At 70.7% G+C, this 55,754-nt stretch carries 50 protein-coding genes and 2 tRNA genes (1 of these 52 running past the window's edge); 29 read left to right on the top strand and 23 right to left on the bottom strand.

What is annotated here, in order from left to right:
• Positions 1-331: 331 nt before the first annotated feature.
• The 4 genes from HNR00_RS18830 to HNR00_RS18845 are packed head-to-tail and all read right to left on the bottom strand — an operon-like array spanning position 332 to position 2,937.
• A complete protein-coding gene (locus HNR00_RS18830; protein ID WP_183571910.1) occupies positions 332-1,090 on the bottom strand; it encodes a VOC family protein in 759 nt (252 codons plus the stop codon).
• Positions 1,087-2,001 (bottom strand): SMP-30/gluconolactonase/LRE family protein, encoded by a 915-nt coding sequence (locus HNR00_RS18835; protein ID WP_183571911.1) that lies wholly within the window; start codon positions 1,999-2,001, stop codon positions 1,087-1,089. Before HNR00_RS18835 ends, HNR00_RS18830 begins: the two co-directional genes overlap by 4 nt.
• 4 nt (positions 2,002-2,005) lie before the next feature.
• A complete protein-coding gene (locus HNR00_RS18840) occupies positions 2,006-2,458 on the bottom strand; it encodes a cupin domain-containing protein (RefSeq protein WP_183571912.1) in 453 nt (150 codons plus the stop codon).
• A complete protein-coding gene (locus HNR00_RS18845) occupies positions 2,455-2,937 on the bottom strand; it encodes a DoxX family protein (protein WP_183571913.1) in 483 nt (160 codons plus the stop codon). The genes HNR00_RS18840 and HNR00_RS18845 overlap by 4 nt, the downstream gene beginning before the upstream one ends.
• 146 nt (positions 2,938-3,083) lie before the next feature.
• Here HNR00_RS18845 and HNR00_RS18850 point away from each other — a divergent pair, with 146 nt between their 5' ends.
• From HNR00_RS18850 to HNR00_RS18870, 5 genes are all read left to right on the top strand, one after another.
• Positions 3,084-4,664 (top strand): GMC oxidoreductase, encoded by a 1,581-nt coding sequence (locus HNR00_RS18850; protein ID WP_183571914.1) that lies wholly within the window; start codon positions 3,084-3,086, stop codon positions 4,662-4,664.
• Positions 4,665-4,822: 158 nt separating this feature from the next.
• The gene (locus HNR00_RS18855; RefSeq protein WP_183571915.1) at positions 4,823-5,755 is read left to right on the top strand and encodes a COX aromatic rich motif-containing protein; all 933 of its coding nucleotides are present in this window, start codon (positions 4,823-4,825) and stop codon (positions 5,753-5,755) included.
• Positions 5,748-7,850: a cbb3-type cytochrome c oxidase subunit I gene (locus HNR00_RS18860; protein WP_183571916.1), complete on the top strand. Its 2,103-nt coding sequence runs from the start codon at positions 5,748-5,750 to the stop codon at positions 7,848-7,850. Before HNR00_RS18855 ends, HNR00_RS18860 begins: the two co-directional genes overlap by 8 nt.
• Positions 7,847-8,485, top strand: a complete 639-nt coding sequence (locus HNR00_RS18865) for a cytochrome c oxidase subunit 3 (RefSeq protein WP_183571917.1) — start codon at positions 7,847-7,849, stop codon at positions 8,483-8,485. The genes HNR00_RS18860 and HNR00_RS18865 overlap by 4 nt, the downstream gene beginning before the upstream one ends.
• Positions 8,482-8,919 carry a cytochrome o ubiquinol oxidase subunit IV gene (locus HNR00_RS18870; RefSeq protein ID WP_183571918.1) on the top strand — a complete coding sequence of 146 codons (438 nt, stop codon included), beginning with the start codon at positions 8,482-8,484 and terminating at the stop codon, positions 8,917-8,919. Before HNR00_RS18865 ends, HNR00_RS18870 begins: the two co-directional genes overlap by 4 nt.
• 27 nt (positions 8,920-8,946) lie before the next feature.
• Here HNR00_RS18870 and HNR00_RS18875 read toward each other — a convergent pair whose 3' ends face one another.
• The 3 genes from HNR00_RS18875 to HNR00_RS18885 all read right to left on the bottom strand — a co-directional run bounded on the left by HNR00_RS18875 (position 8,947) and on the right by HNR00_RS18885 (position 12,683).
• A complete protein-coding gene (locus HNR00_RS18875) occupies positions 8,947-9,975 on the bottom strand; it encodes an SDR family oxidoreductase (protein ID WP_246390803.1) in 1,029 nt (342 codons plus the stop codon).
• Between the two features lie 529 nt (positions 9,976-10,504).
• Positions 10,505-12,499 carry a DUF6538 domain-containing protein gene (locus HNR00_RS25980; protein ID WP_183571919.1) on the bottom strand — a complete coding sequence of 665 codons (1,995 nt, stop codon included), beginning with the start codon at positions 12,497-12,499 and terminating at the stop codon, positions 10,505-10,507.
• 109 nt (positions 12,500-12,608) lie between these two features.
• Positions 12,609-12,683, bottom strand: a tRNA-Gln gene (locus HNR00_RS18885).
• Between the two features lie 101 nt (positions 12,684-12,784).
• Here HNR00_RS18885 and HNR00_RS18890 point away from each other — a divergent pair.
• Positions 12,785-13,528 carry an SDR family oxidoreductase gene (locus HNR00_RS18890; protein ID WP_183571920.1) on the top strand — a complete coding sequence of 248 codons (744 nt, stop codon included), beginning with the start codon at positions 12,785-12,787 and terminating at the stop codon, positions 13,526-13,528.
• Positions 13,529-13,623: 95 nt separating this feature from the next.
• Entirely contained in the window at positions 13,624-15,243 is a 1,620-nt protein-coding gene (locus tag HNR00_RS18895) for a peptide chain release factor 3 (RefSeq protein ID WP_183571921.1), read from the top strand.
• A gap of 475 nt (positions 15,244-15,718) precedes the next feature.
• On the opposite strand, the gene HNR00_RS18900 is transcribed toward HNR00_RS18895, so the two are convergent.
• The 5 genes from HNR00_RS18900 to HNR00_RS18920 form a co-directional block, all read right to left on the bottom strand.
• Positions 15,719-17,650 (bottom strand): YehQ family protein, encoded by a 1,932-nt coding sequence (locus tag HNR00_RS18900; RefSeq protein WP_183571922.1) that lies wholly within the window; start codon positions 17,648-17,650, stop codon positions 15,719-15,721.
• 5 nt (positions 17,651-17,655) lie between these two features.
• The gene (locus tag HNR00_RS18905; RefSeq protein ID WP_183571923.1) at positions 17,656-18,798 is read right to left on the bottom strand and encodes a VWA domain-containing protein; all 1,143 of its coding nucleotides are present in this window, start codon (positions 18,796-18,798) and stop codon (positions 17,656-17,658) included.
• Positions 18,795-22,667, bottom strand: a complete 3,873-nt coding sequence (locus HNR00_RS18910) for a DUF4132 domain-containing protein (protein ID WP_183571924.1) — start codon at positions 22,665-22,667, stop codon at positions 18,795-18,797. The genes HNR00_RS18905 and HNR00_RS18910 overlap by 4 nt, the downstream gene beginning before the upstream one ends.
• A 50-nt stretch (positions 22,668-22,717) precedes the next feature.
• Positions 22,718-25,027 (bottom strand): DUF5682 family protein, encoded by a 2,310-nt coding sequence (locus HNR00_RS18915; protein ID WP_312886080.1) that lies wholly within the window; start codon positions 25,025-25,027, stop codon positions 22,718-22,720.
• A gap of 151 nt (positions 25,028-25,178) precedes the next feature.
• Entirely contained in the window at positions 25,179-26,288 is a 1,110-nt protein-coding gene (locus HNR00_RS18920; RefSeq protein ID WP_183571925.1) for an ATP-binding protein, read from the bottom strand.
• Between the two features lie 494 nt (positions 26,289-26,782).
• Here HNR00_RS18920 and HNR00_RS18925 point away from each other — a divergent pair, with 494 nt between their 5' ends.
• The 10 genes from HNR00_RS18925 (at position 26,783) to HNR00_RS18970 (ending at position 36,018) form a co-directional block, all read left to right on the top strand.
• Positions 26,783-27,244, top strand: a complete 462-nt coding sequence (locus HNR00_RS18925; RefSeq protein WP_183571926.1) for a (2Fe-2S)-binding protein — start codon at positions 26,783-26,785, stop codon at positions 27,242-27,244.
• 11 nt (positions 27,245-27,255) lie between these two features.
• Complete coding sequence (locus HNR00_RS18930; protein WP_183571927.1) at positions 27,256-29,445, top strand: xanthine dehydrogenase family protein molybdopterin-binding subunit; 2,190 nt, start codon at positions 27,256-27,258, stop codon at positions 29,443-29,445.
• A complete protein-coding gene (locus tag HNR00_RS18935; RefSeq protein WP_183571928.1) occupies positions 29,442-29,735 on the top strand; it encodes a c-type cytochrome in 294 nt (97 codons plus the stop codon). Before HNR00_RS18930 ends, HNR00_RS18935 begins: the two co-directional genes overlap by 4 nt.
• Positions 29,735-30,985 (top strand): NAD(P)/FAD-dependent oxidoreductase, encoded by a 1,251-nt coding sequence (locus HNR00_RS18940; protein ID WP_183571929.1) that lies wholly within the window; start codon positions 29,735-29,737, stop codon positions 30,983-30,985. Before HNR00_RS18935 ends, HNR00_RS18940 begins: the two co-directional genes overlap by 1 nt.
• Positions 30,982-31,455, top strand: a complete 474-nt coding sequence (soxX, locus tag HNR00_RS18945) for a sulfur oxidation c-type cytochrome SoxX (protein WP_183571930.1) — start codon at positions 30,982-30,984, stop codon at positions 31,453-31,455. Before HNR00_RS18940 ends, soxX begins: the two co-directional genes overlap by 4 nt.
• Complete coding sequence (locus HNR00_RS18950; protein ID WP_246390805.1) at positions 31,452-31,940, top strand: SoxY-related AACIE arm protein; 489 nt, start codon at positions 31,452-31,454, stop codon at positions 31,938-31,940. Before soxX ends, HNR00_RS18950 begins: the two co-directional genes overlap by 4 nt.
• 5 nt (positions 31,941-31,945) lie before the next feature.
• The gene (locus tag HNR00_RS18955) at positions 31,946-32,266 is read left to right on the top strand and encodes a thiosulfate oxidation carrier complex protein SoxZ (RefSeq protein WP_183571931.1); all 321 of its coding nucleotides are present in this window, start codon (positions 31,946-31,948) and stop codon (positions 32,264-32,266) included.
• A 7-nt stretch (positions 32,267-32,273) separates the two neighbouring features.
• Positions 32,274-33,065: a sulfur oxidation c-type cytochrome SoxA gene (gene soxA / locus HNR00_RS18960; protein ID WP_183571932.1), complete on the top strand. Its 792-nt coding sequence runs from the start codon at positions 32,274-32,276 to the stop codon at positions 33,063-33,065.
• Between the two features lie 17 nt (positions 33,066-33,082).
• Positions 33,083-33,505, top strand: a complete 423-nt coding sequence (locus tag HNR00_RS18965) for a hypothetical protein (protein WP_183571933.1) — start codon at positions 33,083-33,085, stop codon at positions 33,503-33,505.
• A gap of 128 nt (positions 33,506-33,633) precedes the next feature.
• On the top strand, positions 33,634-36,018 hold the full coding sequence (locus HNR00_RS18970; RefSeq protein ID WP_183571934.1) for an EAL domain-containing protein: 2,385 nt from the start codon (positions 33,634-33,636) through the stop codon (positions 36,016-36,018).
• Positions 36,019-36,533: 515 nt separating this feature from the next.
• On the opposite strand, the gene HNR00_RS18975 is transcribed toward HNR00_RS18970, so the two are convergent.
• Positions 36,534-37,436 carry a pyridoxamine 5'-phosphate oxidase family protein gene (locus HNR00_RS18975; protein ID WP_183571935.1) on the bottom strand — a complete coding sequence of 301 codons (903 nt, stop codon included), beginning with the start codon at positions 37,434-37,436 and terminating at the stop codon, positions 36,534-36,536.
• A gap of 11 nt (positions 37,437-37,447) precedes the next feature.
• Positions 37,448-38,059, bottom strand: coding sequence for a glutathione S-transferase family protein (locus HNR00_RS18980; protein WP_183571936.1), 612 nt, complete (start codon positions 38,057-38,059; stop codon positions 37,448-37,450).
• 125 nt (positions 38,060-38,184) lie between these two features.
• Here HNR00_RS18980 and HNR00_RS18985 point away from each other — a divergent pair, with 125 nt between their 5' ends.
• Entirely contained in the window at positions 38,185-39,093 is a 909-nt protein-coding gene (locus HNR00_RS18985; protein WP_183571937.1) for a LysR family transcriptional regulator, read from the top strand.
• 179 nt (positions 39,094-39,272) lie between these two features.
• Here HNR00_RS18985 and HNR00_RS18990 read toward each other — a convergent pair whose 3' ends face one another.
• Entirely contained in the window at positions 39,273-39,692 is a 420-nt protein-coding gene (locus tag HNR00_RS18990; RefSeq protein ID WP_183571938.1) for a DUF3597 domain-containing protein, read from the bottom strand.
• A 172-nt stretch (positions 39,693-39,864) separates the two neighbouring features.
• Here HNR00_RS18990 and HNR00_RS18995 point away from each other — a divergent pair, with 172 nt between their 5' ends.
• From HNR00_RS18995 to HNR00_RS19015, 5 genes are all read left to right on the top strand, one after another.
• Positions 39,865-40,872 (top strand): ABC transporter substrate-binding protein, encoded by a 1,008-nt coding sequence (locus HNR00_RS18995; protein ID WP_183571939.1) that lies wholly within the window; start codon positions 39,865-39,867, stop codon positions 40,870-40,872.
• Between the two features lie 10 nt (positions 40,873-40,882).
• Positions 40,883-41,635 (top strand): ABC transporter permease, encoded by a 753-nt coding sequence (locus tag HNR00_RS19000; RefSeq protein WP_183571940.1) that lies wholly within the window; start codon positions 40,883-40,885, stop codon positions 41,633-41,635.
• Positions 41,632-42,402 carry an ABC transporter ATP-binding protein gene (locus HNR00_RS19005; RefSeq protein WP_183571941.1) on the top strand — a complete coding sequence of 257 codons (771 nt, stop codon included), beginning with the start codon at positions 41,632-41,634 and terminating at the stop codon, positions 42,400-42,402. The genes HNR00_RS19000 and HNR00_RS19005 overlap by 4 nt, the downstream gene beginning before the upstream one ends.
• A gap of 127 nt (positions 42,403-42,529) precedes the next feature.
• Complete coding sequence (locus HNR00_RS19010; RefSeq protein ID WP_183571942.1) at positions 42,530-42,964, top strand: tellurite resistance TerB family protein; 435 nt, start codon at positions 42,530-42,532, stop codon at positions 42,962-42,964.
• 97 nt (positions 42,965-43,061) lie between these two features.
• A complete protein-coding gene (locus tag HNR00_RS19015; protein ID WP_183571943.1) occupies positions 43,062-43,253 on the top strand; it encodes a hypothetical protein in 192 nt (63 codons plus the stop codon).
• 480 nt (positions 43,254-43,733) lie between these two features.
• On the opposite strand, the gene HNR00_RS19020 is transcribed toward HNR00_RS19015, so the two are convergent.
• Both HNR00_RS19020 and HNR00_RS19025 read right to left on the bottom strand, forming a co-directional pair.
• A complete protein-coding gene (locus HNR00_RS19020) occupies positions 43,734-43,937 on the bottom strand; it encodes a hypothetical protein (RefSeq protein ID WP_183571944.1) in 204 nt (67 codons plus the stop codon).
• A 197-nt stretch (positions 43,938-44,134) separates the two neighbouring features.
• Positions 44,135-44,210, bottom strand: a tRNA-Ala gene (locus HNR00_RS19025).
• A gap of 121 nt (positions 44,211-44,331) precedes the next feature.
• On the opposite strand from HNR00_RS19025, the gene HNR00_RS19030 reads away from it, so the two are divergent.
• Positions 44,332-44,622, top strand: coding sequence for a YggT family protein (locus tag HNR00_RS19030; RefSeq protein ID WP_183571945.1), 291 nt, complete (start codon positions 44,332-44,334; stop codon positions 44,620-44,622).
• A gap of 124 nt (positions 44,623-44,746) precedes the next feature.
• The gene (locus tag HNR00_RS19035) at positions 44,747-45,793 is read left to right on the top strand and encodes a MaoC family dehydratase (protein ID WP_183571947.1); all 1,047 of its coding nucleotides are present in this window, start codon (positions 44,747-44,749) and stop codon (positions 45,791-45,793) included.
• 31 nt (positions 45,794-45,824) lie between these two features.
• Here the strand turns inward: HNR00_RS19035 and HNR00_RS19040 are convergent, their stop codons facing one another.
• The 4 genes from HNR00_RS19040 to HNR00_RS19055 all read right to left on the bottom strand — a co-directional run bounded on the left by HNR00_RS19040 (position 45,825) and on the right by HNR00_RS19055 (position 48,460).
• Positions 45,825-46,454, bottom strand: a complete 630-nt coding sequence (locus tag HNR00_RS19040; protein WP_183571949.1) for a helix-turn-helix domain-containing protein — start codon at positions 46,452-46,454, stop codon at positions 45,825-45,827.
• Positions 46,455-46,586: 132 nt separating this feature from the next.
• Positions 46,587-46,790, bottom strand: a complete 204-nt coding sequence (locus HNR00_RS19045) for a hypothetical protein (protein ID WP_183571951.1) — start codon at positions 46,788-46,790, stop codon at positions 46,587-46,589.
• A 35-nt stretch (positions 46,791-46,825) separates the two neighbouring features.
• Complete coding sequence (gene thiD, locus HNR00_RS19050) at positions 46,826-47,632, bottom strand: bifunctional hydroxymethylpyrimidine kinase/phosphomethylpyrimidine kinase (protein WP_183571953.1); 807 nt, start codon at positions 47,630-47,632, stop codon at positions 46,826-46,828.
• A gap of 96 nt (positions 47,633-47,728) precedes the next feature.
• A complete protein-coding gene (locus tag HNR00_RS19055) occupies positions 47,729-48,460 on the bottom strand; it encodes a thiamine phosphate synthase (protein ID WP_183571955.1) in 732 nt (243 codons plus the stop codon).
• 310 nt (positions 48,461-48,770) lie between these two features.
• On the opposite strand from HNR00_RS19055, the gene HNR00_RS19060 reads away from it, so the two are divergent.
• The gene (locus HNR00_RS19060) at positions 48,771-49,763 is read left to right on the top strand and encodes a lysylphosphatidylglycerol synthase domain-containing protein (RefSeq protein WP_183571957.1); all 993 of its coding nucleotides are present in this window, start codon (positions 48,771-48,773) and stop codon (positions 49,761-49,763) included.
• A 52-nt stretch (positions 49,764-49,815) separates the two neighbouring features.
• Here the strand turns inward: HNR00_RS19060 and HNR00_RS19065 are convergent, their stop codons facing one another.
• Both HNR00_RS19065 and cobF read right to left on the bottom strand, forming a co-directional pair.
• Positions 49,816-51,012 (bottom strand): COG3904 family protein, encoded by a 1,197-nt coding sequence (locus HNR00_RS19065; RefSeq protein WP_312886081.1) that lies wholly within the window; start codon positions 51,010-51,012, stop codon positions 49,816-49,818.
• A 448-nt stretch (positions 51,013-51,460) separates the two neighbouring features.
• Positions 51,461-52,219, bottom strand: a complete 759-nt coding sequence (gene cobF / locus HNR00_RS19070; protein ID WP_183571962.1) for a precorrin-6A synthase (deacetylating) — start codon at positions 52,217-52,219, stop codon at positions 51,461-51,463.
• Positions 52,220-52,739: 520 nt separating this feature from the next.
• Between cobF and HNR00_RS19075 the strand changes: the two genes are divergently transcribed.
• The 3 genes from HNR00_RS19075 to HNR00_RS19085 form a co-directional block, all read left to right on the top strand.
• Positions 52,740-53,999, top strand: a complete 1,260-nt coding sequence (locus tag HNR00_RS19075; protein WP_183571969.1) for a nucleotide disphospho-sugar-binding domain-containing protein — start codon at positions 52,740-52,742, stop codon at positions 53,997-53,999.
• 98 nt (positions 54,000-54,097) lie between these two features.
• Positions 54,098-55,393, top strand: coding sequence for a glycosyltransferase (locus HNR00_RS25855; protein ID WP_183571971.1), 1,296 nt, complete (start codon positions 54,098-54,100; stop codon positions 55,391-55,393).
• Positions 55,390-55,754 carry the beginning of a class I SAM-dependent methyltransferase gene (locus HNR00_RS19085; protein WP_183571973.1) on the top strand. Its footprint extends 580 nt past the window's final position, so the window shows 365 of its 945 coding nt (coding positions 1-365); the start codon lies at positions 55,390-55,392; its stop codon lies beyond the right edge, outside the window. The genes HNR00_RS25855 and HNR00_RS19085 overlap by 4 nt, the downstream gene beginning before the upstream one ends.

Consider the following 55,754-nt stretch of genomic DNA (forward strand, 5'->3'; position numbering starts at 1 on the left):
TGACGATCCTCGCCTGCGATGAAGCGCTTCATTCCGACCTCCCCAGATCGGAAATTACTCTACCAGATCAGCACGTTTTCACACAGCCTGGACCCCTTGCCGACATTCGAGTTGACAACGTCAAAGGTCCGGATGGCGTCGAAAGCCGCCATTCGAACCGAACAAGCTGAGCGTCAGGATCGCATCCTTTCCGAACCTTCCAATGCATATTATTCACTTTTTACTAAATGGTAAGCCAATTTATCACACGACGTCTCGAGATGATACTGAATAATTTGTCGCAAATTTTTGGAAAAGCGTCAAATAAAAGAATTTATTGTGTCGTAGATGATCAAAATAACGAAATATTGTTATTGCCGACCAGCCTATGGCCATCGGGGTCACGGAGGTTGCTCCCGCCAGCCAGGACGATTCGGGTGGCCAGAGGCGAGCCGTCGGCGCAGGGGCTCGGGACCGTGCCCGGCGCGCGGTAGCACAGAAGCTCCAGATGCGGCGCCGCCCCGCCCGGCGGCGTGAGGCCGGTCACCTCGACGACCGGATCGTCGACCGCGTCCAGACGGGCCTGCTCCGGGCCCCGGTTCAGTCCCCGGCTCGCGACCCGGAACCCGAGGCCGGCATAGAAGGCGACGGCGCGCTCAGTGTCGGCGACCGTGATCGCCGTGTGGTCGATTCCGAGGAACAGGCCCGGTCGATCCCGCCAGATCGGCGGTATGGCCTCCGGCGGAAAGGCCAGGAGTTCGAGCGGGTGCCCATCGGGATCGCGGAACTTGAACGCGCTCACGCCGCCGGAACGCGCGGGCAGTCGCTCCGGCCCGGCCCGCGAGATTGGCGTCCAGCCGGGCACCTCGGAGAGATGCGCGTAGGCAGCCTCCATGTCCGCGACGACGAGGGCGCAATGCTGGAAGTCGGTGCCGTTGGAGGGCGCGGGCTCGCCCCCACGGTCGGAGGCGGGCGCGAGTTCAATCGTCTGTGCTCCGAGCGCGACGCCGCCCGCGGCGAGGCTGGCGCCGAAGGCCGCCGTATAGAAGGCGGCGGTGGCCGCCGGGTCCGGGCAGAGCAGACGGATCGCGGCGATCCGCAAGCCGGTCATCGCCCGGCCCCCGGCAGCGGGGCGCCGCGGCGGTTGAGGAAGATCGCGAACACGCGCTGCGAGGCGGCGATGAACAGGCGGTTCCGGTGCACCCCGCCCCAGGTCAGGTTGGAAACGCGGTACGGCACTCGCACCTTGCCGAGGAGGCGCCCCTCCGGCGAGAGGCAGTGGACGCCATCGGCGGCGCTCGACCAGACATTGCCGTCCTCGTCCACCTTCATGCCGTCGCAGTAGCCCGGCGCGATTTTATGGAAGATGTCGCCGCCGTTAAGCGTGCCGTCCGCCCCGACATCGAAGGCGCGGATGTACTGGCGCGGATCGGGCCGGCTCTGGTCGCCGGTCTCTGAGACGTAGAGGCGCCGCTCGTCGGGCGAGAAGGCGAGGCCGTTCGGCCCGTCGAAATCGCCGGCCGCGACGCGGATGTCGCCGGTCGCGGGGTCGAAGCGGTAAAGGGCCGGCGGCTGCTCGGATTCCTGCCGGCCGCCCTCGTAATCGTTGGAAATGCCGTAGAGCGGGTCAGTGAACCAGATCGTGCCGTCCGATTTCACGATCACGTCGTTGGGCGCATTCAGCCGCTTGCCCGCGTGGCGATCGATGAGCCGCGTGACGCGCCCGTCGTGCTCGGTGCGATACAGGCATCGACCGTGATGCGAGCAGGCGATCAGTCGCCCCTCGCGGTCGCGGGTCTGCCCGTTGCCGTAATCGGAGGGCGCGCGGTAGATCGATAGGCCTTCCGCCTCGCTCCAGCGCATGGTGCGGTTTCGCGGCAGGTCCTGGAACAGCAGGCAGTTCCAGTCCCCCATCCAGATCGGACCCTCGACCCAGCGGAAGCCCGCGGCGATCTCCTCCGGCCCGGCATTGTCGAGCACGTAGTGCCGGAAGCCAGGATCGTGGACCTCGAACCCGTCCATCGGCTCACCCGAACCGGCAGGGCGTGGTAAGCGCGCGCTTGGTGTCGAACTGCACCACCATCAGCACGGCGGGCTCGTCGCCGACCGTGCCGGACTTGTGGCCGGTCTTGCCGTCGAGGGTGCGGCAGCCCTGGTCCTCGCCGAAGGAGATCTCGCCGGGACCCATCTCGATCCGGGTGCCGTCCATCGACTCGACGTACCAGCGGCCGCTGAGGGGAATGATCCATTGCGGCGCCGGGTTCTCGTGCCACGTGCCCTCCCAGCCCACCGGCTGGACCGTGATCATCGTGGTCATGCCGTCGTGGTGCTTGCCCCCCTGCCATTGCGGCGAGGCCGGCGGCTTCATCGAAGCGAGATGGAATTCGGTCATCGCGCAGCGGACCTGACGGCTGATGCCGTCCGCGTCGGTGTAGAGGTGCCAGTAGGGCACGCTCGGCTTGTCGCCCGGCTCGCTCATCGACCTATCTCCGGAATGGCTTGCGCGTAGGGATGCGTCGACCCGAACGGATCGGCGAGGAAGGCCGCGACGCCCTGCTGGCTTGGCCCGCCCCAGGCCAGCGCCAGGAAGCCGCCCGCGACCGCGAAGTTCTTGAGGAAGTCCCAGAACGTCTCGCGGCCCTCGCTCGGCCCCCGCAGGCGGAAATCGGGTTTGCGCCAGAACGGTTTCCACAGGAGCGCCGTGACCGCGCAATAGCCCGCGAGCACGAAGGCGGCGAAGCGGTCGGCGATGCCGGTGAGGACACCGGCCGACATGGTCACCTCGACGAACAGCCCGGCCAGGATCAGCGCCTTCGCGAGTGGGCGCGAGGCCGTGGCCTGCCCGGCCTGCCCGATCGCGGCGGAAAAGTTCAGGACCTTGTCGAGGGCGCTGAACGGCAGGAACAGCAGCACCAGACAGGCTCGGGCCGCGAAGGCGGCGAGCACCTCAAGGGTCATCCGCGGACTCCCGGCTTCGTCTTCCGGCAGCCAACGTCGCCGGGCCGATGCGGTTCGCGCATGTCTCGCAGAAGTTTGGCGGTGGCCCCTGCCTGGAACGGGGGGCGGCGCCGTCCGTTCACGCGTCGGAACGGGGAGCGAGGCGGATGAGCGACGACCGTTACGACGTGATCATCGTGGGCTCGGGGCCGGGCGGCGGCTCGGCGGCGTGGCGCCTCGCCCGCACCGGCAAGCGCGTCCTCGTGATCGAGCGCGGCGACTACCTGCCGCGCGAGCGCGAGAACTGGGACACCGACGCGGTCTTCCGCAAGGCCCGCTATCAGGCGGACGAGACCTGGACCTCCTCCAACGGCGACATCTTCAAGCCCGGCCTGCACTACTTCGTCGGCGGCAATTCGAAGGTCTATGGCGGCGTGCTGTTTCGGCTCCGCGAGAGCGATTTCGAGGCCCAGCGCCACCCGGACGGTCTCTCGCCGGAATGGCCGCTGAAATACGACGCCTTCGCGCCCTACTATCAGGCGGCCGAAGAGCTGTTTCAGGTCCACGGCGCCCGCGGCGAGGACCCGACTGAGCCGCCTTCCCCGCATCCCTACCCGAAGCCGGCGATCAGCCACGAGCCGCGCATCCAGAAGCTCGCCGACGACCTCGCCCGCACCGGCCACCACCCGTTCCACCTGCCGATGGGCGCGCTGATGGAAGAGGATGGAAAGGGCGGGACCCTGCCGCACTCGCCACTCCTGCGCTGCGACCCGTTCGACGGCTATCCGAGCCTGACCAACGGCAAGGCGGACGCGCAGATCATGTGCATCGATCCGACGCTCGCCGCCCACCCCAACGTCACGCTGCTGCGCAACGCCTATGCCGAGCGCCTGCTGACCGACCCGGGCGGCGGCCGCGTAACCGGCGTCGAGGTGATGGTCGAGGGGCGCCGCCACGTGCTGACGGCCGACCTGTTCGTGGTGGCCTGCGGCGCGCTGTCCTCGGCGCTGCTGTTCCTGCGCTCCGGCAACGACGCGCATCCGGACGGGCTCGCCAATAGCTCGGGGCAGGTCGGGCGCAACTACATGCGCCACAACAACACCACCGTGCTGGCGATCTCGAAGGAGCCGAACCCGACGCAGTTCCAGAAGACGCTCGGGCTCAACGACTTCTATTACGGGAACGACCGCAGCCCGCTGAACGAGTGGGAATTCCCCCTCGGCCACATCCAGATGGTGGGCAAGTCCGACGGGATGCAGATCGAGGCCGAGGGGCTGCCGGGCTTCCTGCAATGGCTGCCGACGCGGCCGTTCGAGTACATCGCTCGGCACTCGATCGATTTCTGGCTGACCTCCGAGGATCTGCCGCTGCCTCAGAACCGCATCCACTACCGCGACGGCCAGGTGCATCTCGACCTGACGGCGACCAACGCCGAGGCGCAGACGCGCTTGCGCGAAAAGCTGCGCAGGCTGTGCGACAGCCTCGACATCCACCCGCACCTGTTCGACCGCACGCTCTATCTCGGCAAGGACACGCCAATCGGCGGCACGGCGCATCAGGCCGGCACCCTGCGCTTCGGGCTCGATCCGGACAGTTCCGTGCTCGACCTCGATTGCCGGGCGCACGGCATCGACAACCTCTACGTCACCGATGCGAGCTTCTTCCCCTCGATCGGCGCCGTGAACCCGACGCTGACCATCATCGCCAACGCCCTGCGGGTGGCCGATGGGATCGCGGCGCGGCTTTAGCGCATCGTCCCGGATATCGGATCCGGGACGATGCGCTAGGTTATTGTGCCGCATCGGCTTTTTCCGCAAACCAGTTCCCACCGTTCGGGCCGGTGCTTGAGGCCGGTCCAACCATGGAGGCGAACCTCTGACCACGAACCGGAATGGACGAGGCCGCGATGCTTGAGGCCGCTCCCGCGCCCGCGCCGACCCTCGCGACGGCCCACCGGAGCCGGTCGCTTCGGCGCCTCGCATCATGCCTCGGCATCGCCGCGCTGCTGCCGCTCGGCGGGTGCGGCGTGCTCGATCACGGCATGCTCGGGGCCGCCGGCCCGGTCGCCGACCAGACGCGCAGCCTGTTCCTGCTCGTCTGCGCGATCCTAATCTTCGTCGCCGCCCCGGTGCTGCTGCTGACGCCGATCTTCGCCTGGCACTACCGGCTGTCGAACACGAAGAGCGCCTACCGCCCGCAATGGGGGTTCAACTGGCCGCTCGAAGGCCTGATCTGGATCCCGCCGACGATCATCGTGATCGTGCTCGCGGTGTTCCTGTGGCGCGACACCCACGCGCTCGATCCCTACAAGCCGCTCGCCTCGCCGCTGCCGCCGGTCGAGGTGCAGGCGGTGGCGCTCGATTGGAAGTGGCTGTTCATCTATCCCGACGAGGGCGTGGCGAGCGTCAACGAACTCGTCTTCCCGGCCGACCGTCCGGTCCGTCTCACGCTCACGAGCGACACGGTCATGCAGTCGTTCTTCGTGCCGCGGCTCGCCGGGCAGATCTACGCCATGGCCGGCATGACGACGCAGCTCAACCTCGCGGCGGACGCGCCCGGCCGCTTCCGCGGCGAGAACACCCAGTTCAACGGCGTCGGCTTCCAGAACCAGAAATTCGCCGTGCTGGCGCAATCGAACGACGACTACGCGGCCTGGATCGCCCGCGCCCGCGCGGGCGGCAGGACCCTCGATCCGGCCGCCTACGCGACGCTCGCCGCCCGCTCGGTCCAGCCCGAGCCGATCCTGTTCGGATCGGTCGCGCCGGACCTGTTCCACTCGATCCTCACCCGGAACGATCCGGGCCTGCACGCCGCCCACGGACATCACGCGCATGAATGAAGACGGTCACTGGCTCACCCTGTTGGGCCGCCTCGACCTGCACGCGTTCCCGTTCGTGCGCGCCTGGGAGGATCCGACCGTCAGCGAACTCATCGGCGCGTTCGCCGGCGCGCTCGTAGTCGTCGGCGCGGTCGGCCTCGTGGCGCTGCTGACGTGGAAGCGGTGGTGGCGCCCGCTCTTCCTCGACTGGCTGACGAGCCTCGATCACAAGAAGATCGGCATCATGTACGTCGTGCTAGCCGGAGTCATGCTCAGCCGCGCCCTGGTCGAGGCGGTGCTGATGCGCGCGCAGCAATCGCTCGCAGTCAACGCGCCGGGCATCGTCGCGCCGGAGCACTTCGCGCAGCTCTTCAGCACCCACGGCACGATCATGATCTTCTTCATGGCGATGCCGTTCCTGACCGGGCTGATCAACTACGTCGTGCCGCTGCAGATCGGCGCGCGCGACGTCGCCTTCCCGCTCCTGAACTCGATCAGCCTGATGCTGACGGGCGGCGGGGCCGGGCTCGTGATGCTCTCGCTCGCGGTCGGCGAGTTCTCGACCGGCGGATGGTCGGGCTACCCGCCCTACACAGGCAAGGCGTTCCAGCCCGGCGTCGGCCCGGATTACTGGATCTGGGCCGTCACCCTGGCCTCGCTCGGCACGACCCTATCGGGGATCAACATCGCCGCGACGATCTACAAGAAGCGCTGCCCCGGCCTGCACCTCACCCGCATGCCGCTGTTCTGCTGGACCTCGCTCTGCACCGCGATCCTGATGATCTTCGCGACCCCGCCGCTCACCGTCGCGACCGCTCTGCTCGCCCTCGATCGTTACCTGGACTTCCACTTCTTCACCAACGATCTCGGCGGCAACATGATGAACTACGTGAACCTCTTCTGGCTGTTCGGCCATCCGGAGGTCTACATCCTCATCCTGCCGGCCTTCGGCGTGTTCTCGGAAGTCATTTCGGCGTTTTCCTCAAAAGAACTCTACGGCTACAAGTCGCTCGCCATCGCCACGATGGCGATCGCCGTGCTGTCGTTCACGGTCTGGCTGCACCACTTCTTCACCATGGGCCAGAGCGCGAGCGTGAACGCCGCCTTCGGGATCGCGACGATGACGATCTCGATCCCGACAGGAGTGAAGATCTACAATTGGATCTGGACGATGTTTCGCGGCGAGGTCCGGTTCACGGCGCCGATGCTGTTCGCGCTCGCCTTCATCGTCACCTTCGTGCTGGGCGGCCTGACCGGGATCATGCTCGCGATCCCGCCGATCGACTACGTGGTCCACAACACTGTGTTCCTCGTGGCCCACTTCCACAACATGCTGATCCCGGGGCTGCTCTACGGCATGATCGCCGGATATATGTACTGGTTTCCCAAGGCGTTCGGCTTCCGCCTGTCGGAAGTCTGGGGCAAGGTCGCCTTCGCCTGCTGGGTCAGCGGCTTCTACCTCGCCTTCATGCCGCTTTACGTGCTCGGGCTCGGCGGCATGGCCCGGCGCAGCCAAGCCCTGTTCGAACCCGATTACCGACCCTGGTTGATCGTGGCGGCCTGCGGCGCCGTGCTGCTGCTGTCGGGCCTCGTCAGCCTGTTCGTGCAGCTCTTCGTCAGCGTGCGCGATCGGGACGCCAACCGCGTGCCGGTGGGCGACCCTTGGGATGCCCGCGGCCTCGAATGGTCGGTCGCGGCGCCGCCGCCCGAGTACAACTTCGCTACGATCCCGCGGGTCGATCGGCTCGATCCGTTCTACTGGCTGAAGGAGCGCGGCGAGGCTTACCGGGCCCCTTCGCGCTACGAGGACATCGTGATGCCGAAGGAAAGCTGGGTCGGCCCGCTTGTCGGCCTCGCGGCAGCGGCCTGCGCCTTCGGCCTCGTCTGGCATATCGGCTGGCTGAGCCTCCTCGGCTTCCTCGGCATCTGGATTCCGGTCGTCGCCTGCAGCTTCGTGCGCGACATCCACCGCACGATCCCCGCCGCCGAGGTCGAGGCGACCGAGCGGCTCTGGCTGGAGCGCGCCCACACGGTGCGTCCGGTGCCGCGCGAACGCGAGACCGAGCCGGCCAATCTCGGGCTCGCCCGCCCGTTCCCGTCGGAGGTGACGGCATGATCGCGCCTGCGCAGGGGCCGCAACTGCAGCATGTCGGGCTCAACCTCCTCGATTCCGACGAGATGGAGCCGGGGGAGGCCGCGACCGGGCTGTACGGCTTCTGGCTATTCCTGATGAGCGACGCGATCCTGTTCGCGCTGCTGTTCGCGATCTACGGGACGCAGGTCGCGGCCACCGCCGGCGCGCCGGGCCCGCAGGAGACGCTGAAGCTCGGGCCGACCTTCATCGAGACGCTGATCCTGCTCACCAGCAGCCTGACCTTCGGGCTCGCCGCGATCGCCTTGAAATACGACGAGGGCCGCCGCGGCCTCGTCCTCTGGCTCTGCGTGACGCTGGCCCTCGGGATCGCCTTCCTCGGCTTCGAGCTGAGCGACCTGCGCACGATGGTCTCCGACGGGGCGACGCCGAACCGCAGCGGGTTCCTCTCGGCCTTCTTCGCCCTGGTGCCGACCCACGGCCTGCACGTCGCGGCGGGTTGCCTCTGGATCGGGGTGATGCTGGTCCAGATCGCGGTGTTCGGCACCGATGCGCGGGTCAAGCTGAACCTGCTGAAGCTCGGGCTGTTCTGGCACCTCCTCGACATCGTCTGGATCGCGATATTTTCCGTGGTCTACCTGCAGGGAGCGTCCGCATGACGACGCAGGGACCGTCGCGGGGCACGGTGCTGCTCCGGGCCCTCGGCGCCGCCGGCCTGATCGGGCTCGCGCGGGCCGTGTCCGCCGGCCCTCCGCCGCGGCCGAAGCCTGCAACGCCCGAGGCCGACCCGCGCCATGCCCGGCGGCGCGATCTCCTCACCTACGGCATCGGCTATGTCCTGGCGCTGCTCCTGACCTGCGCCGCCTTCTCCATCGTGACGTGGCGGTGGGCGGCCGGGGCGACCGCGCTCGGCCTCGTCTTCGGCCTCGCGCTGGTCCAGGCCGTGGTGCATTTCCGCTGCTTCCTGCACATCGACCTGAAGCGCTCGGCCCGCGACGACCTCCAGCTGATCCTGTTCTCGACCCTCATCATCGCCCTGATGGTGGGCGGCACCCTCGTCGTGCTGTTCAACCTACGCATGCGGATGATGTAGCCGGGTTCGAGGGGCAGCCCCACCGTTCTACCGAAGGCGGCGCGACGGTCCGGACGCCCGCGCGGCTGCCAGCGCGCCGAAAGCGACCGTCCCGAGTGCGGCGGCGAGGCCGAGCCGGAGCCAGCGCGGGTCGGCGGCGGACACCGACGGGAGTGCCCGGTCGTCGAAGCGTCCATGTGCCCCCGGATCGGTATCGACCGGTTCGTAGAGGTTGTCCGGTCGGTTCGCGCGGGCTGGCCGGCTCGTCATCTCGCCGCGATAGCCGTGCCGTGAGAGGTAGCCGTCGATCCAGCCGGGCGCGATCATGTTGCCGATGATCGCCTTCCAAGTCGGGAAGCCGATCCAGAGTTCGCGCGGCGCGGTGTGGGCCGCGCGGTAGACGTGGCGCGCGATGGCCTCCGGCTGATAGATCGGCGGCACCGGCTCCAACTGCTGCTGCATGCGCGAGCGCGCCCAGTCGAATTGTGGGGTGTTGACCGCGGGGAGTTGCACCATCGTCAGCCGCACGCGGGAACCGTCGTGCAGCAATTCGCTGCGCAGGCTGTCGAGGAAGCCGCGCACGGCGGCCTTCGCGGCGCAGTAGCTCGATTGCAGCGGAATCGAACGGTAGGCCAGAGCTGAGCCGATGCAGACGATGGTGCCCTCATCGCGGCGCTGCATGTGCTTGAGGGCGGCCAGCGTCCCATAGACCTGCCCGAGATAGGTCACCTCGGTCGCCCGCTGGTATTCCTCCGGCGGCGTCTGCTGCGCGGGCGCGTAGATCGTCACCATCGCGACGTTGATCCAGACATCGATGCCGCCAAATGCCCGCACGGTCTCGTCGGCGGCCCGCATGACGGCCTCGGCATCCGCGACATCGACCCGGTGCGCCAGGGCGCGGCCCCCGGCCCGCTCGACGTCGCGCACCGTGCCCTGCAAACCGGCCTCGCCGCGGGCCAGGACCGCAACATTCCAGCGGTGCCGCGCGAATTCATGCGCGATGGCCCGTCCCACCCCGGCACTGGCTCCCGTCACCACCACGGTCCGATGCCGGCCGTCCTTCTCATTGCGCATCATCGATCACCCGTCTCGGACGCACTCGGCCCTGTCACCACGGCCGAGCCGTCAACGTCCGATCGATGACGGCGTTCATGGCTCCGGTCGCCTGCGACGGTATCCGAGCGGCGCAACCGAAGTTCCAGCCCCGGGGGTAGCGATGCGCCGTCATCGGACGACCGCCCTCCGTTCTTATCAATTAGATCCGGATCGTCTCGAACTGTCCGGGCGGAAGCCTCCGCCACTACGCATCGGGCGCGGCTCGAACAGCCGCTTTCGACCTACGATCAGACATTCAAGCCCCTCCCGTCGAAGGTCCGGATGTGGCGCAAAACCGTCATTCAGCAAACAGACGCTAAAGAGCGATCCTCCCTCGGCTTCGCGGACACCACTGATACGCTCATGCTGAGCGGGGAAGGTGTCGGATGGCGAAGACGAGGGAAGATCATCAAAGCCAGCTGGTCAGGTCAGGCAGGCGTGAGGGACGCGAGGGGGCCACGGGCAGCTGTATCGATCCATGTATCCAGATCCGGCGGTCTGCGTTCATGGGTCATGATCTGGAAGCAGAACAGGTGCGTACAGAGCGCGATACAGAGCGTTGACGGAATGCACGGGACCACGGCGGAATCTCGCCACGCTCGACCCAGGGCACCAGTCGAGTTGGCCTTGGCACCAGATGCGCAGTCAGGATCGGGAGCTTCATCAGTTCCTCCAATTGCAAACTGATCCCGATGGGGTTGCAGTAGCGTTCCGTCGTTTCGCTCTTTCCGCCGTGACCAAGCAGATCAGCTCTAAACTCTTCGGCGACCCTCTGCTGCTTGAGCGCATTGCCAAAGAAGTGTCGAACCTGATGCGTCGTGAATTCTGCCATCGTAAAGGCTGGGCGCAATTCGTCGTAGAGACGATCGCCTAGAAGGCTACGCGTAGAGGGTGAGAACAGGTCCGGAAAGACGCGCTTATGTCCCAGGCGGTGCACCGCAACGACGTAGTCGAGGAAGCCGAGTCGGATGAGTTCGGGATGGACTGCGAGGTTGCGCACGGATTGCGCGTTCTTCACCCGTCCGAACGCATTGAAGCAGACGTGGAGGTAGGGGTGCTCGCCGTTCGTGGTGACGACATCGTCCACGCTCAACGCGCAAAACTCCTCGCGCCGCATCCCCGTGTAGTGCGCCAGCATCGGGCCGAAATAGGCAGCTCGATGGAACAGCTCGGTACCGGTGGTATGGATGTCGTCCCAGTCGCGACACCCCGTGAAGACCGGCAGCGAGAAGAACGTCGCAAGCGCCGAGCTCGGCAGCGTCGGACGCTGGTCGCGGCCCCGCTTCTTCTTGCGGGCGCGGAACTCGGCAAGGGAGACCCCGGCGTCGATGATCACGCCCGCCTTTCGGGCACGGACGAGGGCCTGTCCGAGGAAGGTGAGGTGCCTATTGCGGGTACCGGAGGCGAGGCCGCGCTCGCCGGGCTTCTTCGCCTCACTGATCTGGCGCAACTCGCGGATCGGACGGTCCTTGTCCTTCGGGCTCTTCCCGACGCTCGTGAACAGCCCACGCAGGAAGCCGTCGAAGGCATCACAATGCGTCTGCCTGAGCCCGGCGAGGTCGGTCAGCCCGTGCTCTTCGCGCAGGAAGCGGCCGAAGAGCGTAAAGATGAACTCGGCCTGCCGACAGGTTTTGTCGTCCCAATCTCGATCCTGACGCTTCTCCGCGATGAGCCTCCCACCGATCGCCTCGATAGTGACAATGGATGTTGAGGCTGGCGCGAGCGGTGATCCTTTCGACGCGATCGGGAGAGGAACCGACGATGCCGTGATAGGGTCCACCACGGCAACTATCGGTTCGGCAACAGGCTGTTCCGATGCGTTTTCGCCTGCTTCCGTACCGAGGTCCGCCATGAGGTCCTCGTAGGGCAGCGCGTCCAAGACGAAGCGGTCGCGCGTGCGCAGCAGGGCCTCACCCAGGGCACGCAGGTAGATCGGCTCGGCCCGCGCCACGTTGCCCGGCGTCGGCAGTGCCCCAATCTCCTCGACAATCTCGCGGATGCGTGCCTGCGAGGGTGCCAGGGCGCCACTCCTCCGCATGGCGTCGAGGCAATCGCCGACACAGGCGATCTCAGCTTCCGCTAGCCCCGCCTTCGCCATAGCAGCGCGGTCATCCTCTGTCAGGCGCCCGTTCACGCCCCGGCTAGAGGCGACCCGATAGCTCCAGCCCATGGCCTGTTCCGCGGCCATCTCGGCTGCTGGATCGAAGTCGGGTTCCTGGCGCGCGAAGGCCGCGACGCGGTCGAGCTTCGCCTCGTGGCCGAGGAGGGCCTTCCGGAACAGCGTCGCGAGCTGCTCCCTTGTGATGGCATCAGGCAGGGTCGTCATGAACAGTTCGGCGGCGGTCGCGTCCAGTTGGGCGGCGAGGAAGCGCGCGCGAACCGGCTCGCGCGTCCTCAAGCTGAGCTTCAGCCAATTCGCGCCCGTCGCAAAGGCGAATGTCGCCGGCACGCGTCGCCGCCAGTAATAGACGGCGCCCCGGCGGTTAAGGTTCGTTGCGAGCGCCACTCGGCCCGCCTCCTGTGTCCCACGCGTGTGACCTACCTCCGTGACCCAGTTGGACCACAGAGATACCCAGCCACAGGAGACACGAGCGAGATCAGGGACTTAGGAGGCTTGGCTGGGGCGCCAGGATTCGAACCTGGGAATGGCGGTACCAAAAACCGCTGCCTTACCACTTGGCGACGCCCCAACGACCGCAAGGCCCTCGGTTCTCTAGACGGGCCGCGCGGGGCTGGCAACCAGTCACGCGGACCTGCGATAGAGCCTCGATAGCGGACGAGGGAGGGACGGATGAGCGGCGGCGTGGCTGTGGTGACGGGGGCCGGGTCCGGGATCGGGCGGGCGGTGGCGCGGGGGCTGTCGGAGGCCGGGTGGCGGCTGGTGTTGGCCGGGCGGCGGCGGGAGGCACTGGAGGCGGTCGCCACCGAACTGCCCGGCGAAGCGTTGTGCGCGCCGACCGATGTCGCCGACCCCGCGTCGGTGGAAGCTTTGTTCACCGAAATCACAAAGGAATTCGGGCGGATCGACCTGCTGTTCAACAATGCCGGGATCTTCACCCCGGCCGCGACCGTGGACGAGATCGCGGTCGAGGACTGGATGCGGAGCGTGAACGTCAACCTCACGGGCGCCTTCCTTTGCACCCGGGCGGCCTTCGCGATGATGCGGGCCCAGGAGCCCCGCGGCGGGCGGATCGTCAACAACGGTTCGATCTCGGCGACCGTGCCGCGGCCGATGTCGGCGCCCTACGCGGCCACCAAGCACGCCATCACCGGGCTCACCCGCGCCACCGCCCTCGACGGGCGCGCCTTCGACATCGCCTGCGGGCAGATCGACATCGGCAACGCCGAGACCGAGATGACGCAGGGCTTCGGCAAGGGCGCGCGGCAGGCCGATGGCACGATCAAACCGGAGCCGTTCATGGATGCGCGGCACGTGGCGGAAGCGGTGGTCTACATGGCCGGGCTGCCGCTGTCGGCCAACGTGCTGTTCATGACCGTGATGGCGACCGGCATGCCCTATGTCGGACGTGGCTGACGCCGGCTTTGCGCAGGAGCCGCGGAGCGCGTAGAGAGGCCGGACCCCGGATTCCTGAAGACGAGTGGCCGCCAGCGGCGCGGCCGGTGCCCGCCATGCTGATGCAGACCGACCCCAAACCCGCCGACCCCAAAGCCGACCCGGTCGCGCGGCGGCGCACCTTCGCGATCATCTCGCACCCGGATGCGGGCAAGACCACGCTCACCGAGAAGCTGCTGCTGTTCGGCGGCGCGATCCAGCTCGCGGGCGAGGTGAAGGCCAAGCGCAACCGCGTCTCGACCCGCTCGGACTGGATGGGCATCGAGAAGGAGCGCGGCATCTCGGTCGTCACCTCGGTGATGACCTTCGAGTACGGCGACTGCGTCTTCAACCTGCTCGACACGCCCGGCCACGAGGACTTTTCGGAAGATACCTATCGCACCCTGACCGCGGTCGATTCGGCCGTGATGGTGATCGACGCGGCGAAGGGCATCGAGGCCAGAACGCGAAAACTGTTCGAGGTGTGCCGGCTGCGGGACATCCCGATCGTCACCTTCGTGAACAAGCTCGACCGCGAGGCCCGCGACCCGTTCGAGCTGCTCGACGAGATCGAGAAGACGCTGGCGCTCGACGTCGCCCCGGTGACGTGGCCGATCGGGCTCGGGCGCAACTTCGCCGGCACCTACGAGCTCGGGCAGGCCCGGGTGCGCCGGCTCGACGCAGCGGACGATTCCGGCACGATTCCCGTCTCCGGCGCCGACGACCCGCTGTTCGATGAGCTGCTCACCGAGGACGGCGCCGCGCAGGCGTGGCGCGACGAGGTGGAACTCGCCGAGGGCGGCCTCAAGACCTTCGATCTCGCGGCCTTCCGCGAAGGGCACCTGACGCCGGTCTTCTTCGGCTCGGCGCTGCGGAACTTCGGGGTCCGCGACCTGATCGACGGGCTCTCCCGCTTCGCGCCGCCGCCGCGCGGCCAGGAGGCCGACAAGCGGGCGGTGCAGCCGACCGAGCCGAAGATGACGGGCTTCGTGTTCAAGATCCAGGCGAACATGGACCCGAACCACCGCGACCGCATCGCCTTCATGCGGGTCTGCTCCGGCCAGCTCCGGCGCGGCATGAAGGCCAAGCTCGTGCGCACCGGCAAGCCGATGTCGCTCTCGGCACCCCAGTTCTTCTTCGCGCAGGACCGGGCGATCGCCGACGAGGCCTATGCCGGCGACGTGGTCGGCATCCCCAACCACGGGACCTTGCGCATCGGCGACACGCTCACCGAGGGCGAGGAGCTGGTGTTTCGCGGCGTGCCGAGCTTCGCCCCCGAGATCATGCGCCGGATCAAGCTCACCGACGCGATGAAGGCCAAGAAGCTCCGGGAAGCGCTCCAGCAGATGGGCGAGGAGGGCGTCGTCCAGGTCTTCGTGCCGCAGGACGGCTCGCCGGCCATCGTCGGCGTGGTCGGCGCGCTACAGCTCGACGTGCTCAAGGAGCGGCTCCAGGCGGAGTACGGCCTGCCGATCGACTTCGAGACGAGCCGGTTCTCGGTCTGCCGCTGGATCGAGTCGGAGTCGGAGGCCGAGATCGACAAGTTCGTGAACGCCCACGGCTCGTCGATGGCGAGCGACCTCGACGGCGCGCCGGTCTTCATGGCGACCACCGCCTTCTCGCTGCGCTACGAGGAGGAGCGGTGGGAGAAGATCCGCTTCACGGACGTGAAGGATTACCAGAAGCGGGCGGCCTGACACGCCGCGTCATCGCGCGGCGGAGCCGAAGCGCTCCGGGGCTCCGCAAGTCCAAGGAATTCGCACGTGGGTCGTGTCCCAGTTTGAATTCAGAACGCGGTCGAGCCGGCGCCCCGGTCCGATCCTCGTGCGATGGTCATGACCGATAGGCCGAGGGAGAAGTCCGAGGGACGTGATCATCCACGGCCGTGCGACGAGCTGGTTCCAAGCCTGACGGCACTGATCGGGGATGTCCTCGTCGAAGACGGAAGATCCGGTCGCCGAGCCCGCTCTCGTGCAGGAACTGCCAGACGTGCTCCTCCCGAGCCTGCCGAAGGATCGACCGGACCGCGTTCGGGGCATGTGACGGCGGCGTCTGCACGGTGATGTGGTCGGGCACCGAGAGGTCGGCGGCGACGTGCCGGCCGGCAGCTGGGCGCGGATCGCTCTCGGCGCTCCATCCCGCGATCGGATGGCTCGTGGCCGCGGTGGAGGCTCAGGCTGCCGTGTCGATCGGCCCGGCATCCTCGCGGATCATGGCGAACCAGAGGGCGGCCCGCGCGAAGGTCGCTCCCGTGTCCGGTCCGGCCGCGAGAAACGCCGCGAGGCGCGCGGCCGTGGCGGCGTGCCCGCTCTGTCGCAGGCGTGCCGCCGATCGTGGGCCGCTCGACGCCGCGACCGGGGCGAAGGCGCGGCGCCCGGCGTGGAGCGCACCGGCGAGCAGGGCTTCGGCTTCCTCGACGGCACCGCGCGCGCCCGCGGCCGGAGCCGGCAGCAGCGGGCCGCCGGGGCCGTCCGGATCGTCGAGATCGGGCACGACGAGGCGCTCGGTGCCGACCGACCAGGGCTCGCAGACCAGCATGCCGGCCTCGATCCGCACGGGGCCGGCGACCTGCCGTACGGCGCCCCAGCGCCCTTCGAGGGCCGCGCCGAGGGTGTCGAGCGCCCCCGGCGCGGCGCGGTCGTAGCCCCGCGCAAGGTGGAGCCGGCCGCCATCGCCGGGCAAATCCACCGCCGCCTGCCAGAGCTGCGCCCCCGGCGACCACGCCTGACCCAGGATCGCGCCGACCTCGAAGAGGTGGAAGGCGTCGAGCCGGTCGCGCGGGCGCAGGAAGCCCGGTGCCCGCTCCGTGAGCCGGTGCAGGACCGTCCGTGCCTCGCTCACCGCGAGCGGTGCGGGCAGGCGCAGCACAGCGTCCCGCGGCAGCAGCGCGGTGCGCCCGCGCGCGCCGGACCCGAGCACCAGCAGGCCGTCGGCCCGGCGCCGGGCGACGCTGGTGAGGATCTGCCCCCGGCCGGTGCCGGCAAGCGGCAGGCCCGGCAGGAGGACGCGGCCCGGCAGCCCGGCGACGAAGCCCGCCTCGTCCCCGGTCGGCGCGAAGCCGCGCTCCAGCGCCAGGGTCGCGCCCGTATCGGTGTCGGCGAGCGCGACCCGCGCCACGGCCCCGCGCCCGCGGGCGACGAGCCGGGCCCCGAGAGAGACGAGGCGGGTCTTGGCCATCGCCGTCTCGTAGGGCTGGCCGAGGCCGAGCGCGGACGCCTCGCCCACCCGCGTGCGGGCCAGGAGCTCGGTCGCGAGCGCCAGCACCGCGCCCTCGTCGTAGGCGGCGTCGCGCTCCGCATAGGCCGCGAGCTGCGCCCGCAGCTCGGCCTCCGCCAGAAGGATCTGCGTGGCGCCCCGCGCCTGCGCCGCGCGGCGCAGCCCGTCGAGGGCGGCCCCATGCGCCTCGGGGCCCGCGACGGTCCCGGCCTCGAGGAGCCCGCCGACGAGCCCGTCCACGGCCGCCGCGAGATCCTCCGCGGCTTCGGCGTCGCCGCCGCCGAGGCGGACCTCCGCCGCGCCGGACGCCGCGCGGAAGGCGCGGATCGCGACCGCCACGTGGGCGCAGCCGCCGCCCGCGGCGCAGTCGCAAGCCGCGTAGCCGACCGCGTCCGGCACGAGGAAGCGCACGCTGGCGGTGGGCAGGCGCGCCGCCGGCACCGGGCCGTGCTCCAGCCCGACGGTGAGGCCGGACGCGAGCAGGCGCTTCAGCTCCGCCGCCGCGGAGATGCCGAGCCCCGCCTCGAAGCCTGCGCCGTCGAGGGTGCCGGGGTCCCAGGCCGCGTTCGGAGCGGTCTCCGGTGCCCCGCCGGACTCTCCGGCCGCGGACGAAACCGCCTCGGCCCGATAGGCCACGACCAGGGCGACGCGGTGGCGGCACATCCCGCTCGCCGGACAGGTGCAGGCCGCCTCGCCCGGCGGCCGGCCGGGGGGCAGGCGGGTCACGGTCCCGTCGGGGAAGCGGGCCTCGATCGTCCCGTCCGGCTCGTCCGTCAGCGTTGGGCCCTGGCCGGCCGCGACCTCGCGCAGGGCCCGCTTCACCAGCCCGGCATTGGCGAGCTGGATCAGGCCGTCCTCAGTAAGCGCTACAAGGTCGGGGCGGGCCATCACGGTCAGCTCCGGACGACCTGTGCGAGCCAGCCGGCGAGTTCGCCCGGCGTCATCGCGGCGATCTCGGCGCCGGCCTCGACGAGGCGGCGCGCCATCGCCCGGTCGTAGTCGGGCCGGGCCTGCGAATCGAGGGCGGCCAGCCCGAGCACCCGCGTGCGCTGGCCCGCGAGCGCCTTCACGCGGGCGACGAGGACCGCCTCGCTCGCACCCTCGTAGAAATCCGAGATCATCACGACGATCGCCCGCTCCGGGGCGGTGATTTTTTCGGCTGCGTAAGCCAGCGCGCCACCGATGTCGGTGCCGCCGCCGAGCTGGACCTTCATCAGCAGTTCGCAGGCGTCGTCGCAGTCGCGGGTCAGGTCCACGACCGACGTGTCGAAGGCGATCAGGTGGGTCTCGATGCCGGGCAGCCGCCACAGGCAGGCCGCCATCACCGAGGCATGGATGACGGAATCGAGCATCGACCCGCTCTGATCGACGAGCAGGATCACCTGCCAGGGCCGCATCCGTCGCCGATTGCGGGCGAAGAAGTGCAGCCGCTCGACGGTGATGCGGCGCCGCTCGGGATCGTAGTGGCGCAGGTTGTCCAGGATGGTGCGGTTGAGATCTAGATCGCGGGCGCCGGGCAGGCGGGTGTGGCGGCGCCGGTCGAGCACACCGCCGAAAGCGACCGCGAGGTCGCGGGCGAGCGTCTCCATGAGGCGGCGCACCACCTCCTGCACCAGCTTCCTCGCCATCACGAGAACGTCCGGCGCCATCAGGTGCTTGGTGCGCAGCACCGCCTTGAGCAGGGTCTCGTTGGGCTCGACGCGGGCCAGCACCTCGGGGTTCGTCACCACGTCGTCGATGGCGTAGAGCTCGATCGCGTCCCGCTCCAGCCGCTCGATGGTCTCCTGCGGGAACAGGGTGTGGACCTCGTTGATCCAGCCCGGCACGGTCAGCGCCGAGCCCTCGCGCCCACCGTGTCTGCCCCCTTGCCGCCGCACGCCGCGCTCCGCGCCGCCGGCATCGCGGCCGTAGAGCCAGTCGAGCGCCCGGTCCATGGCCGCGGCTCGGCCCTCGAGCCGGCAGCCGGCCCCGGCGCAGGCGGACTCCGCCGCCTCGCCGAGGATCAGCCGCCAGCGGGTCGCCGGGTCGAGGCTCACCGCAGGCGCGTCCCGGCGAGCAGGCTCGGGCCGCGCAGGAGTTCGCTCGCGGTGACCGGATCGAGGTCGCCGAACGTCTTGCGGTTCGCCTCCCGGCCCCAGGGACGTTCGAGGCCGAGGTCGCCGAGGGTCTGCTCGGCATTCTCGAAGTCGGGTGCGCCGGTGAACAGGCCCTCCCCGAAGTGAAGGTAGGCGATGCCGGCCTCGCCATCGGTGAAGGTGAGCCCGCGCTCCAGCCAGTGGATGTCGCCGTGGTCCTGTTTCTCGCCTAGCGGCCAGCCGAGGGCCGCCATGCCCCGCAGGCGCTTGGCCTCCACGACGACGCCGGAGAAGCGGTCGGTCTTGGCCGCTCCCCGCTCGGCCTCGGTGAAGGCGTGGTTCTCCCGGGCGAGCTGCGGGAAGGGCTGGGCGATCTCGTAATCGCCGAACAGGGCGCCCCAGGCGGCGAGCGCTTGCGGCTCGAGATGCAGCGGGTGGACGAGGCCGATCAGGCCCGACGCCCCCTCCGAGAGGTCGATCGCGACCGGCTCGTCGGCGGCGTCGGTGAAGCCGAGATCCTCGGCGACCCGGAAGGTCAGGCTCGGCGTCGTGCGCGGGTCGGCATCCGGGTAGGCTGCCCAGACGAGGCGCTGGGTCAGGTGGCGCACCAGCGGATGGCTGGCGAAGAACGGGCCGAACACGGCCGGCCGCACCCGCCGCGAGGTCGCCAGCATCGCCTCCAGCCGCGCGACCTGAAGGCTCGCGACCGCGCGGGCGTCCTTCTTGAGGGCGCTCCAGCGGGCGGAGGCCGCCGCTGCCTTGTCCGCATCGTCGGCCTTCACGGGCTTGGGCAGGTCCTTGAGGCGCTGGCCGGCCTCGTCCTTCACCCAGGGCTTCAAGGCCTCGTCGAAGCCGGCGCGGAAGCGGCGGGGGCCGAAATCGAGATCGAGGCCGCCGCGCTCGTCGAGGTCGAGATCCGGGGCGAGCCGGTCCGACAGCTCCTCGGGCGAGAGCCCGCGGGCCTCGGCGAGCTGGGCGATCTTGGCCCGCGCCTTCTCCTGCAGGCCCTTGAACTTCAGCTTCTCGGCGATGCCGTTGAGGTTCATCAGCGCCACGTCCGAGCCGAGATCGGCCAGCACGTCGAGGCCGGTGACCGCGCGGGCATGGGCCGATTCGCCGGGCCATCGGCGGATCAGGCGGGTGAGGTCGCGGGCCGTCCCGTCGTCGCCGAACCAGCCCAGCGTGCGAAGGACCCAGCCGTCCTTCGAGGGCGTGCCGGCGGCGGTCCAGGCCGAGAACAGGTCCCAGGCGAAGGCCGCGAGGCTGTCGCGGGTGCAGGCCTCCCGCACCATCGGCACGCCGGCATAGACGGCGTCCGGGTTGGTGAAGGACAGCATCTCGCACAGAGCCAGCACCGCCTCGTCCGGCAGGGCGCCGCCCCCTTTCAGTTGGGGGCGGACGAGCGCGCCGGGCACGAGCCAGACCGGCGGCCGGCCGACCTTGGCCGGCACCCGCGCGAGGGGATCGCGGTCGAGCACCTGCACCACCGCCTCGGCGACCGGAGGCTCGCGCTCGGCGTAGAGCGCCAGCACGGCCTCGATCTCGGTGCGCCCGTCCGCCCGGTCGGCGGCCAGGACGCGCAGGGCGTGCTCGGCCGCGTCGCGCGTCGGGCCGGGCTTGCCGACCGCGTCCGGCAGCAGCCGGACGACCGCGGTGCGGCGGTGGCGGCGCAGCCACGCGAGCGCCGGCTCGCGGGCCTTCTTGAGCTGGGTCAGCGCGCGGGCGGCGGCGGGCGCGAGCGCGGCGGCGTCGATCGTCAGGACCGAGGGCAGGAACCGGACCGGGTCGGCCTCGACCAGGGCGACGAGGCCCGGCACCGCCTTCTCCCCGAAGCGGTCGAGCATCGTCGCGACGATCTCCGGGAGATAGTGGACGTGGCTCTGGCCCGCGACCACGCCGGTGAGCGACCACAGCGCCAGCGCGAGCGGTTCGGGCTGCTTCTCCATCCCCTCGATCAGCTTGCGGTAGGGCGAGGGGGACCAGTAGCGACAGTTCGTGTCGATCTGCTCCAGACGGGCACGGAGCCAGGACAGGAGCGCGTCCGCGTCGTCGCGCGGCGGCGCGGAGAGGGGCGGGGGAATGTTGACCCAGTTCTGCTTCAGATCGGACGCCTCTGCCTCGGCGATGAAGGCCGGCAATTCGCCCAGGTCCGCCAGGACGTGGGCGTGATAGCTTCGCCAGTGATGCTCCTCCACCGCCGGCCTCTCGAAGCCGAACGGCGTCGGCAGGGGATCGAGGGCGAGCACGAGGTCGTCGGCGCGGCGCGCCTTCGACCGCCAGGGCGGGTCGCGCAGGACGCGGGGCCACGCCTCCCGCGCGGCCAGCGGCACGGCGCGGGCCTGCACCAGCTCGTCGAGGACGCGCGCGGCGCGTGCCTCGCCCTCCCCGAGCCAGCCCCGGACGGTGTCGAGGCCGTGATGGTCGAGGGCGCGCACGGCGCGGGCGCGCAGGGCCGGTTCCGCCCGGCCGCCGGCGAGCGCGGCGAGGCAGCGGGGGACGACGGCGGCCGGGTCGGCGGCGAGCGCCGCGTCGAGGCCGGCAGCGACCGGCTTCTCGTGCAGATGCGGCACCAGGGCCGAGAGCGCGCCGGTCTCGCCCGTCGACAGCATTGCCTGTGCCAAAGCCGTCCGCTCGTCGTCGAGGGCGTAGTGCAGGAGCCAGTCGAGGGCCGGCAAAGCGGGCTGGCCGGCGGCATCCGCCACGGCGATGAGGGTGGCGGCGGCCTCGGGGGCGTCCAGCGCGCAGTAGCAGAAATACAGGTGGTAGCTGCGCTTCGTCCGCCAGCGCGCGGCGGCCTCCGGCGGCGCATCGACGATCAGCGGCAGAAACTCGGTTCGCGCCGCCACGTCGATCCCGGCGGCCTCCGCCGCCTCCAGCACGGCGAGCGCCTGCAGCGGGTGCGGCGCCGGCCGGTCGTCGGCCAGCAGGAAGGCGAAGGCGGCCGCGCTCGGCCAGTCGTGGGATTCGGCGATCCGCGCGTTGAGATGGGCGACCGCCGCGTCGTACTCCGCCTCCGGGGCGTGGACGAGGGCGGCCCGCAGGGCAAGGAGGAGGGGATCGGCCCAGGCGAGGTCCTGGTAGTGCCCCTTCTTGGCGCCGGGCCGCATCGCGTCGACGAGACGGGCCGCCGCCGGGGCGCCGCCGTTCTCGACGAAGAAGCGCAGGGCCGCCTCGAAGAGGGGACGCAGGTCGTTGTCCCGGCGCGAGCCGTGCCGGCCCGACTCGCGCGCCTCCTCGAGGGCCGCGGCGACGGATTCGATCCACGCGGACAGGTCGTCCGGCGACGGCTTCCGCGCGATCAGCCGGGCGCAGGTTCCGGGGCCGACCTGCGCGATCAGCGGCTCCCGGAGGGCCTGCCACGCCTCGTCCGCGCTCAGACGGCGGCCGGGCCGCAGGCGGGTCGGCAGCGGCGTCCCGTCGAATACCGCGCGCGACGGCGCGGCGGCGGGCCGGGTCTCCTCCGGCCCGGGCGCGACGGGCGCGGCCTCCTGCGGCTCGGGCTGCGGAGTGGACTCGACCTCCGTCGTCGCCTTCGCGGTCGCCGTCGCCTTGGCGGCCGGCTTCGCGGTCTTCGCCGCCTCGAGGGCCTGCGCGGGAACCGGCGCCGCGCCGTCCGCCGGCCCGTCGCCGGTCCGGGAATAGCCCTTGGCGGTCTTCTCGCGGACGAGCTTGGCCTTCTCTCTCTCGGCGGCGGCCGCGTCCGAAAAGGTCTTGTCCTTGCTCTGCCCCTGGGTGCCGATGCGCCCGAAGCGCACGGTCAGCGTCGCCCCCGCGACGGAGGCCTCCCAGAACTTGGCGGAACTGCCCTCGACCAGTTCGTAGCGCTCCATGCCGTGTCCTCTCCTTCGCTCGGGGCGGCGATTGAGTTCGAGGCCCCGGCTCAGGTCAACCCGTAGCGGGCGAGGCGGGCGGCGACCCGCGCCTCCAGGGCGAGGGCGTCGGCCTGATCGAGGGGGGCCGCGCGCTGGCGCATCCAGGCCAGGGCCTCGGCCTCGGCGCGGGCCTCGCCCAATCCGCTCCGGCGCAGGATCGCCACGGCGATGCGCTCGCGCTCCCGCGGCGGGAACCACGCGAAGGCCATCCGCAGCGACGGCAGCGCGCGCAGAAAATCGTCGTCGCCCCAGGCGGCCACCAGCCCCTCGATGGCCGCGACGGTGACGTCGCCCGCGACCTCCTCGCGCGCCAGCGCGAACAGGCCGGCGAGGAAGTCGCCGAGGCGGTCGGGCAGACCGAAGCGGCGCAGCCGGCGCGCCGCCTCGTCCCCGCCCGCCCCCGCCTCGCCGCAGGCGACGAGGAAGCCGAGCGCGGCGCCGGCGAGCGCGGGCGGGGCCTCCGGGTCGACGAGCCGGCGCCCGAGCATGGCGACGAAGGGCGGGCGCAGGGGCGCGAGCCCCGGCAGGTCGTCGGCCGGATCGTCGGCCAGATTGGCGGCACCGTCGCGGAACAGGTCGCGGCAGGCGATCATCAGGTCGAGGGCGGCGAGGCCGGCACGGGGATCGGCGATGGCCTCGACGAGACCGAGCGCGCGCTCGACCAAGGCGAGGCAGAGCCGCGCGAGGGCCGGCCGGACCGCGTCGCCGAAGGCCGCGCCGAAGCGGTGGAGCCGCACGATCCGGCGCCCGGCCTCTCCCAGGCCCGCGGGGTCGTGGGCCCCGGCGATGCCCCGGCTCAGCCGCGCCAGCAGTTCGCCTTCGATGGCGAGCCCGGAAAAGAGGGCGTCCGAGAGGGCGCCCGCGAGCACGGCCAGTGAATCCGGCGCGGCCTCGATCCGGGCGGCGAGCCGGGCCGTGGCCGCCATGGCGAGCGTGCCGCCCCATTGCGAGGCCTCGATCAGCGCGCCGGGCCAGTGGGGATGGGGCGCGATCTCGAAGCTCTCCCGCGGCAGGCCGGGCTCGGCGAGATCCGGCCCCTCGGCCCGGCTCACGCCCGGCATTCCCAGAACCAGGAGCTGGTGGAGCAGATGGGCGCGGGGGCGGTCGCCCGGCTCGGCCCAGTCGAGGGCGAGGCGGCGGCGGCCTGCGCCCGGCTCCAGCCCGGCGGCGCGCAGGCGCTCCTCGACGTCGGCGACGAGGGGCGGACGGCGGGTGCCGGGGGCGAGTTGCCCCTCGCGGGTCCCGGCGAGCGCCCGCAGCATCGCCATGAGCACCGGATGACCCGGCGCGGCGGCGCTCGCCGTCCAGGCCGGGGCTACGTCGAGGGCGTCCTTGACGAGGTTCGCCAGGGCGGCGTCGATCAGGTCGGCCCGAAGGACCGCCGGATGCGCCCGCAGCCGCGCCAGCCCCTCGGCATGGACCGCCCAGGCGATGCGGTCGGCGGTCGAGACCACCTGCCCGGCGCCCCGCAGGGCGGCAGCGATCGCGTCGCAGGCCCAGTCCGCGGCGGCGCTCAGGCCCTCGGCGGCGACACGCTCGTAATAGCCGGGCGACGGCATCCCCGCCGAATAGCCCGAGAAGCGGTCGAGCCGGGAATAGGAATAGGGCACCACGTAGCTGCCGGTGCGCAGCCCCTCCTCCGGCGCCGCGGGCTCGGGCCGGGTGCCGTCGGCCTCCACCGCGTAGCGCCGGATCGCCTCCGCGTGCCAGCCGCCGCAGACCAGCACGACGGGCCGGCCGCGGGCCTCGCGCAGGGCGTGAGCCGCGTGGGCCGCCATGAAGCGCTCGCGCGCCTCCTCCGCCGGGTCGTCGGTGCCGGGCGGGCGCAGGAGGTCGAAGTAGCGGGCGAGCCGGGCCGGCAATTCCGCCTCCGGCGCGGCCTCGGCGAGCGCGTCCCACAGGGCGTCCTGATCCTCGGCGCCGAGCGCCGCGGCGAGGGCCCGCTCCGCGGCCTCGGCGCGGGCCCCGTGCGGGTCGGCGTAGCGGTTGCGCCGCTCGCCGAAGGCCGGGTCCCAGGCCGGCAGGTCGCAGAACAGGATCTCGGTGCCCGCCGCGCGCCCGGAGACGAGGGCCTGCCATTCCGGCGAGAAGGCGCAGAACGGCGCGTAGGAGGCGGAACTGCCCCGCTCGTTCGCCCGGAACGAGAAGATCGCCACCGGCAGCGCGTGGTCGAGGGCGAGGTCGGCGAGGAACGGGTTGAAGTCCGCCGGCCCCTCGATCAGCACGAAAGCGGGACGCAGCCGCTCGATCGTGCGGCGCACGAGCCCGGCGCAGGCCGGCGAATGGTGACGCACGCCCACGACCGTGAGCACGCTCACGCCCCGCGCCTCCGATGACGGGATCCCGAAGGGATCATCCCTTCGGCGGGTGTCGGGCAGAGCCCGACGTTCCTTCCAGGGCTCTGCCCTGGACCCGCGAAGGGCTGGCCCTTCGAACCCGGATTCTTGCGGTGAGGCAGCGGAGCCGGCCTCATTGCGGGGTCAGCAGGTGGCGCGCCGCGTAGAGTTCGCGCCAGCCCTCGCCCTTGCGGCCCGCCACGCGCTGGTCGAGGTAGCGGCGCAGCCGCGCCAGGTCCTCCGCGTCGTCCTTGGCGGCGCTGCCGGCCAGACACGCCACGATGTCCTCGGGCCGCCCGGCATCGCCGCGCAGGAAATGCGCCTTGACCCCGATGGCATGCGCCACGCTGACCGCCTCCGCCGTGCTCATCACCGAGGAGAGTTTTTCGAGCCCCGTGCCCTCGGCATCGACCGCCTCGCGCAGCTCGCGGAAACAGGTGACGAGGAGGTCGAGCACGTCCGGGTCGGGGGCGTGCGGCACGCCGGAGCGGGCGAGCAGGAGGCCCGCCTCCCGCCGGACGAGCTCCCGCTCGGCCGCCGCGTCGGCGATGGGGAAGACGGTTTCGAAGCCGAAGCGGCGCTTGAGCGCGGCCGACATCTCGTTGACGCCCCGGTCGCGGGTGTTGGCGGTGGCGATCAGGTTGAAGCCCTCGCGGGCGTAGACCATGCCGGCCTCGCCGGTAAGCTCCGGCACCGCGAGCACCCGGTCGGACAGGACGGAGAGCAGACTGTCCTGCACCTCCAGCGGGCAGCGGGTGATCTCCTCGAAGCGCACGATGCGCCCCTCGCGCATCCCGCGGTGGAGGGCGCCGGGCACCAGCGCCCGCTCGCTCGGCCCTTCGGAGACCAGCAGCGCGTAGTTCCAGCCGTAGCGGATCTGGTCCTCGGTCAGCGAGGCGCCACCCTGGATCGTCATGGTCGAGGAGCCGCTGATCGCGGCGGCCAGCAGTTCCGACAGCAGGCTCTTGGCCGTGCCCGGCTCGCCGATCAGCAGGAGGGCGCGGGAGGTGGCGAGCGTGACCATGGCGCGCTCGACGAGCGCGGGCGCGCAGACGACCTTGGCGGCCTCGGCCCGGTCGCCGCAGATGAAGCGCTGCACGGCCTGGAGCGAGAGACGCCAGCCGGGCGGACGCGGCGCGGCATCTTCCGCCGTCAGGCGTGCCAGTTCCTCGGCGTGGACGACCTCCGCCGGGGGGCGCTGGCGCGCCTCGCCCTCCGTCCTCGCCCGTCCCGCTCTCGCCATCCTGGCTTTCCTCTGTCGTCGCACTCCGGACCGGTGACGCCGTGCCGGCCGGTCGCACGTGGCGTATCACGCGGCGCGCCTCACATCGCCTGCCTCGGGCAAACGGCCATGCGCTCCGGCCCCAAGGTCCGGTCCCGGTACGGACGGGAAACCGGACCGGAGCGGGCCGTAGCGAAAGAATGTCGCATGACCGGTGGCAGACCCCCGACGCTCCCAGGACGCGTGGTCGCTCATGTCGCGATGGCACGACATGAGTTCGAGTCGAGAGGCGGGTCGGGGAGGCCGATTGCGCCTTCGAGGGGCCGTTTCCGGTTGAACCGCCTCCGCTCGAATGCCGGCATCTGGGTTCGTGCGTACCGATCCCGTGAAGCTCCTTCACCGCCGCTCGCGCACGCGACGATTCGAACTGACCCGATACCGGCAGGCGCCCCTTGTGGTGCCGCGCCCTCCCCGGATACAAAATACCTTAGGTCCGTTCCAAGGAGAGGGATGCCATGGCGCGTCTGAACGTCAACGGCGTCGTGCGCGAGGTCGAGGCCGAGCCGGACACGCCACTCCTGTGGGTGCTCCGCGAGCAGATCGGCCTCACCGGCACCAAGTACGGCTGCGGGATCGCCCAGTGCGGCGCCTGCACCGTGCATGTCGACGGCGCCGCGGTGCGGGCCTGCTCGGTTCCGCTCTCCTCGGTCGAGCCGGGGCAGAAGATCGTCACGATCGAGGGGCTGGCGCCCGGCGCCGACCATCCGGTCCAGAAGGCCTGGGCCGAACTCGACGTGCCGCAATGCGGCTTCTGCCAGCCGGGCATGATCATGGCCTCGGCGGCCTTGCTGGCGCAGAACCCGCGCCCGAGCGAGGCGCAGATCCGCCAGGAGATCACCAACATCTGCCGCTGCGGCACCTACAACCGCGTGCTCGCGGGCATCAAGCTCGCCGCCGAGCGCGGCCAGTCCGGCTGAGGGGAAGACCGATGCGCAGCGTTCGTCAGACGTCCCGCCCCTCCCGCCGCACGCTTCTGGCCGGTGCCGGCCTCTTCACGCTCGGCTTCCACATCCCCGGCCTCGTGCCGGCCCGGGCCGCGACCCTCGATGCGGGGCCCGACAGCCCGGAGGTGAACGCCTGGGTCGTGGTAAAGCCGGACGAGACCGTGGTGATCCGCATCGCCCGCTCGGAGATGGGCCAGGGCACGCTCACCGGCCTCGCCCAGCTGGTCGCCGAGGAACTCGACTGCGACTGGGCCCGCGTCACCACCGAGTATCCGAGCCCGGGCCGGAACCTCGCCCGCAAGCGCGTCTGGGGCGATTACTCGACCGGCGGCAGCCGCGGCATCCGCGAATCGCACGAATACGTGCGCAAGGGAGGGGCAGCCGCCCGCACCATGCTGGTCGCCGCCGCCGCCAAGGGCTGGGGCGTGCCGGCCGGCGAGTGCCGGGTCGAGCGCGGCACGATCACGCACGGTCCCTCCGGGCGCAGCACCACCTACGGCGCGGTCGCCGCGGAGGCCGCCAGGATCGAGCCGCCGAAGGAGGTGGTGCTCAAGGACCCCAAGGACTGGACGCTCGCCGGCAAGCCGCTCAAGCGCCTCGACACCCTGCCCAAGCTCGACGGCTCCCAGATCTACGGCATCGACCTGACCCTGCCCGGCATGCTCAACGCCGCGATCCGCGACTGCCCGGTGACCGGCGGCAGCGTGAAGTCCTTCGATGCGGCCGCCGTGTCCGGCATGCCCGGCGTCAAGCGCGTGCTGCAGCTCGGCGACTCGGCGGTCGTGGTGGTGGCCGACACGTTCTGGCGCGCCAAGACCGCCCTCGACGCGCTGCCGGTGATCTGGGACGAGGGCCCGAACGGGAAAGTCTCCAGCGAGACCATCGCGGCGACGCTCAGCGAGGGGCTCGACGCGGAGCAGGCCTTCGTCGGCAACCGGGCCGGCGACGTGGCGGGCGCGCTCAAAGGGGCGGCCAAGGTGGTGGAGGCCGTCTACGGCGTGCCGTTCCAGAACCACGCCACGATGGAGCCGATGAACGCCACCGCGCTCTGGACGCCGGAGCGCTGCGAGGTCTGGGCGCCGACGCAGAACGGCGAGGCCGCGCTCGCCGCCACCGCCGAGGCCGCCGGCCTGTCGGCCACGTCCTGCGAGGTCCACAAGATCCATCTCGGCGGCGGCTTCGGGCGCCGCGGCGCCACGCACGACTGGCTGCGGCAGGCGGTGCAGATCGCCAAGGAGATGCCGGGCACGCCGGTCAAGCTGATCTGGACCCGCGAGGAGGACATGATCCACGGCCGGTACCACCCGGTCACGCAGTGCCGGATGCGCGCCGCGCTCGACGCGGACGGCAACCTGACCGGGCTGCACATGCGCATCTCCGGCCAGTCGATCCTGGCCTCGGTCGCGCCCCAGCGCATGGTCGAGGGCCGCGATCCCGTCACCTTCCAGGGGCTCAACCCCGGCGGGCCGGAAGCCGCGATCGGCTACACGATCCCGAACATCCTCGTCGATCACGCCATGCGCAACCCGCACATCCTGCCGGGCTTCTGGCGGGGCGTGAACCTGAACCCCAACGCCATCTACCTCGAATGCTTCATGGACGAGCTGGCCCACGCGGCCGGCCAGGATCCGCTGGCGTTCCGGCTGAAGCTGATGGGCAAGCACCCCAAGCACCGCGCCGTGCTGGAGGCGGTGGCGCAGAAGATCGGCTGGGACAGCAAACCACCGGAGGGGGTGTATCGCGGCCTGTGCCAGACGATGGGCTTCGGCAGCTACGTGGCGGGCGCCGCGGAGGTCTCGGTGTCGGAGGCGGGCGAACTGAAGATCCACCGAATCGTGGCGGCGACGGACCCCGGCCACGCGGTCAACCCGCAGCAGATCGAGGCTCAGGTCGAGGGCTCCTTCGTCTACGGGCTGTCGGCGGCGCTCTACGGCGCCTGCACCGTGAAGGACGGGCGCATCGAGCAGACCAACTTCGACACCTATCCGGTCATGCGGATGGACGCGATGCCGGCCGTCGAGACCATCCTGATGCCGTCCGGCGGCTTCTGGGGCGGCGTCGGCGAGCCGACCATCGCGGTGGCGGCGCCCGCCGTGCTCAACGCGGTCTTCGCCGCCACCGGCAAGCGCGTGCGCCATCTGCCGCTGAAGGACACGGACCTGCGCCGGGCATGAGGGCGGCGCGGGCGGTCGCCCTGGCGCTCGCCGCGCTCGCCTCGGCGTCGGGCGCGCGGGCGGCCGAGATGCGGGCGCCGCCCGGCGCCTCCTCCTGCACCGGCTGTCACGCGCAAGGCGCCGCGATGGGCGCGCTCAAGGGGCGGCCCGAGGCCGAGATCGTGGCGGCGCTCGCGGCCTTCCGCTCGGGCGAGCGCCCGGCCACGCTGATGAACCGCGTCGCCAAGGGCTTCGACGAGGCCGAGAGCCGGGCCATCGCCGCGTGGTTCGCCGCGCAGGAGGCGCGGTAATGCCCGCGCCGACCCGCCGCGCCATCCTCGGCGGCGCCGCGGCCGCCGCCCTGGCCCGCCCGGCGCTGGGCGGCACGCCCCCGCGCGTCGTGGTCGTCGGGGCCGGGTTCGGCGGCGCCACGGCGGCGCGCTGCCTCGCCGCGGGCGGCATCGACGTGACCCTCGTCGAGGCATCCGAGCGCTACGTCGCCTGCACCGGCAGCAACGCGGTGGTCGTGGGCCTGCGCGGGATCGAGGTGCAGACGTTTCGCTACGACGCGCTCGGCCGCGCGCTCCGGCTCGTGCGCGCGAGCGCCGAGGCGGTCGATCCGGCGGCAAGCTGGGTGCGCCTCGGCGACGGGACGGAACTCGCTTACGACCGCCTGATCCTCTCGCCGGGCATCGACCTGCGCTTCGACGCGGTGCCGGGCTACGGCGCGGAGGCCGCCGAGGCCATGCCGCATGCCTGGAAGGCCGGTGAGCAGACCGTGCGGCTGGCCCGCCAGCTCGCCACCATGCCGGACGGCGGCACGGTGGTGCTCTCGGCGCCCCCGAACCCCTATCGCTGCCCGCCCGGCCCCTACGAGCGCGCGAGCCTGATCGCCCATTTCCTGAAAGTCCGGAAGCCGCGTGCCAAGCTGATCCTGCTCGATGCCAAGGACACCTTCTCCAAGCAGAAGCTGTTCGAGGCAGCCTGGGCAAAGCTCTACCCGGACGTGCTCGAATTCGTGCCGCTCGCGGCCGGCGGAGGGGTTAGCGAGGTCGATCCGGCGGGAATGATCGTGCGCACCGACTTCGCCGAATACAAGGCCGATGTCGCCTGCATCATCCCACCCCAGCGGGCAGGCCGCATCGCCGGGATCGCGGGTTGTGCCGACCGCAGCGGCTGGTGCCCGATCGATCCCGTCACCTTCGAGTCGCGCCTCGTGCCGGGCATCCACGTGATCGGCGACGCGGCCATCGCCGGGGCCATGCCGAAATCCGCCTTCTCGGCCAACGCGCAGGCCAAGGTCTGCGCGCAGGCGGTGATCGACCTGTTGGCCGGGCGCGAGCCCGAGAGCCCGCGTCTCATCAACACCTGCTGGAGCCTCGTGGCGCCGGGCCAAGGCATCTCGATCGCGGGCGTGTTCCGCCCGACCGACGGGCTGCTGGCCGACGTGCCGGGTGCCGGCGGCGTCAGTCCCCTCGACGCGTCGGACGCGGTGCGGGCGCAGGAGGCGGCCTACGGCGAGAGCTGGTACCGGACGATCACCCGGGACGTGTTCGGATGAGGCGGGCTCGCCGGGCCGCCCGCCTCGTTCCGGCCGTGCTGGCGCTCTGCCTGACGGCGGCGCGGGCCGAAGAGGGGCTGGTGCCCTACACGATCGTCGGCGACGCGATCCCGGAACCCCTGACCGGCACGCCCGGCGATCCGGCCCGTGGCCGGGCCATCGTCGCGGACCGCTCGCGTGGCCTCTGCCTGCTCTGCCATGCCGCGCCCCTCCCGGAGGAGCGCTTCCAGGGCAACCTCGCCCCGGACCTCGCCGGGATCGGCGCCCGCCTGAGCCCGGCGCAACTGCGCCTGCGGCTCGTGGACGGGCGGGCGTTGAACCCGGACACCATCATGCCATCCTATTACAGCCTGTCGGGGCTCGTCCGCGTGGGTCGGGCGTGGCAGGGCCGCTCGATCCTGAGTGCTCCCGAGATCGAGGACGTCGTCGCCTTCCTGGCGACCCTGCGCGAGCCCGAGAGGACGCCATGAGAACGCTGGCCGTGAGGACGATGGGTGTGGGACGGATCGACCGGCGCCGGGTCATCGCCGGGGCGGCCGGGACGGTGCTCGCGGTCGCGCTGCGGCCGGCCACGGCGGCGCAGCCGCGCACCGAGACCACCGAATCCGCCATCCGGCGCTTTTCGGGCGACAACCCGATCCGGCCGGGGCGCGTCAGCCTCGACCTTCCGCCGCTGGTGGACAACGGCAACACTGTGCCGCTCTCGGTCTCCGTCGAGAGCCCGATGACGCCGGAGGACCACGTGCGCCGCATCGGCGTGTTCAACGAGAAGAATCCGCAGCCGAACGTCGTCACGCTCCATCTGCGCCCCGGTGCCGGCCGGGCGCAGATCGCGACGCGCATCCGCCTCGCCGACACCCAGCGCATCACCGCCATCGCCGAGATGAGCGATGGCACCTACTGGTCCGCGAGCGCGGACGCGATCGTCACGCTCGCCGCCTGCCTGGAGGGTTGATCCGGATGGCCCGAACCCTGATCAACCTGCCCAAGACCGCCAAGCCCGGCGACGTGATCGCGATCAAGACGCTGATCTCGCACCCGATGGAGACGGGCTTCCGCCCCGGCGCCGACGGACGCATCCTGCCGCGCAACATCGTCACGGAGTTCGTCTGCCGCTTCGAGGGCGAGGAGATCTTTCGTGCCGAACTCTATCCGGCCTCGGCGGCCAACCCCTACCTCACCTTCACCTGGGTCGCGACGGGCAGCGGCCGCTTCACCTTCACGTGGCGCGGCGACGAGGGTTTCGAGCAGACCGAGGCCGCTGCGATCACCGTGGCCTGAGCCGGCCATGCCGCCCCGCCCCGGCTCCCCGCTGCCGGCCGCGCTTGCGGCGCTGCTTCTCACCGCCGCCCCGGCCGGGGCGGAACCGATCGCGCCCGCCGACCGTCGCTCGGGCTTCGACCAGATGGGTCCCGAGATTCAAGCGATGCAGCGGGACGAGGGCGCCAATCCCGGCATGCTCGCGGTCGCGGACGGGGCCGAACTCTGGACGACGCCGCCGGTGTCCGGCCGGCCATCCTGCGTTGGCTGTCACGGCGAGGCTTCGGGCAGCATGCGCGGCGTGGCGGCGCGCTACCCGGCCTGGGATGCCCGCACGGCCCGACCGATCGACCTCCAGGGCCGGATCAATGCCTGCCGGCGCGAGCACCAGGGGGCGGAGCCGGTCGCCTACGAGAGCCCCGATCTGCTGGCGCTGACGGCCTTCGTCGCCGGGCAATCCCGCGGAATGCCGATCGCGCCGCCCGACGATCTCCGGCTCGCCCCCGCGCGGGCCGAGGGCCGTGCGCTGTTCGAGGCGCGCCAGGGCCAGCTCGGCCTGTCCTGCGCGACCTGCCACGACGCGAATTGGGGCCGCCGCCTGGGTTCGGCCCTGATCCCGCAGGGGCACCCGACCGGCTACCCGCTCTACCGCCTCGAATGGCAAGGAATGGGTTCGCTGCAGCGCCGCCTGCGCAACTGCCTCACCGGCATGCGGGCCGAGCCCTTCGGCTACGGGGCGCCGGAATCCATCGCCCTCGAACTCTACCTCGCGACCCGGGCCGCGCCGCTGCCGCTGGAGACGCCGGCCGTGCGTCCCTGACCACGCTCGGTAGGGCGGTGGGTCGTCGCCGTGCCCGATCCACCGTCGCTGCAGACACAATCGCCCGGCGCGCCCAGCTGTCAAAATCGCAAACCCTTATTATAAAATCGCCTTACGATTTGAATAATTTACGCTTTGATTTGCATATTTTTTGTGCGGAAATGCATGAACAGCGAAACTGGCAATATAAAAACAGAATCTCAATGATCGAAGATCGTGCAATAAACAAAGAAGCACTGCCGGTTGAGCTTGCGAGATCATTGTTGCTGTCGATGGAGTGGCGACGACTTTGTTCGATTGTCGTCAGCAAAAATGAGTACGCCGATTTTCAATCGAGAAACGCCATGCGCTCGATTGCCTGTTTGATTGAAATACGTTTTATTATTGCACTATATCGCCGCAAGCGGCTTTTCTTTGACGAAAATTTCCTAATATCATGAAATTGGATTAGTGAGAAAATTATTGCTTTGTTCGTCGCACCCTCCGGCAATATTTATTATTTAAGAATTTTGAAACGGATTTACCGTTAAAGCTAGGTCCGCTCTGCTACGTTCGCGGCCAGGTTGGTATGCTCAAGGTCGTCGGTTGCTTTGTCCAGGCCCATGACTTGTGGCTGGTCGGCTTGGCGGCACTCATCTGCAGCTTGGCCGCGGCGACCTGCGTGGCCCTGCTGCAGCATGCCGACAGGAGTGCCGGTCGATGGCAGGCGGTCTGGCTGTGCGTGGCGGCGGTCGCTGGCGGGTCCGGCATCTGGGCGACCCACTTCGTTGCCATGCTGGCCTTCGAGCCGAGCCTGCCGACCGGGTACGATCTGCACCTGACGGTGCTGTCGCTCATCTACGCGATCCTGGTCACCGGCGCGGGTCTCACCGTCGCGCAGGTCCGCGCCTTGCCGCTCTCGCGAGCGCTCGGCGGGGCCGTGCTCGGCGGCGGGATCGCGGCGATGCATTATACCGGCATGGCCGCCTACGAGGTCGCCGGACACATCCGGTGGGATCCGGTCCTGGTCGCCGCATCGATCGGGCTCGGCATCGTGGGGGGCGGCGCGGCGCTGGTCGCCGCGCACGCCGTCCCGGGAGGCCGCGGACGCCTGCTCGGCAGCCTGCTGCTGGTGGCCGCGATCTGCAGCCATCACTTCACTGCCATGGGTGCGGTGACGATCGTTCCCGATCCCACCCTCGCGATCTCGGAAAGTGCCCTTCCGGCACGCTGGCTCGCCGTCGCGGTGGCGATGGCCAGCCTGACCCTCCTGCTCCTGGCCTACGCCGTGCTGGCTCTGGATGTCCGCGACCGCCGGCGTGCCGGACTGGAAGGGGAGCGGCTGATCAGCCTCGCCAACGCCGCCGTCGAGGGGCTGGTCGTCTGCCGCGGCGACATGATCGTCAGCGCCAACGAGAGCTTCGGCCGGCTGGTCGGCCGGAACGTCACCGATCTCGCCGGCGTGCCGCTGTCGCGCGTCCTGCCCGAGGCCGCAGCCTCGTTGGCGTTGACCGGTCCCTCCGATCAGCCTCTGGAGGCGGAGCTGAACGGGCTTCCGGACGGCGCGATCCCGGTCGAACTGATCACGCGTCCGGTGACCTACGGCAACCAGCCCCATTACGCTGTCGCGGTGCGCGATCTGCGCGCCCGGCGCCGGGCGGAGGGACAGATCCACTTCCTCGCCCACCACGACGCCCTGACCGGCCTGGCGAACCGCACGAGCTTTGCGACGCGTCTCGATCAGGAGATCAAGCGCGCCGAGGCAACCGGAGGCAGGCTGGCCGTCCTCTGCCTCGACCTCGACCGGTTCAAGGAGATCAACGATGTGTTCGGCCATGCGGCCGGCGACACCCTGCTGATGACGGTTGCCCGCTCGGTGACCGCTCTTCTCGGCACCAGCGAGCTGATGGCCCGCCTCGGCGGCGACGAGTTCGCGATCCTGATGCCCTGCGACCATGCCGCGGCGGCAGGACGCTTGGCCGAGCAGATCCACGAAGCCCTGCGTCAGGACAGCGGCGATGCCTCCGGGCCCGTGATCGCGACCAGCGTCGGCATCGCGCTCTATCCGGACGATGCGCAGGACCGTGCCCTGCTTCTGAGCTACGCCGACACGGCCCTGTACCGGGCCAAGGCCGAGGGCCGCGGCACCTATCGGTTCTTCGAAGCCAGGATGGGGGCACAGGTCCGGGACCGGCGACGGCTCGAACACGATATGCGCCTCGCGGTGGCGCGCGGCGAGATGCATCTCGCCTTCCAGCCGCAGACCGAGGTGCGGACCGGAGACGTCACCGGGTTCGAAGTGCTGCTGCGCTGGCGGCATCCGGAGCGCGGGCCGGTCTCGCCGGCCCTGTTCATCCCGATCGCCGAGGAGAGCGGCGCGATCGTGCAGATCGGCGAGTGGGTCCTGCGCGAAGCCTGCCGCGAGGCGGCGCGCTGGAGCGTGCCGCTCTCCGTCGCCGTCAACGTCTCCGCGGTGCAGCTGCATGCGCCCCATTTCGTGCAGACGGTGCACGAGGCGCTGTTCCAGGCCGGACTGCGGCCGGCGCGCCTCGAGATCGAGATCACCGAAACCGCCCTGATCCGCGATCCGTCGCGGGCCCAAGCCACCCTGCGGCAACTGAAGGCCCTTGGGGTGCGGCTCGCGATGGACGATTTCGGCACCGGCTACTCGTCTCTGTCGAACCTGCGCACCTATCCGTTCGACAAGATCAAGATCGACGGTTCGTTCGTCCGAGCGGTCGATGCCAACGAGCAGGCCAAGGCCATCGTTCGCTCCGTGCTCGGCCTCGGTCGCGGCCTCGGCCTGCCGGTGCTGGCCGAAGGTGTCGAGACGGCGGCCGAGCTGCGCTTCCTGGCCGACGAGAATTGTCAGGCGGCACAGGGATACCTGATGGGTAAGCCGGGGCCGATCGAGGATTTCAGGGAGTATACCCATCGCATGACGGCAGAGACGTCATCGGCCAAAGTCGCCTGACCCATCGCTCCTCGGAGCCTGCCCGGCCGGGCTGGAGTGGCGCGTCGGCTTCGTGAGGAGAAGCCGATCCGGAGGGATACGGATCGTGAGGTCCACCGGGATCGCGGCGATCGCTGACCGACCCGTCGGATCTTCAGCGGTCCACCGTTGCGGTCTTGGCGGCGGTGGGGATCCTGCAACGGGTGGACACCCGCGACGGCGGTCGGCGGCCGGTGAGCGCCGTACCGGAGGCCGGCATGCGCGCGGCGGCGGCGGCGCTGGGGCGCAGCCGGGAGCGGGCGAGGGCACGCGAGCATCCCCACCGCACCGACGGCTTGGCGGGGCCGAGCCGGATCGTGGCCCGCTTCGGCGATTGGAACGGCTACGGCAAGCCGCCCGGCCCCGAGATCATGCCCCCATCACGGCCCGCGGCTGGGAAGGCGTCGCCTACGTCCCGACCGCTCAGGCGGACGCGACCGCTGTGTGGTCGGTAGCCGCAAGCGGCGAGGGGGGACTTGCGGCGGCACCCGTATCGATCAATCGGAGTCTGTCTCGCCGAACCGCAGCGGCAGCGCCCGGGGACGGAACACCACCCGCTCCGGGATCAGCCGCCACAGCCGCTCGGCGCCCTCGAAGGTCGCGATCTCGGGCGAATCCAGCACCAGTTCCGTCCGGCCGGTGACCTGCAGCAGGTCGCCCGTCGAAAAATCCGGCACGGCGATCCCGGCCCGCGGGTTCGCCAGCAGGTTGCCGAGCGTGTTGAAGAAGCGGTTGCCCGCATAGTCCGGCACCGTGAAGGTGCTGTCGTCGGCGATCCGTACGAAGCCCGCCGGTCCGCCGCGATGCGAGACGTCGACCTGTCGGTGGCCCGACGCCTCGGCATAGCTCGCCACGAACAGCGTATCGGTCGCCGCCAGCAGCGCCCGCGCGCCCGCGTCGAGGCGGTCCGACACGGTGGGCGCCGGAGCGCTCCGGGCCGCATCGGAAAACGCCGCCGGGCGGGGTGAGATGTAGCGTGGGCAATTGCCGAAACTCTGCTCGACCGCGATCCTGAGACCGCCCTCCCCGCGCCGCTCCACCGTGCCGTTGAGGCGGTTGCGGCGGCGCGTTTCGAGTTCGATGCCGAGCAGCCCGACCGGAGCCCCGTCGTGCAGCCCCGCCTCGGCCGGATCGTCGGGTTCAGGCTGCGTCGCGATCGCGAGGTGAAGCGGATCGGGCACGTGCAAGAAACCGGGCGGGCCGGCCCGCAGGGTCGCCCAGGGGGCGCCGGTGCGGTCGACGGCGCCGAGCACCACGAAGGGCAAGAGCGGATAGAACAGCGCGTGCTGCTCGATCAGCCGATCGCGGATCACCCGCGGGCCGATCTCCGCCATGCGCGCGGCGGAGCCGACGGCTTGCTGGAGCGCGATCTCGCCCCGGTGCCAGGGAAGCGTCTCCATCGGAATCTCCTTCAGGCGTTGAGGCCGGCGGCGGTCTTCGGGAAGGGCAGAAAACCCGGCAGCGCCTCGACCCGGGCGAGCCACGCGCGGATCGCCGGATAGGGCGCGAGATCGACGTTCCCCTCGGGCGCGGCGACGACGTAGCTGTAGAGCGCCACGTCGGCGATGGTCGGATGCCCGGCGGCGAGCCAGTCGCGCAGGCCGAGTTCGGCCTCGACCAGGGTCAGGATCGCGTGGGCCCGCGGGATCACCTCTTCCGGCCGGAACGCGGCGCCGAACACGGTGACGAGGCGCGCCGCCGCCGGGCCGAAGGCGATGGGACCGGCGGCGACCGCGAGCCAGCGCTGCACGCGGGCGGCGCCTTCCGGGTCCTCGGGCAGCCAATCGGTGCGCCCGAGTTTCTTTGCGAGATAGACCAGGATGGCGCTGGAATCCGGGACGATGGTCCCGTCGTCGTCCAGCACGGGCACCTGCCCGAATGGATTGAGCGCGAGGAAGGCCGGCGCCTTGTGCTCCCCGCTCCGCAGATCGACCGGCACGGTCTCGTAGTCGACGCCCAGCAGCGACAGGAACAGGCGGGCCCGGTGGGCATGGCCGGACAGGGGCACATCGTAGAGCTTCATCGGGGTCTCTCCTCGGATGCCGGCGCTCGTCCGGCCCGGACATCCAAACCGTTTCGCTCCTCCCGGAGAACCGGCATTGTCCGCAAGCGACTGTTGCGCGAAACGGAATGATCGGAGGCGCCGCGATGGACCGCTGGCAGGGGATGCGGGTGTTTGTGCGGGTGGCCGAGAGCGGGGGCTTTGCCGGCGCCGCGCGGGCGCTGAACATGAGCCCGCCCGCGGTGACCCGTGCGGTGGCCGCGCTCGAAGCGCGGATCGGCGCGCGGCTTCTCACCCGCACCACCCGCCGGGTGGCGCTGACCGAGGCCGGTGCCCGTTATCTGGAGGATTGCCGCCGCATCCTCGCGGAGATCGAGGAGGCGGAGGCCGTGGCCGCAGGCGCCATGGCGATCCCGACCGGCACGCTGACGGTGACCGCACCGGTGCAGTTCGGCCGCCTGTACGTGCTGCCGGTGATCTCAGAATATCTCGACCGTCATCCGGCGGTCGCGGCCCGCGCCCTGTTCCTGGACCGGGTGATCGACCTCGTCGAGGAAGGGGCGGACGTGGCGCTGCGGATCGGGCCGTTGCCGGATTCCGGGCTCTCCGCGATCCGGGTCGGCAGCGTGCGCGCGGTCGTCTGCGCCGCGCCGGCCTACCTGGAGCGCCATGCCCGGCCGCAGGCGCCGGGCGATCTGACGGCTCACGCGATCATCGGCCGGAGCGACCAAGCGGCGGTGGCCGAGTGGCGCTTCGGCGCGGAGCGGCGGCTGGCGGTGCCAGTGCGGCCCCGGCTCGTCTGCAACACGATCGACGGCGCACTTGCTGCCGCCCTCGATGGGCGGGGCATCGTGCGGCTCCTGTCCTATCAGGTGGCGCCGGCTTTGGCCGAGGGGCGGCTCGTGCGCCTGCTCGAAGCCCATGAAGGCCCACCGATGCCGGTCCACGTGGTGAGCCCGGAAGGCCGCCGGGCCCCGGCCAAGGTGCGGGCCTTCGTGGAGTTGGCGGTGGAGCGTCTGAGAGGTGATCCGCGGGTGAACCCGCAGTCGGGATAAAGAAGTGCCCTCCCCCGCTGGCGGGAGAGGGCATCCATGGACCAGTCGGTCGCGGCGGATGTCGCCTCACACCGTCATCGCGAGTGAATGCGGATCGATCCAACGGCACGACCGCTCCGCATCATGCGGAACCCTGGATTGCCTCGGCTCCGCCTCGCAATGACTATGGTGCAAAAGAATCAATCCTTCAGGTCGGCCGGGACCTTGCCGCCGTTCTCCTCGAGCTTCTTGATGACCTGCTTGTGCAGCCAGACGTTCATCGAGGCGGAGTCGTTCTTGTCGCCGGAGTAGTGCAGTTCGTCGGCGAGCTGCTGGCGGGCGTGCAGGCTCGAATCGAGATCGAGCAGCTTCATCAGGTCGACGATGGAGGTGCGCCAGTTGAGCTTCTGCCCGTTCTTGGCGGCCATGTCGTTGAGCACCGCCTCGACATCGACGGGTCCGCCCGAGGTGCCGCCGCCGGTCGCGGTGGAGGCCGGAGCGTCGCCGCCGGACGAGGGCTGCGCCTCGGTCGAGGCGGGCTTGTCGGCGGGGGCGGCCTTGGCCTCCGAAGAGCCGAACGGGTTGAGAATCTTGCTGACGATGCTGCCGAGGAGGCTCATGGCGGTCGGGTCCTGTCGTCTCGTGCGGCCGGTGTGCCGCTACGGTTCCATTAACATCGCGTGAGGAGTGCCCGTTCCGTCATGCCGTCCGCGACGGCATGCGCCCCGGCGATTGGAAGATCGCGCCCGCTGTGCCATGGGGCGGGATCAGCCCTGCCGGAACCCGTCCCCGATGCGCATCCTGATCAAGGCCCTCGCCCTTCTGGCGGGCCTCACCGCCCTCCCCGCCGCCGCCCAGCCCGTGCCGGTGCGCATCGGCGTGATCCCGGTGATCGGCGCGGCGCCCGTCTTCGTCGCCAACGGCGAGGGTTGGCTGAAGGAGGCGGGGCTGGCGCCGGCCTTCACCACCTTCGAGTCGGGCCCGAACATGATCCAGGCGCTGGCGTCGGGCACCATCGACGTCTACGTCGCCGGCATCGCCCCGCTCGCGGTCGCGCGCACCAAGAACATCGACGTGCGGGTCGTGGCCGCCACCGCCGTCGAGGAGATGGTGTTCGTGGCAGCCCCCAAGCTCGCCCCGTTCTTCGCGAGCGCCCCGAGCAAGGCGGAAGCCTTCAAGCAGTTCAAGGCCAAGGAGGGCCGCCCCGCGCGGCTGGCCACGCAGCCGCCGGGCTCGGTGCCGAACACGACGTTGCAGCATTGGCTCTGGCAGGTCGCCAAGGCCGACAAGGCCGATGTCGAGATCGTCGCCATGGGCATCGACGCGACCCAGCAGGCGCTGCTGGCCGGCGCCGTCGACGGCGCCTCGATCCGCGAGCCGGCGCTCACCATCGTGCAAGGCCGCAACCCGAAGGTCGCGCTGATTGCCACCGGAGGCGAGATGTTCCCCGACCAGCCGGGCACGGTCGTCGCCGTCTACGGAAAATTCGCCGACGCCAACCCGAAGGCGGTCGAGGGCCTCGTCGCCGCGCTCGTCAAGGCGACCGCCCTGCTCAAGTCCGATCCGGCCAAGGCCGCCGTGCCGGTCGAGGCGGCGCTGGGCAAGGGGATCACCGACGTGGCGACGATCCAGAAGGCGCTCTCCTCGCCGGCGGCGAAGTTCGTCACCGATCCGCGCACCATCATCGAGGCGACGAAGAAGATGCAGGCCTATCAGGTCTCCATCGGCACCCTCGACAAGGAGGCCCCGACCGACGGCCTGTTCGACGCGAAACCCTTCGACGCGGTGAAGAAGCCCTGATCCCACAACCATGACCGCGCTCCGCTCGGCCGCACTCGCGGCCGCCGGGCTCGCCGCCTTCCTCGGTGTGTGGGAGGCGGCTCCCCGGCTCGATCTCGTCAACCCGGCCTTCCTGCCGCCACCCTCCTCGATCCCGGCCGCCTTCGGGCGCGAGATCGCGGGCGGCGCGTGGCCGCGCGCGGTCGCCGAGAGCCTGAGCCACTACGTCGTCGGGCTTGGGCTGGGCGCGGGGGCGGGCATCGCGCTCGGGCTGGCGTCCGGTATGTTCCGCTGGTTCGAGAGCCTGACCGCCTGGATCGTGCGGCTCCTGCGCCCCATCCCCGGCCTCGCCTGGGTGCCGTTCGCCATCATCTGGTTCGGCGTGCAGCCCTCGGCGGCCGTGTTCATCATCGCGGTCGGTGTGTTCTGGATCGTGTTCTTCGCCACGCAAGGCGCGGTGCGCGGCGTCGATCGCGACCTGATCGAGGTGGCCCAGGCCTTCGGCTTCCGCGGGCCGTTCGCGCGATTGACGAAGATCCTGCTGCCGGCGGCGACGCCCGGCATTCTGGTGGGCGTGCGCACGGCCCTCGGTCAGGCCTGGATGGCGGTGGTCGCGGCCGAGATCTTCGGCGTGCCCGGCATCGGCGCGCGGATGATGCAAGCCTCCTCGCTCCTCTCCACCGACATCGTCGTGGTCTACATGCTGACCATGGCCGCCCTCTACGGCCTGTTCGACACCGGCTTCGTCGCCCTCCAGGGCTGGCTGCTGCGGTGGCGCGCATGAGCGATCCGACGAGCGGGCCGGTCATCGACATCCGCGGCCTGTCGCTCGCCTACGAGCGGGACGGGCGGAGCACCGAAATCCTCGCCGCCCTCGATCTCGCGGTGCCGCGGGGCCAATTCCTCGTCATCGTCGGCGAGTCGGGCGTCGGCAAGTCGACGCTGCTGCGGGTGCTGATCGATCTGGCCAAGCCCACCACCGGCACGGTGACCCTCGACACGGCGCCCGAGACGCGCACGCCGATGGCCCTGGTGTTCCAGGATGCCCGGCTGCTGCCGTGGCGGCGGGTGATCGACAACGTCGCCTTCGGCCTGGAGCGCCACGGCCTGCCCAAGGCCGAGCGCCGGGAACGCGCCGCCGCGATGCTGAAACTCGTCGGGCTGGCCGACCTTGGCCAGCGCTGGCCGCACCAGCTCTCTGGCGGCCAGCGCCAGCGCGTCGCCATCGCCCGCGCGCTCGCGGTCGATCCCGAGGTGTTGCTGATGGACGAGCCGTTCTCGGCGCTCGACAGCTTCACCCGCGAGGGGCTTCAGGACGAGATCCAGCGCATCAAGGCGCAGACCGGCAAGACCGTGCTGTTCGTCACCCACGACATCGACGAGGCGGTCTACCTCGCCGACCGGGTGGTGGTGCTGGCCGGCAGCCCCGGCCGGATCGCCGCGGACGTGTCGATCACCCTGCCCCGCCCGCGCCTGCGCCGGGACACCGAACTGGTCGAGGCGGCCCGCCACCTGCGCGCAGAACTGTCGCGGCGCTCCTCCGACCTGTGACGGGAGACGGGGCGCGGAACGCGGGCGTCCTCCACCGGGTTCGTTGCCAGCACGGGAGACCTTGACGGTAGGCTCCCGCGCCGGAAACCATCGTGCGGCCCTGCGGGGCGTCGCCGGGAGTATCGGGATGGGATTTTTTCAGGACGCCCTCCTTCGCCTGAACCGCGCCGTGCAATCCTACGCAGGGGACGCCGAGTTCATGCAGGCGGCGGTCTCGGCGGCGGCCAACGTCATCGTCGCCGACGGCGACACCGACGACGAGGAGATCGAGGCCGCCCTCGTCAGCATGCGGGCCAACCCCATCCTCGAAAAGTCCTACGACACGCTGACGCTGGAAAAGGCCTTGTTCGAGGCGCTGGCCCGCGCCGAGTTGCGCGCCGGGCGGCTCGAAAACCTGCAGCATGTCGCGGCCGTCGCGGAGCGGCCGGTGGAGCACCGCCAGTACATCTTCCTGATCGCGGCGGACGCCGCCGACAAGGGCGGCATCACGCCGGCCGAGCACAAGGTGCTCGACGAGTTGGCCGCCGCGCTCGCCGTCGACAAGGCGGCCCTGCTCGGCTGAGCGTCCTCGGCCGAAGCGCCACGACGCTGCCCGCCTCGCCCTCGCGCGCCGGCCGCGGAGGGCGTATGGTCATGGCCGCTCGGGAGTTTTTTGAACGATGTACAAGGTGACGGGGACGGACCCGGCGGGACGCGAGATGACGTTCGCCTGCGGCACCGACGAGCAGGCCCTGGAAAAGACCTGGGAACTCGCCCGCCGCGGTTTTCGCGATATCGCGGTCGCCGACCCGAGCGGGAAGCGCATGAGCGCGGGGGCGTTCGAGCGGTCACTGGATTTCGATTACGATTGAGGGCGGCCGCACCGTTGATCGCCACGCCTATGCGCGCGATGACGTTTCCGAAGAAACCCGCACCGTCATTGCGTGACGGCCCTAACGAAATGCCCTTGCGCATGGTGCGGTGTCCCAGCTTGAAACTTTGAAGCAGAGGCTGAGGTCACCGCGTATCGGCCTCGGTTGGATATCGCTCGATTTTTTCAAGTTGACGAGCTTAAATCAGAGGTGATGCACTCGAAGTAAAACTACGGATTCATGCGAGAGGGTGTTAGGAAGTCTTTGTTGAGATTTTCTCAATGAATTTGCAATCATCATCTTGAACGGAGGATTTTCAAAGGGCCAAGCCCTTTGGTAGGCCGCCGGGGCAAAATCTTGGCTGTTCGCACGGCTCCGCACTGCACCCGCAAAAGGTCGAAGACCTTTTGTATCCATGATCTCAGAATGACGTCCTGGGTTTCCGTTCGACGGCGCGGCGGCGACAGTCAATAATATGCTTCAGATAATGCTCGCACTCATCGAAGAGCGGACGCTGTCACGATCTCGCTGACGGTTCCGGAGATGCACCTCTATAGCCGAACGTGCTTCGAGCATCTTGTCCAGCTTTTTCTCTGCGTCAGAGGCCTCTTTGGCTTCCTTGATCGCCAACGCGCTCTGCGCGAAATCTCCCCTCAAGGCCGGAACATCGACCTGGGCCAGCACTCAAGAAGGAGATCCGTTCTATATCTGTTCCATCACAGCATCGCTGCGCAGGTCGGATGTTTCGGGGATCCCTGCGTTGATGTGAAAAATCCACAAACCTGCGGTACGCAAGGCAGGAAGGAAATAGGGTATGCAAACTCGTCCTAACGACCACCAAGTCTATGCCCGCAAACGGTGATCCGTTGCGGCAAGAAACTTGGTGGAGCTGAGGGGAATCGAACCCCTGACCTCCGCAGTGCGATTGCGGCGCTCTCCCATCTGAGCTACAGCCCCGTTCCGAAGCGGGGGCCTTGTAGGCTTGTCCGCTTCGGCCTGTCAATTCCGGAAATTTCCCGCGAGCCCCGCGCATCCCGCGCCGGGCGCCGCGCGGGCGACGAGGACCGGTAAAGCTCGCATGAACGCCCTGCTCTGGCTCTTCAACACCGTCATCCAGCTCTACATCTACATCCTCATCGCGAGCGCGGTGCTGAGTTGGCTCGTGGCGTTCAACGTCGTGAACGTGCGCAACCCGATCGTCTCGCAGATCGGCGAGTTCCTCTACCGCGTCACCGAGCCGGTGTTGCGGCCGATCCGCAACCTCCTGCCGAATCTCGGCGGCGTCGACATCTCGCCGATCATCCTGATCCTGCTGCTGCTGTTCGTGCAGAAGCTCGTCACCGACATCTACGTCCAAGTGGCGTTCTGACGGGCTGTTGATCCCGGCCGGTCGGGTCGGCTCAAGCGTGGCATTGCGCACGGCCCGGCCCGGTTGCTAAGGCGGCGGGAAACGACCGGCGAGACGGACGACCCTGGGGGGCGAGGACACGAGAATGAAGACCAATCCGGGCCGCTTCTTCGAGGATTTCCGCCTCGGCGAGACCATCCGCCACGCTACCCCCCGCACCGTCACCACCGGGGACGTCGCGCTCTACACCGCCCTCTACGGCCCGCGCTTCGCCGTGCAATCCTCGGATGCCTTCGCCAAGGCGCTCGGCTATCCGGCGAGCCCGCTCGACGACCTGCTTACCTTCCACGTCGTGTTCGGCAAGACCGTGCCAGACGTCTCGCTCAACGCGCTGGCCAATCTCGGCTACGCCGAGGGCGGGTTCCACCGGCCGGTCTATCCGGGCGAGACGCTCTCCACCGTCTCCGAGGTGATCGGCCTCAAGGAAAGCTCCAACCGCCAGACCGGCGTGGTCTACGTCCGCTCCACCGGCTCCGATTCCTCTGGCCGGACCGTGCTGAGCTATTGCCGCTGGGTCCTCGTGCGCAAGCGCGACCCGGAGGCCACGATCACGGAGGAGCACGTGCCGGTGCTGGCCAAGGTCGTCGATCCGGCCGACCTCGCCAAGGCCCTGCCCCCGCTCGATTCCTCGGCCTACGACACGGCCCTCGCCGGTAGCCCGCACCTGTTCGCGGATTACGCGGTGGGTGAAAAGATCGATCACGTCGACGGCATGACCGTCGAGGAGGCCGAGCACCAGATCGCCACGCGGCTGTTCCAGAACACCGCCAAGGTCCATTTCGACGCGGTCGCGACGAAGGAGACCAAGTTCGGCAAGCGGCTGATCTACGGCGGCCACGTCATCTCGCTCGCCCGTGCGCTCAGCTTCAACGGGCTCGCCAACGCGTTCGCCATCGGCGGCATCAATGCCGGACGCCACGTCGCGCCGCTGTTTGCCGGCGACACGGTCTATGCGTGGTCCGAGGTGCTGGAGACCGCCGAACTCCCCGGCCGCTCCGACATCGGCGCGCTGCGCCTGCGCACCATCGCGGCCAAGAACCAGCCCTGCGGCAACCATCCAGGACGGCAGGGCGACGGCTACGACCCGTCGGTGATCCTCGATCTCGACTATTGGGCGTTCATTCCGCGCTGAGCTTGGATCGCACGGCGCTCGGTGCCGTGCCTCACTCCATCACCGCGGCTTTCATGATGACCACCATGGTGGCCCGGCCCGGCGTGTCGCCGAGGCAGCGGACGCTGTGGGGGCGGTCGCAGCGGTAGCGCAGGGTCTCGCCGGGGCCGGCCCGTTGGATCTCGCCTGCGACCTCGACCGCGAAGGTGCCCTCCGTCACCGAGAGCGACTCGACCGAGCCGCGCTGATGCGCGTCGGATTCGAGCACGCCGCCGGGATCGGCGGTGACGTCGTACCATTGCAGCCACTCGACCGTCTTGATCCAGCCGATGATGGCGAGCCGCACCTTGCCGTCCTCGGACACGAGGCGCGGGGTGTCGGCGCGGGAGAAGCGCTCGATGAACGGCTCCTCGTCGGAGGTCGCGAGCACCCGCTCGATCGACACGTCGAGCGCCTGGCTCAGCCGCCAGATCGTGGCGAGCGTCGGATTGGTCTCGTTGCGCTCGATCTGGCTGATGATCGACTTCGCCACCCCGGATTGCTCGGCGAGTTCGGAGAGCGAGAGGTTGTAGGCCTTGCGCAGGCGCTGGATCGTCTTGCCGAGCTGCCCCGACAGCACCTGTGCGCCGCTCGCCAGATCCTTGGGCCGTCCGCGCTCGAGGCTTGCCGTGATGTCCTGCATCCGTCCGGTCCGCTGATGCGCGTCCCTCCGGGGCCGAGGGCGGTCCGGGTCGCGCGCGTCATATCGTGGAGATGCGTTCCGTTATCCGAACGGGCGTTTGATTTGTCAAACGCAAACCGTCGTCCGAAAAGCCTATCGCTTCGTGCCGGATGGCACGGTCGCGTCGGGTCGCAGGATCATCCGACCCTCGTAGCCGTCGTAGCCGCCGCGATAGGTGAAGCGGTTGAGCGCGAGGCGGTTGCGCGTCTGTGTCGATGATTCGCCCGCCTGCGGCACGGGGCGCGCCGATCCCGCGTCTCGGCGACCCTGATGCGATCCGGTCGTCGGTTTCACCATTCCTCTGCTCCGTCGAAATCCCTGTTCCCGCATGCCTACTTCCATAGGGCGAAGAAGTGGTGCAGCGGCCCGTGGCCGTGACCGACCGGCACGCTGTCGGCGGCGCGGATCGCCTCGGTGACGTAGGTTTTGGCGCCCGCCACCGCCTCGGCAAGCCCGAGCCCCTTGGCGAGGCCCGCGGCGACCCCCGCCGAGAGGGTGCAGCCGGTGCCGTGGCTGTTGCGGGTCTCGATCCGCGGGGCGGCGAAGCGGCGGAGCGTCCCGTCGCGGCCGAGCAGATGGTCGACGCTCTCGCGGCCCTCGCCGTGGCCGCCCTTGATCAGCACCGCCCGCGCCCCGCGCTCCAGGAGACGCCGGGCTTGGCCGACCGCCTCGTTCTCGTGCCCGGCCTCCTGCTCGTCGAGCAGGGTCGCGGCTTCGGGGAGGTTCGGTGTGACGACGGTGACGAACGGCATCAGTTCGGCCCGCAGGGTCTCGACGGCCTCCTGCGAGATCAGGCGGTCGCCGGAGGCCGCGACCATCACGGGGTCGAGCACCACGGGAAGGCCGCCCGCATGCGCCCGCAGGCTCTCGGCCACGGCGCGGATCACGGCCGGGTTCGGCAGCATGCCGATCTTCACCGCGCCGACCTTGAGGTCGGCGAAGACCGAATCGATCTGCGCCGTCACGAAGTCGGCGGGCACCTCGTGGACGCCCTGGACGCCCTGCGTGTTCTGCGCGGTGAGCGCCGTGACGACGCTGGCGCCGTAGACGCGCAGGGCCGCGAAGGTCTTGAGATCGGCCTGGATGCCGGCGCCCCCGCTCGAATCCGAACCGGCGATGGTCAAGGCGATGGCGGTCATCCGGAGTGCCTCCCTGTTCGTTCCGGCGCTTCTTCGCGCGCCCTCTCCCTCACATTGTCCCGCGCGCCGTTCCGGCCAGGGGCGACGATGCGTGGCTCAGGCTTTTCGCGCGGCCAGTGCTTCGTCGATCCGGGCACGCAAGTCGCGCGCCCTCCCCTCGGTGTCGCCGCCCTTGAACAGGGCGCCGATGAGCGCGACGCCGTCGGCGCCCGCGCGGATGACGGAGGCCGCGTTGCCCGCATCGATCCCGGCGATGGCGCCGAGCGGAAGGGTTTGCCCACGGGCGAGGCGGGCGCGGAAGACGATCCGCTGCAGGCCGTCGAGGCCGACCGGCGCGTCGGGGTTGTCCTTGCTGGTCGTGGCGAAGACGCCGCCGATGCAGGCATAGTCGATCGGCAGCCGGTAGAGTTCGTCGGCCTGGGCGCCGGTCTTCACCGTCAGCCCGATCACCGCCCTGGGGCCGAGGAGCCGCCGCGCCTCCTCCGGGTGGAGGTCCGACTGGCCGAGATGCACCCCCTCCGCTCCCGCCGCGAGGGCGAGATCGACCCGGTCGTTGATCAGCACGGGCACGCGGCCGCCGACCGCGGCGCGGATCGCCCGGATGCGGGCGAGCGCGGCACGGGCATCCGCGATGTCCTTCTCGCGGTACTGGAGCAGGGTGGCCCCGCCCGCCACCGAGGCCGCGGCGCGTTCGGCCAGAGCCGACGCGTCGCCGCCCAGCACGCCGACATCGAGGAGGCCGTAGAGGCGCAGGTCGACCGCGACCGGCGCGGCCGGGCGCGCGAGGCCGAGACCCGCGCCGGCTCCGCTTGCGATCCCCAGGCTCATGCTGCTTTCCCCATGCCGCTCGCCGCGGTCCCGTTCGCCGGGCCGTTCCACGGGTCTAGAGCCGGGGCCGATCCCGTTGCAATCGGCGGCGCGGCTCTCGCGGCGTTTGCCCGACCCAAAGATCGTGATTCTTTCGCCATGGCCGCGATCGAACGGGATCCGCCGGTCCAGCCCGGCACAAGGCGCAGGCCCCAGGATGGCCGCGCGATTCCGGCGGTGCGATACCGCGACATGGGATCGCCATGGTTGCACGGCCATGATCGGTCAGAGCGGGCAGCCGGGGGGCTCTTCGATGATCCGACGCGGGGCGATGTTGGTCCTGGCGCTTGCCGCGGGGTTGGGCCTCGGGGGGGCGCTCATCCACTGGGCCGGCGCGAGCGCGGTGAGCGAGGCCCTGGCCCGGCTCGGCTGGCACGGCTTCCTGGCGGTCTGCCTCGTTCAGGCCGCCGTCGTCGCGACCCGGGCCGCGGCGCTCCGGGTCCAGCTCGGACGCGCCTCCTATGCGGCCTGTCTCGGTGCGCGACTCGTGCGCGAGGGCGCGCAGAACGTGCTCTGGATGGTGCCGGGACTCGGCGTCGCCGCCGGCATCCGCGCCCTCACCCTGCAGCCCGGCGCGGCGGCGGGGCCGGTGCGGGCGGCGGCCTGCACCTTCGTCGACATGCTGATCGAGAGCGCGGCGCTGATGCTGTGCGCGCTGGCGAGCCTGCTCCTCGTCGTCGGCACGGTCGAGCGCGACCAGGGCGGGCTCTGGCTCGCCGCCTTCGCCGCCGCCGCCGTGCCGCTCGTGGCCCTCGCCGCCCTAAGCCGTCACGGGGGCGCCCGGCGCCTCATCGGCAAGCTCGTGCGCAAGGGCGCGCGCGCCTTCGGCCAGGGCATCGGCCGCGACCTGACCGATTCCACCGCCGCGCTCACCGCCGACCGGCCGCGGATGATCCGCGCGACGTTGATCCATGTCGGCGGCTGGCTCCTCGGTGCCGGGCAGATCTGGCTCGCGGCCCGTGCGATGGGCGTCGAACTCTCGCTGCCCGCGGCGCTCGCCCTCAACAGCCTCGTCGTGGCGGTGACCGGCATGCTGTTCGTGGTGCCGTGGGGCGCGGGCGTTCAGGAGGGCTCGTTCGTCCTCGTCGGCGGCCTGTTCGGAGTCGATCCGGCAACCGCCCTCGTCCTCTCGCTGGTCCTGCGCGCGCGCGACCTCACCGTCGGGGCGCCGGGGGTGGCGCTCTGGTCGGTGCTGGAGTGGCGCCGCCGCAGCACGGCAGCGGTTGTTCGGGACGGGGCGGAGCCTCGGGCCGCCTTATCCTGAGACCAGACGCCCGGCACCGTTCCCGGATTATCCGTCCGGCGCGACCGCCGCCTCATTCCGCCTGCGCGGTCGCGTGCGCGAGGGCCGGCTCGGGGAAGAGCAGCGGGCGAAGGGCCCCGGCGGCCTCCCGCGGCGACAGGGCGAGGGCGGCGGTCAGCGCCCGCCGCAGGCCGGCGCAGTCGCGCGCGGCGAACGCCGCCATCTCCGGCGCGTCCGGCACGGCATCGGTGAAGGTGGCCTGCGCCAGGGCGGCGCGGGCGACGGCGAGGTCGGGCTCACCGAGGCTAGAACGGGTCAGCACGGCGCCGAGCCCTTCGCCGGCAGCCGTGCAGGCCTCAGTTCGGTCGGGCGCCACCCGGTCGATCACCCGCAGGGTCAGCCGGCCCAGGGTGACGAGCGCGGCGGGTTCCGCCCGCCGCAGGGCGTCCGCGACGATGCGCGCTGCCATCCGCCGCAACCCGTCGACCGCCTCCCCCTCGGAGCGGCCGTTCGCGTAGCCGTCGAGATACCACGCGGTCATCGCCCGCACCGCCTCCGAGGCCTTCGCCTCGACGCTCGCCAGGATCGGCACGTCTCGCAGCACCACCGCACGGGCGCGGTCCGGGTCCGGCCGGTCGTCGAGGGTCGAATCGGGGAAGCGGTAGGCATCGACGACGCCGGTGGCGACGCGGGCCGCGACGAGCCGCGCGACGTCGGGGATCATCAGGTCGTCCGGCCGCACCGTCAGGGCGGCGTCGACGAAGGCGGGCTCGATCCCGGCGGCGAGGTAGGCGGCGCGCTCGGGCGCGCTGTCGGCGGCGACCTCGATCCCGAACGGGCCGGTCTCGTAGGGGGCGTGGAAGCCGAGCCGCGCGCCCTCCAGAACCAGGCGCTCGCGCCCGCGCACGAAGGCGAGGGTGCAGGCGGAGACGCAATAATCCGGCACGTAGGTGACGAGGCCGTGCCGCACGACCAGCGCGCCGATGGCCGCCCCCTCGTCGACGAGCCCGCCCTCGCTCGTCAGGTGGATGCGCTCGATGCCGGGATGATCGTCGAGCAGCCGGGCGAGGCGCTCGGCGACACCGTCGGTGAGTTCGCCGGATAGCCGCACGTCGCGGCCTCCGGGCCCGAGCGCGACGCGGGCCGGCATCGATTCGGGTTGGGCGACCAGGGTATCCGAGAGGTGCGTGCTCGGCGCGAGCCCGGCCGGATCGACCGAGCCGCGCACCGGCCCCTGTCCGCCGAGGACGGCGAGGAGCCCGGCCGCCACGAGGCAGGCTATCCCGCCCGATCGGCAGGGAAGCCGTCCCCAGAGGACATGCATCGTGCCGCGCGAAACGCGCCGCGAGCCAGCCGCCATCGTCGCCCCCAACAGGTACGGATCGTTGCCCGATCCGGTCAGTGTCCCTGTTGGATCCGACGAAGCAAGGCCTCTGCCAGGGCCGAATCGGGGCCGGGGGCGGGCCGTATCGCGGAGCCCACACGCGGAAGCAGGACATGCCTGCGGCGGCGCGGAATCGGCGAGAATGCTTTTCCCGGGCTGACACTGTGTCGCAGGAGCATGGGGCAACGAGCAGGGACGCGCGGCGGAATCATCCTCGGGCACGGCGCGTCATCCCGGAGCCGCGCAGCGGAATCCGGGATCCACGACCGGATACCGCGCTCGATCGTTGAGTCCGGGCTCTCGCCCGTGGCGTCGCCCGCGGACGACGGCCCGCTCACCGCTCCGGCGGCATCAGCAGGTAGATGTCCATGATCCAGCCGTGGCGCTGCCGCGCCTCGGCGCGCAGACGTCGGATGTCGTCCGCCACGTCGCCGAGGCGGCCGGCCGACAGGATCTCGTCCGGCGTCCCGAGATAGGCGCCCCAATGGATGGTGAGGTCGGGATCGAGCCCGTCGAAGCGCGGGTCCCCGTCGAGCATCACCACCGTGGCGCCTTCGACCGCGCCGGCTTCCTCGCGCAGCCGCCGTCCGGTGGTGATCCGCACCGGCTCGCCGATGCGGTGGAGCGGGATGCGATGGCTCGCGGCAAGCGCCTGCACCGAGGTGATGCCGGGCACGACCGAGACCTTGAAATCGATGCGCCCGCACGTCCGCACCCGCTCCAGGATGCGCAGCGTCGAGTCGTAGAGAGCGGGGTCGCCCCAGACCAGAAAGGCACCCTGCTCGTCCTGGCCGAGATGGGTCGCGATCAGGTCCTCGTAGAGGTCCGCCCGCGCGGCGTGCCAGTCGTCGACCGCGACGCCGTAATGGGCGGGGCGACGGTCGCGCTCGGGATCGGGCGCCTCGACGAAGCGGCAGCCCGGCCGTTCGCGGTAGCGCTCGCAGATCGTGCGGCGGACGGCGTTGAGGCCGGATTTGGCCTCGCCCTTGTCGAGGGCGAAGACGACGTCGGTCGCATTCAGGGCCCGGATGCCCTGGATCGTCAGGTGCTCCGGATTGCCCGTGCCGATGCCGATGACGTGGATGGTTCTCAAGGCCGCATCCTGCGCGGGGACGCCTCGTCCCCGGAATGGGCTCCCGTGATCGGAAGCGTCGGAAGCGGCTTCTTAACGGATTCGGTCCAACAAGGGAGCGTGGACCGCGGCGCTCAGCCGAACAGAGCCGTCAGACAGGTGCCGAAGAGGGTGACGAAGGACATCGTCGCCATGAACTTGATGTCTTCGATGCGCTGGCTCATCGTTTCTACTCCGTCGGCGGGCCCGCTCGGCCGCCACATCCGTTAAGTAACTCCTAATCTGTTTCGCCGGGATGCCGCGGTGCGTTTCGTCACCGTGACTCACGCAATCCAAGGCTCCTGCGGTCGAAACATCCTTAACGGAAAATGAACAGTCGAAAGACTTGCCATCTCCGTTCCGGGACTGCTGAACGCGTGATCCCGGGCTCCGGTTGCACCGGACCTTGCGTCCCGTTCCGCCCGCGCGCAGGAAGGCGGCCGTCCCGGGGGCGAGCCTCGTCCGCAAGCACGCCCCGAAGAGCACGCCCGAGAAGCCCGTCATGGCGCATATCGCCTTCGTCGCGCCGCCCTTCCTCGGCCATCTCAACCCGATGCTGGCGCTGGCCGCCGAACTGGAGCGGCGCGGTCATCGCGCGACCGTCCTGCACATGGCGGATGCCGCCCGCCTCGTGGAGCCGCGCGGCCTCGCCTTCCGGCCGCTCGGCGCGTCGAGCCATCCGCCGGGCTTCCTCGGCGAGATGACGCGCGGGCTCGGGCGGCTCAACGGGCCGTTCGGGGTGCGCCGCACGGTCCTGCGAGTCGCCGGGATCACCGAGATGCTGTGCCGTGAACTGCCGGCAGCCCTGCGCGCGACCGGCGCCGACATGGTGGTGTGCGATCAGGTCGAGGCGGCGGGCGGGCTGGTGGCCGCGCATCTCGGCCTGCCGCACGTCTCGCTGGCGAGCGCGCTTCCGATCAACTGGGAGGCCGCGGTGCCGCCGATCTTCACGCCGTGGCGCTACCATCCGGCGCCCTGGGCGGTGAAGCGCAACCGTGTCGGCTACCACGCCAGCGCCTACCTGATGCGCCCGATCGGCTCGGTCGTCGGCGCCTATGCCGAACGCTGGAACCTCGGGCCCCGACGGCGGGTCGATCACGCGCTGTCGGGCTTCCTCCAAATCTCACAGACCGTAGCGGGGCTGGAATTCCCGCGCGAAAAACTGCCGCCGGTCTTCCATTATGTCGGGCCGATCCGGGCGCCCGCCCCGCCCGGCCCGGCGCTGCCCCGCGACGGACGGCCGCTCGCCTACGCCTCCCTCGGCTCGCTCCAGGGCGGGCGCTACGGCGTGTTCCGCCGCTTCGCCGAGGCCGCGGAGCGGGTCGGGATGCAGCTCGTCCTCACCCATGCGGGCGGCCTCACCGAGGCGCAGGTCGCGCGGCTGCCGGGGCGGCCGCTGGCCTACGATTTCCTGCCGCAGGGGCCGGTCCTGCGCGAGGCCTCGGTCGCGGTCCTGCACGGCGGGCTCAACACCGTGCTCGATGCCTGCGCCGCGGGCGTGCCCGTCGTCGTCGTGCCGATCGCCTTCGAGCAGGGCGCCATCGCGGTGCGGGTCGAGCAGGCCGGCGTCGGGATCGCCCTGCCGCGCTGGCGCCTCTCCGCGAGCGCGCTCACGGCGGCGGTCGCCCGCGTGCGGGACGAGCCCGGCTTTCGCGCCGCCGCCGGCCGCCTGCGCGAAGACATCGCCCGCGCCGGGGGCGCCGCCCGCGCCGCCGATCTCGTCGAGACGCTCCTGCGCACCGGCCGGCCGGTCCTCGCCTGAGAGCGGCCTTTCGCCGGGCCGGTCGGGCGGCTAATGCAGCGCGGGTAGGGCAGGATCGATCGGGTTTCCGTGACAGAAACAGCGAGACGGGGAGCGCCGTGACGGAGCGCCGACCCCGCGCCGTCCTCGTCACCTTCGGCACGCGCGGCGACGTGCTGCCGTTCTGCGTACTCGGACGAACGCTTCAGGAGCGCGGCCACGAGGTCCGCCTCGTCACCACGAGCGACTACCACAGGAGCGCGCGCGGGCTCGGCCTGGAGCCGGTCGAGACCGGCGAGGGCTTCGAGGAGATCCTAAAGGACCCGCGTTTCGAGCCGCTGTTCCACAACTACCTCGCCGCCGGCCTCTCGACGCTGCCGCTGCTCGGGGCGCTGCGCCGCGCGCTTCAGGATCGGCTCACGGCGCTGATCGAGACGAGCCTCGCCGAGATGCGCGGGGCCGACATCGTCGTGTTCAATCCCTTCGCCTTCTTCGCCGGGCCGCTGGCGCGGGAACTCGGCATCCCGGCGGTGCGGGTGATGTGCCAGCCGCTGCTGCCGACCCGGACCATGTCCGCCTCGCTGTTCGGCGGGGCCGATCGCGGCCGGATCGAGAACCGCCTGAGCTACGAGGCCTTCCGGCTGCTGTCGCTGTTCGGGCGCCGCTCCTTCGCCGAAATCCGCCGCCGCCATCGCCTCGGCCGTGGCCTAAGGGCGCTGGCCAACCCGCTGACGAGCGGTCTTTCCGACCTGCACCACATCGCCGCCTGGAGCCCGGTGCTCAGCCCCGATCCGGGCGATTGGCCGGTGCCGGCCCTCGTGACCGGCGCGTGGCAGGGGCAGCCCGACCCGGAGGCGCGGCTGCGCGAGCATGTCGAGGTGTTCCTCGCCGCCGGCCCGCCGCCGGTCTATGTCGGCTTCGGCTCGATGTTCTGGGGGGCCAAGCGAAACACCGAGGTGGTCCTGCGCGCCCTCGCGCTCTGGGGCGGCCGGGCGATCCTCCAGACCGGGCCGGGGGGCCTGAACCCGCCGCCGGATCTGCCGCCGAACCTCGCCTATACCCGCCACGCCGACCACGCCCTGCTGTTTCCCCGCGTCGCAGCGGTGGTGCATCACGGCGGCGCCGGCACCACCGCGGCGGCGCTGCGCGCCGGTCGCCCGAGCGTGATCCTGCCGCTGCTCGGCGATCAACTGTTCTGGGGCCGGCGTGTGGCGGCTCTGGGGGCGAGCGAGGCCCCGGTGCCGCTGCGCCAGGTCGGCCCGGAAGACCTCGCCGCCCGGATCGCCCGCGCGGTGTCCGACCCGGCCATGGCGAACGCCGCCGCCGAGGCCGGGCGCCGTCTCGCCGCCGATCCGGGCGTCGCCGCCGCCGCCGACCGGATCGACGGGCTCGCCCGCGAGAGGATGCTCCGATGAGCGGACCCGCCCACCCCCTCTGCCCGATCACCGGGGAGCCGGCCGTGCGCCGGGTGCAGGTCGTCGATGCCCGGCTGCTGGCGGCGCTGTGGCGCATCGTCCACCGGACCGATCCGCGCCCGAGTTTTCGGGGATCGACCCGGTTCGGCCTGTGGGAATCGCCGACCGGCCTGTATTTCTTCGATCCGATGCGGGCGGGCGATGCGGGCTTCTACGCCGGCTTCTACCGCAGCCGCTTCATGCGAGGCTATCTGCGCGACCCGGCGCGGGCCGAGTTCGGGCTGGCGGCGGAGCGCATCGCGCCGGGCGCGCGGGTGCTCGATGTCGGCTGCGGCTTCGGCACCTTCCGCCATCGCGTGCC

Origin of the sequence: Methylorubrum rhodinum (assembly GCF_014199935.1) — a bacterium.
GTDB classification, from domain to species: Bacteria; Pseudomonadota; Alphaproteobacteria; order Rhizobiales; family Beijerinckiaceae; genus Methylobacterium; species Methylobacterium rhodinum.

What these genes read in the sequence shown, in the direction of transcription:
- soxA (WP_183571932.1), top strand. Translation starts at nt 32,274, where the DNA reads ATGCCGCCCCGCCCCGGCTCCCCGCTGCCGGCCGCGCTTGCGGCGCTG.
- HNR00_RS19010 (WP_183571942.1), top strand. Translation starts at nt 42,530, where the DNA reads ATGGGATTTTTTCAGGACGCCCTCCTTCGCCTGAACCGCGCCGTGCAA.
- HNR00_RS18850 (WP_183571914.1), top strand. Translation starts at nt 3,084, where the DNA reads ATGAGCGACGACCGTTACGACGTGATCATCGTGGGCTCGGGGCCGGGC.
- HNR00_RS18865 (WP_183571917.1), top strand. Translation starts at nt 7,847, where the DNA reads ATGATCGCGCCTGCGCAGGGGCCGCAACTGCAGCATGTCGGGCTCAAC.
- HNR00_RS18900 (WP_183571922.1), bottom strand. Translation starts at nt 17,650, where the DNA reads ATGGCCCGCCCCGACCTTGTAGCGCTTACTGAGGACGGCCTGATCCAG.
- HNR00_RS18910 (WP_183571924.1), bottom strand. Translation starts at nt 22,667, where the DNA reads ATGGAGCGCTACGAACTGGTCGAGGGCAGTTCCGCCAAGTTCTGGGAG.
- HNR00_RS18925 (WP_183571926.1), top strand. Translation starts at nt 26,783, where the DNA reads ATGGCGCGTCTGAACGTCAACGGCGTCGTGCGCGAGGTCGAGGCCGAG.
- HNR00_RS18830 (WP_183571910.1), bottom strand. Translation starts at nt 1,090, where the DNA reads ATGACCGGCTTGCGGATCGCCGCGATCCGTCTGCTCTGCCCGGACCCG.
- HNR00_RS18920 (WP_183571925.1), bottom strand. Translation starts at nt 26,288, where the DNA reads ATGGCGAGAGCGGGACGGGCGAGGACGGAGGGCGAGGCGCGCCAGCGC.
- HNR00_RS18890 (WP_183571920.1), top strand. Translation starts at nt 12,785, where the DNA reads ATGAGCGGCGGCGTGGCTGTGGTGACGGGGGCCGGGTCCGGGATCGGG.
- HNR00_RS18985 (WP_183571937.1), top strand. Translation starts at nt 38,185, where the DNA reads ATGGACCGCTGGCAGGGGATGCGGGTGTTTGTGCGGGTGGCCGAGAGC.
- soxX (WP_183571930.1), top strand. Translation starts at nt 30,982, where the DNA reads ATGAGGCGGGCTCGCCGGGCCGCCCGCCTCGTTCCGGCCGTGCTGGCG.
- HNR00_RS19040 (WP_183571949.1), bottom strand. Translation starts at nt 46,454, where the DNA reads ATGCAGGACATCACGGCAAGCCTCGAGCGCGGACGGCCCAAGGATCTG.
- HNR00_RS18855 (WP_183571915.1), top strand. Translation starts at nt 4,823, where the DNA reads ATGCTTGAGGCCGCTCCCGCGCCCGCGCCGACCCTCGCGACGGCCCAC.
- HNR00_RS18895 (WP_183571921.1), top strand. Translation starts at nt 13,624, where the DNA reads ATGCTGATGCAGACCGACCCCAAACCCGCCGACCCCAAAGCCGACCCG.
- HNR00_RS18930 (WP_183571927.1), top strand. Translation starts at nt 27,256, where the DNA reads ATGCGCAGCGTTCGTCAGACGTCCCGCCCCTCCCGCCGCACGCTTCTG.
- HNR00_RS18955 (WP_183571931.1), top strand. Translation starts at nt 31,946, where the DNA reads ATGGCCCGAACCCTGATCAACCTGCCCAAGACCGCCAAGCCCGGCGAC.
- HNR00_RS18840 (WP_183571912.1), bottom strand. Translation starts at nt 2,458, where the DNA reads ATGAGCGAGCCGGGCGACAAGCCGAGCGTGCCCTACTGGCACCTCTAC.
- thiD (WP_183571953.1), bottom strand. Translation starts at nt 47,632, where the DNA reads ATGACCGCCATCGCCTTGACCATCGCCGGTTCGGATTCGAGCGGGGGC.
- HNR00_RS18835 (WP_183571911.1), bottom strand. Translation starts at nt 2,001, where the DNA reads ATGGACGGGTTCGAGGTCCACGATCCTGGCTTCCGGCACTACGTGCTC.
- HNR00_RS18980 (WP_183571936.1), bottom strand. Translation starts at nt 38,059, where the DNA reads ATGAAGCTCTACGATGTGCCCCTGTCCGGCCATGCCCACCGGGCCCGC.
- HNR00_RS19060 (WP_183571957.1), top strand. Translation starts at nt 48,771, where the DNA reads ATGTTGGTCCTGGCGCTTGCCGCGGGGTTGGGCCTCGGGGGGGCGCTC.
- HNR00_RS18940 (WP_183571929.1), top strand. Translation starts at nt 29,735, where the DNA reads ATGCCCGCGCCGACCCGCCGCGCCATCCTCGGCGGCGCCGCGGCCGCC.
- HNR00_RS18870 (WP_183571918.1), top strand. Translation starts at nt 8,482, where the DNA reads ATGACGACGCAGGGACCGTCGCGGGGCACGGTGCTGCTCCGGGCCCTC.
- HNR00_RS19030 (WP_183571945.1), top strand. Translation starts at nt 44,332, where the DNA reads ATGAACGCCCTGCTCTGGCTCTTCAACACCGTCATCCAGCTCTACATC.
- HNR00_RS18950 (WP_246390805.1), top strand. Translation starts at nt 31,452, where the DNA reads ATGAGAACGCTGGCCGTGAGGACGATGGGTGTGGGACGGATCGACCGG.
- HNR00_RS18990 (WP_183571938.1), bottom strand. Translation starts at nt 39,692, where the DNA reads ATGAGCCTCCTCGGCAGCATCGTCAGCAAGATTCTCAACCCGTTCGGC.
- HNR00_RS18975 (WP_183571935.1), bottom strand. Translation starts at nt 37,436, where the DNA reads ATGGAGACGCTTCCCTGGCACCGGGGCGAGATCGCGCTCCAGCAAGCC.
- HNR00_RS18935 (WP_183571928.1), top strand. Translation starts at nt 29,442, where the DNA reads ATGAGGGCGGCGCGGGCGGTCGCCCTGGCGCTCGCCGCGCTCGCCTCG.
- HNR00_RS18875 (WP_246390803.1), bottom strand. Translation starts at nt 9,975, where the DNA reads ATGATGCGCAATGAGAAGGACGGCCGGCATCGGACCGTGGTGGTGACG.
- HNR00_RS18995 (WP_183571939.1), top strand. Translation starts at nt 39,865, where the DNA reads ATGCGCATCCTGATCAAGGCCCTCGCCCTTCTGGCGGGCCTCACCGCC.
- HNR00_RS19035 (WP_183571947.1), top strand. Translation starts at nt 44,747, where the DNA reads ATGAAGACCAATCCGGGCCGCTTCTTCGAGGATTTCCGCCTCGGCGAG.
- HNR00_RS19005 (WP_183571941.1), top strand. Translation starts at nt 41,632, where the DNA reads ATGAGCGATCCGACGAGCGGGCCGGTCATCGACATCCGCGGCCTGTCG.
- HNR00_RS18845 (WP_183571913.1), bottom strand. Translation starts at nt 2,937, where the DNA reads ATGACCCTTGAGGTGCTCGCCGCCTTCGCGGCCCGAGCCTGTCTGGTG.
- HNR00_RS19000 (WP_183571940.1), top strand. Translation starts at nt 40,883, where the DNA reads ATGACCGCGCTCCGCTCGGCCGCACTCGCGGCCGCCGGGCTCGCCGCC.
- HNR00_RS19015 (WP_183571943.1), top strand. Translation starts at nt 43,062, where the DNA reads ATGTACAAGGTGACGGGGACGGACCCGGCGGGACGCGAGATGACGTTC.
- HNR00_RS19075 (WP_183571969.1), top strand. Translation starts at nt 52,740, where the DNA reads ATGGCGCATATCGCCTTCGTCGCGCCGCCCTTCCTCGGCCATCTCAAC.
- HNR00_RS19055 (WP_183571955.1), bottom strand. Translation starts at nt 48,460, where the DNA reads ATGAGCCTGGGGATCGCAAGCGGAGCCGGCGCGGGTCTCGGCCTCGCG.
- HNR00_RS19045 (WP_183571951.1), bottom strand. Translation starts at nt 46,790, where the DNA reads ATGGTGAAACCGACGACCGGATCGCATCAGGGTCGCCGAGACGCGGGA.
- HNR00_RS18970 (WP_183571934.1), top strand. Translation starts at nt 33,634, where the DNA reads ATGCTCAAGGTCGTCGGTTGCTTTGTCCAGGCCCATGACTTGTGGCTG.
- HNR00_RS18860 (WP_183571916.1), top strand. Translation starts at nt 5,748, where the DNA reads ATGAATGAAGACGGTCACTGGCTCACCCTGTTGGGCCGCCTCGACCTG.